The following is a 56,652-nucleotide window of genomic DNA, read 5'->3' on the forward strand; positions in this document are numbered from 1 at the left end:
AGCTATCGTTGATATCGCAGAACGTCTGCCGGAGCAGACCATTCAGGAGGATTCCAACCTGCTGATGTACTATGATATCAGCCTTGGGCGTGTTTGATAGGAGGGATTTAGTTTGAAATTTACGGAATCTATGCTGACGAATTATTCTCAGCCTCTCAGTGCAACTGAGGATGGACAGTGCAAGAACGCAATCCGTATGGTAGCCGATGCGTTGAAAACACTTGGATTTACCGATGATAATGCGGCCATTACACCGCTGTATACTGATACGTTTGCGTATTCTTTGCAGATGCGCCGTTCATCGGATTCGCGTAATATCAAGCTGTTCGTACAAGGTTCCTATGCAAACAATACAAATGTCCGCACTGAGAGCGATGTAGATGTTGCGGTGATTCAGGAAGAAACATTTTTGCCGGAGTATCGGAAGGATTCTGTATATCCACAAAGTGGAGCAGATTACGGATTTACTCCTGCGCCAGCGGCGGCAAAGACTTTTAAGGACGAAGTACAAGAGGCATTGAAGTGTAAATTCGGCACTGATGTTGAGAGAAAGAACAAATCCATAAAGGTTCATGGTAATACATATCGCAAGGATGCTGATACTGTTCCCTGTCGTCGATATCGTGACTATCGCCAAGATTATAGGCGTGATGCAAGTAACTTTGTGGGTGGTGTTGTTATTTATCCTGATAATGGTGGCATGATCATCAATTACCCGGAGCAGCATATTGCAAACGGTCGGAAGAAAAATAACGATACGAACCATCATTATAAGAAAATGGTGCGCATTATGAAGAAAATGCGCTATCTAATGGAAGATAGCTATATTACAGCATATAGCAGTGCGGCAAAAAATGTCAGTTCGTTTATGCTTGAATCGCTACTTTGGAATATTGAGGATTCCTGGTATCGTACCTACTGCGGGACCTACCGTAAGGTGTATGCATTCAGTCAGCTGATTGCAACATTACAAAATCGAAAGAATGATTTTGGGGGATACAAAGAAGCAAATGGAATAAAGGAGTTATGTCCGAAACCGAGTGACTATACGAATCTGTGTAACTTTATAGATCAGTTGGCTTCTTTTTACGAGTATGAGTAAGGAGATGGCAGCGAATGAACGAACGGATACAAAAACTTATAAAACCAGGAATAATCATAGCTGCTCTTACATTTGCGATTTGTTGCTTAATTAAGAAGCCGCAGGAATTTGGAGACTATACATCTAACGTTAGTTATGCTGTGACTGTGGTGACGCTCATCTTTTATATTTATGAAAAATGGGCGTGGCAAATTATTCCTTGGAATCGGCCTCCAGTTTTGAAAAAACAGTATAGCGGAACTATTCGTTATACATTTAAGGGAACAGCAGGCGAAAAACCAATCGGTATTCAGATTAAACAGACATGGTTGGGGATTGATATAAAGACTAACACGGATATAAATTCAAGTGTCACGATTACAGCAGCGATTGTGAGTGAATTCGGACAAGATATTTTGTACTACACCTATATGACAAATCCGTCTGCTGCAACGCAGAAGACTAATCCGATTCAACATGGTACATGCAGAATGGTACTTGAAGGTGATAACAAAACTATCCGTGGAAAGTACTGGACTTCGAGCAACACAACAGGCGATATTGAATGGAAAGCAGTAGAAAAGAGGAAATGATGTAATGCACGCAACAGGTGATTTCGTTTTTGACACAATAGAAAAAGCAAATGTGCAGGTTTTGGAGAAGATCGAAGCATGGGGCTATATTTCTTATAAGGTCTTTAACCCAGCAACCGGTCGGGTGTATAAGGCAAATGAGGAACAGCTTAGCTCATCGGGCAGTACGATGCAGTATGATGAAAATTATCTGCGCTATGTTACGCTGCTCTCTAAAATCAAAAACGAAACTGCCGGTGGCTTTCTTTCTTCTCTTGCCAGCGGAATTATTCCCTTGCCGCACCAGCTCCATGTGTTGAACCGTGCAATGGAGACCAACAACATTCGCTATATTCTGGCGGATGAAGTTGGTCTTGGTAAGACGATTGAAGCTGGTATGATCATCCGTGAATTGAAGAGCCGTGGTCTTGTTAGTAGGATTCTCGTTGTTTGCCCGACTGGTCTGGTGACCCAGTGGGCAAGCGAGATGCAGGAAAAGTTCCATGAGAAATTTCAAGTAATTTTGCCATCCGATTATGATACGATTCGCCGCCTGACGGATAATGATGATGTGTATGGTCAGTTCGATCAGGTGATTTCCCCGATGGATTCTATTAAGCCGATTGAAAAACACGCCGGTTGGAGTGAGGAAAAGGTTGAAAAGTACAACGAGGAACGAATCTATTCCATCATCAACAGTGGATGGGATTTGATCATCATAGATGAGGCGCATCGTGTGGCTGGTTCCTCCGGCGAAGTGGCTCGCTACAAGCTGGGCAATCTGTTGGCACAGGCAAGCCCATATCTGCTGCTGTTGTCAGCAACACCGCATAATGGCAAAACTGAGCCGTTTTTGCGGCTGATTCGTTTGCTGGATGCGGATGCTTTCCCGAATGCCAAATCTATTGTCCGAGAACAGGTTGCTCCATTCCTGATCCGCACGGAAAAGCGCGAGGCCATTGACAATAATGGTAATCTGCTGTTCAAGAACCGTATCACTCATCTTGTGACGATTTCATGGGACGAACGCAATAATTTACAGCGGGAACTGTATGAGATGGTCAGTTCCTATGTCGCAAAGACCTATAACAAAGCACTGCGCAATCGCAAGAAAAATATGTGCCTGATCTTCCTGTTGATTATCATGCAGCGCATGGTGACGAGCAGTACTGCGGCCATTCGACAGAGCTTGGAGCGCAGATTAAATGTTCTTCTGGAGCAGCGCACCTGCGTTGGTAATTTAAGGGAAGAAGATTTGGATGAACTGAACATCGAGGATGGTGTTGAGGATGCTCTCGAAGCGATTTCTCTGGACATGGAGTTGGAAATCGAAGAGCTGAAGCAGATTATCTCCCTTGCAAAACAAGCACAGTTCCAGAACCAGGATGCAAAAGTGGAGCCGCTGTTGAATGAGATTGATGCTATTTTGAGTGAGGATCGCACACAAAAGGTTATTATTTTTACAGAATTTGTTGCTACGCAGACTTATTTGCAGGAGCTGCTTGTGAATAGAGGCTATACGGTAACGATTCTAAACGGCGGCATGAGCATTGACGAACGAAATGCTGCCATGCAGGAGTTTAAGACCAGTACCAGTATTTTCATTTCGACAGATGCCGGTGGCGAAGGTCTGAACTTGCAGTTTGCCAATATTATCATTAACTATGACCTTCCGTGGAACCCAATGAAAATCGAGCAGCGATGTGGTCGTGTTGATCGTATTGGTCAGCAGAGAGATGTGCATATTTATAACTTTATTGTGGGCGAAACAGTAGAAAACCGTGTTCGTGAAGTGCTGGAAGAAAAACTGTCCGTTATTCTGAAAGAAATGGGCGTTGATAAGTATTCCGATGTTCTGGACAGCGAAGTAGCAGAATGTGACTTTACGGATGTATATATGCGCTCCATTGGTCATGCTTCACAGGTAGAGAAGAATCTGTACCCAGTTGAGGCAGAGATGAAGCAGCAGCTTACGAATGCGCAGAAATATAAAGATGTGATCCGAGAAGAGAAAGACTTGACAAAACTTGTCGGAACAGAGTCGAATTTCGATGTAGACAGTGCGCTCCGCACAATGCTGACCTATTATGAGTGCTGGCAGGGGCATGACCCGCGTTTGATTGACCGCATCAGCATTGCAGATGAAGAAATCACACAGCATTTGAAGACGGAGTTGGTGCAGGATCGGACGGCACCGCTTATGTCCATCCAGATTGACAACTTCCCCAATGAGGAAGGCTATTTTATGCTTTGGGAGCTGTCTATCTCTGAAAAAGAGAGCGGAAAGCGGATTTTGCCGATATTTGTCAACAGCGCAATGGTATTGCGACCGATGGCAGGAAAGCGTATTATGGATGTTTTCCTCGATGGAAACAGCAAGCTCCGGGTTTCGTCTGCGTCGAATGTGGATGCGGAAATTTATTCTAAGCTTGAAAAAAGTTGCATGGATTTTGCCTATGACACATTTGTTGAATTAAAAGAGAAGCAGATGCAGCAGAATGAGGAGAGTTTCAAGAAATATATGTATGCTTTGGAGCTGAGGCAAGAGGCTGCGGAACATATTGGGATTGAGAATATCCGGAGAAGCCGCCTGCAAAAGCTGCAAAAAGAAAAGGCAAACATTGAAGCACAGCACAGGAAAGGCTCACAGGTATATCCGGATTTTAGGTTAATTATGATGGCAAGATTGGAGGCGTAACAGATGTTTGGAGACTATGTGTTTGAAAAAACAGCTGCACAGTATACGAAAAAAATGATGCTCGTTGATGCAGATCATCTGGAAGAAAAAGCGCATTATAGCGCGGTGTTTCAGGCACATGGCTTCAGGACTGTTGTGTATACTGATGATTTGAACTTCCGGGTTAATAATACAAGCCTTCTAAATGGAGAGGAAAAGCTTGCGATTCTGGTGCAGCCGGGTGTTTATGTGCCATATGATATTCGGAAAAAATGCCGGGAGGAAGAAATTTCGTTCGAGTCATTATTTCCAAAGTTGAATAGCGTAGTTTTGCGAGAAAGCAAAAATCTGGATTTGGAACTGCTTACGCTGGCATATCAGACTGATTTTGAGGAATACCATGAACGGAAAAAGACGGAAATGTTTCTTCGCCTCAAAATGTATGCTCAGAAAAATGTTGAGCTATATTTGAGAGATTTATACGAATGTGCATTAAACCAAGCGAAAAGTGTTGAAGATTATAGGGCTTGGTTTGAACTTGCGGAGAAAAAAGCAACGATTGATGTAACCGCAGCAGAACACAATGTTGACATTGATACTTCGGAATTGAATCGGGCGTTCTGCGCCTATGCGATGAAAAATTTTGGAAAGCTGTCTTCGGAAATCAACCTGGAATCACCGGTCATGGTAAGCAGTGTCATGGATTATATCCATGACCATAGTGAAAAGGCTGCCATTATCGTAATGGATGGTATGTCAGAATTTGACTGGACGATATTGAAAAGATCGTTTGCGGGAATTTGTTATCGTCAAAGTGCTGCCTTTGCCATGATTCCATCTACGACATCTATTTCTCGCCAATGCCTACTGAGTGGAAAATATCCCAGTCAGCTGATTGAACCGTGGAAGCAAAGTAAAGAGAAGAATGAATTTTACGAATGCGCAAGAAAATATGGGTATAAGGACAATCAGATAGGCTACGAACGAGGGTATGATGCAAGCTTTTCGGCGTTTGTAAAGTGTGGGGCTGTCATCATTCTTGATATTGATGAATTGGTTCATGCCCAATATCAGGGACGCATTGGAATGTTGAATGATGATACGGTGCTGATGAAACAAAATAAGCTTGCTGAGTTGACCAAAAGATTGTTGCAGGATGGCTTTGATGTCTATATTACAGCAGATCATGGAAACACGCCTTGTAAAGGACTGGGACGATTGACCGGCTCTGGCGTTGAAGTCGAAACAAGAAGCCACAAAATGGTGGTCTTGAAGGATTTTGCTAATAAAGACAGTTTGATAGAACGATACGGCCTTTTGGAATATCCGAAATACTACTTGCCCAAAGATTATGACTATCTAATCTGCAATGTAGGGGATTCTTTGGATATCAAAGGTGAAAATGTAATGACGCATGGCGGGATTTCGCTTGACGAAGTGGTGGTTCCGTTCATAATCGCGAGGACGGAGGATTATCATGGCTAAAATGGTTGGTTTGTCAAGAAAACTGAAATTACCTTGGCTGAAATATACGGTTGATTTAGTGGCGGACGGCACAGCGGAATCGGAGATTAAAGATAAGCTCAATGAGTATTTGAGCTATGAGATTGATAGCCCAACGGTTCTTCGTAAGACCAGAGAGATTTTGATGAACATCTGGGTTTATGACAATCCATACAGCTCCTGCTTAAAAAGCGAGGCAGTACAACTGATAGAAAAGTATCCGGAATATGCGGTGAGTATCAACTGGTGCATGATGTTGGCGGCATATCCGGTGTTTCTTGATATGTGCAAACTTATTGGAAAAATGTCGGAATTTCAGGATGAAATAACACTTGCCCAGTTAAAGCAAAAGCTATTTGATGAGTGGGGAGAAAGAACAACCTTATATCATTCGATTGATAAATTGATTTCAACATTGAAGGAATTCGATGTGCTACGCTGTGAAAAACCGGGAAAGTATCACATCAACAGGATGACAGTAAATAATGAACAAGTCAGTGCATTTATGGCATATGCAGTGATGAATATTGATGACAGTGGATACTACTCTTTTCAGGAATTGAATGATTCAGTATATCTGTTTCCCTTTGAATATCATGTTGAAAAGGAAACTATTGTTTCAGATGACAGATTTTCAATCAGTACATTTGGTGGTGAGATTTCGATATCTTTAACTTGAAATGAAATATCCGGGAAAGGAGATTTTTATGGCTGATAATCGAAAGAAAGCCTCGATGTCACAGGTTCTGACAGATATAAAGCCTTACATAACGAAAAAGTTTATGGCGGCTCCCTGTGTTAAGGAGCAAGACATTCAGGCTATTTGTCAAATTCTCCTGCCCAGATACAAGAATGTACAGCTTATGCAGGGACTGACCAACAACAAGCTGGATTTCAGAATTCAGGTAAAAGGTTTGTTCGGGACAGAAGAGAAACGGTTTGAAGTGGTTGGCGGTGATAAGAAAAGACCAGCAACCAAGAAGAAATCCGACCTGGGCTGGATTGATCGGCTGGAAGAAATAGATGCTGCATTAGATGATTTTTGATGGCGATGCAGTGTGGAGGAGGTGCGGCTAAGTGACCTGGGCTGAATATTATGAGCGATATGACGGATGGCAGGAAAGTACTCAGTATAGCCGTCTGGCCTCTATCAAGGACTTCGGACCGGATGGAAGTCCATCTGAGGAAATATGTGACTGCATTCAGTATGTGGATACGCGCACAGCGACCAGCATTCTTCGCAGAGCATTAGCAGCGGGAGTCCGGTTTCGAGCCGCGGAAGTTGCGGAGATTGCAGATAGCGGGCAAATCGAAGATGAAGAAGCACTGGAAAAGTTGATTCAGACAGCTGTGGATGCTTATACGGGGGAACAGCTGGATACGCTGCTGAGCTGTCTTCCTGATCCGAAACCGGTGTTTGAGTTGATTGATAAGATTACTTCCAAACCAACGCACTTTACAGAGGAGGATGTTCTGACACTGCTTCCTAATCTGCCAGATGAGGAATCCATCTATCAGTTGGTCAACTCGACAGATGCGATTTTCACAGAAAATGGGCTGAATGAGTTATGTGATTATGGTGTGGACGAGTCTCTGATTAGGAAGATTTCAAAGCGCAGTGGCATTCCGTATGCTGATCCAGATGAGCCTGACGAGGAAATTTCGCTTAAAGAGGCACAACCGAAGAAGCCGGGACTGTTCAGCAGTATACTAATGGGAATGGCTCTGGCTGGCAGTCCTAAGCCTAAAAATACAGGCAAATGCACGGGAGATTGTGCTCATTGTCCTCCCCACTATGGTTATCGCTATGGGCGATGGTATTATGGACATGGGCATACACATGGCTGCGAATTCTGTGGAAATGGAGGATGCAGTGGGAAGTGCAACATAGATTGACTTCGCTTGCAATGTGGAATGACACGCCAAGAATTATTTACATGGATACGCCAGCAGTACGGCACAGAGCCGGAATACCCCTGGCATGACTGGAATGCGGTGCTGCGGCACAACGACAATAACAAATGGTATGGTGTAGTTCTGGAAGTATCTGCTGATAAGTTGGGACTGCCGGAAGCAGGCATCATTGATGTCCTTAATGTGAAAAGTGATCCGCTGCTGATAGGCTCTCTTCGTGGGCAAGACGGCTATTTTCCAGCCTATCACATGAATAAGGAAAAATGGCTTAGTATTCAGCTTGGCAAACCAGAACTGGATGATGCCATCAAAGACCTGCTTTCTTTGAGCTATGAGCTGACGGCACCGAAGAAGCGCAAACCAAAGTCATCAGCAAAAAATCCGGGAGATTTCGCAAATGGCAAAGAAAAAGAAACTGACGAAGGCTGAGCGAAAGGAAGCTCGCCTCCGAAAAGGCAAGCAGTGGCTGCTCACCTATACCGGCTCACCGAAAAAGATGAACAAGCATTACCGGGAACGCTTTCATGTGGATGCTGTGACTGCCGCTAAAGATTTGCAGGAGCTTGGAGTCAATTATACACAAGAGCAGCTTGACCAGATTAAACAGGCTGAAGAACAGCGGCTTCGGCAGCGGAGAATGGAGCGGGAAGCGAAAGAACGGGAACGGCTGGGAGAACTGTATGAGGACTGCGATGGTCGTTTTGCCTTTATCGCCGGATATACAGATGGCGGCGCACCGTATGGTGTGATGTGGGAAGAAGTCGGCATTGATCCGGGACTGCCGTTCGAGGAAAAAGTGAAGCTCTATCACATGCAGATGTTAGGCTGATAATTGTGCAGACGGCATCTGCACAATTTGCAACAAAAAAGAGGAGCCGGTCAAGGCTCCTCGAAGATACGTTATTTCAAAAAGTTGCTTTTATGTTCCAGTGCGTGCAGATTATAGCCAAGTGTGGCCAGGTGTGCTACCTTCAGCGCAACCAGATTGATGTCAGTGGACATCGCGCTGGCGATCTGCTCGGCTGTGTATCCATACTCATAGATGTAACGAAGGACTTCGTTGCTGTCCATCAAGATCTCCGCTGCTACGATGTTCGCTTCATATTCCGGTTTGGATTTCATGTCGTAGAGCATGAACTCATGAATCGGGGTGGTTTTCGCCATATTCCGGTGAAGCTGATCATGCCCTAATTCATGTGCGCACACGATGCGCAGCATGTTTTCATCCAGACTGTTATTCAGGAAAATAAAGCGATTTCGCTTAATCACCCGGTACATTCCCTTCAGGGAACCAAAATTTTCGCAAAGCATAACATTGATACCAAGCTGCCTTGCAATTTCAAAAGGGTCTCTGGAACCGTAGCGTTTTACCAGTTTCTCACCGACCCGTGAAAGCTGTTCCGCATTCATCATACCACCTCCAGTTTACAGTATAGCGAAAAGTGTGTACGATAAATATCACTGATCGGATTTTTTACGCCTCGTTTTCGGGGCGTATTTTTTATTGTTCTCTTTGGCAATCCAGTAGGCATCGGTCAGAGCTTTATAAGCTCCTTCGATGGCATCTTCGCTTAATTCGCCGCCAGCGAACATACCGGTCACTTCGCTGACCAGTTCTTCAATATCTTTGGCTGCTTTTGCGCCACCTTTTTCATGAGCTTCTACGACATAGGTGCCGCTGCTTCCCAGCAGGTACTCGGTAGTAGTATTCAGCGCATCTGCAATCTTCTGGATCGTGACCATATTGGATGGTTTGCGGCTGCCAAGCTCATAATTCTGAATTGTGCGGGCGGTTACACCGGCCTTCTCTGCAAGTTCTACCTGAGTTAAATTGGCTTCTGTTCTTTTTTCTTTCAACCTTTCTTTGAAGACCATAGGAATACCTCTTTCTTTTTTGATGACGAACACGAACACTTTTTCATAAAAACCTATTGACACGAAAAACTGTGCTTGCTATAATGACGATGAAAACACGAAATACAATTCGTGTAATTATAGTATCACAAGAAATGCTGTGTGTCAATGCGTTCGTGAAAAGTTGTTCGTGCTTTCACGAACGGAGAGGAGGAATACGGGATGCAAAGAGTGATTCTTCATTGTGATATGAATAATTTCTATGCCTCTGTCGAGTGTATGCTGAACCCGGAACTGAAGAACAAGCCGGTGGCAGTGTGCGGTTCTGTGGAGGAACGGCATGGTATCGTACTTGCGAAGAACTATGCAGCAAAGGCGTTTGGTGTTTCCACGGGGGAGGCAATCTGGCAGGCAAAGCAGAAGTGCCAGGATCTTGTGATCGTGGAGCCGCACTATGAGCAATATATGAAGTTTTCAAAGCTGGCTCGTGAAATATACAGTCGCTATACCGATCAGATCGAGCCGTATGGGATGGACGAATGCTGGCTGGATGTGACCGGAAGCGGCTGCATGGGAACCGGATTTGAAATTGCAGATGAGATTCGCAGAACGGTTAAGTTTGAATTGGGACTTACGATTTCCGCAGGAGTGAGTTTCAACAAGATTTTTGCCAAGCTTGGGTCGGATATGAAAAAGCCGGATGCGATTACCTGCATCGAAGCAGATTCGTTCCGGGAGAAGATTTGGTGTCTTCCCGCCTCTGACTTGCTTGGAGTCGGCAGAGCGACCGAGAAGGTTCTGTCCGGTTATGGGATTCATACCATTGGAGAGCTTGCTGCAACATCGGATGATTTCTTGAAGTGCTGCCTTGGAAAGAATGGACTGGCGATTAAGAAATATGCCAATGGACTGGATGATTCGCCGGTTATGCGTTCCGATTATGTCTCCCCAGTAAAGAGCATTGGGCATGGGATAACGACCATGCAGGATTTGGAGAATAACGCCGAAGTCTGGTGTGTCATGCTGGAACTGGTGCAGGAGATCGGAACCAAGCTGCGAACACATAAGAAGAAAGCCGGCGGAATAGCGATTTCCATCCGTAACAACGAGCTTTACACGAAAGAGTGGCAGTGCCGGATTAGTATTCCGACACAAAGCCCTACTTATCTGGCGAAAACTGCATTTGCATTATTTGCAAAAAACTATCAGTGGGAACACCCGATTCGTTCAGTGACAGTTCGGGCAATCAACCTGTTTGAAGAGGATTGTCCGATACAATACGACCTATTCACCGATGTGAAATCACTGGATCGCCAGGAACGGTTGGACGCAGCGATTGAGCAGATTCGATTCCGATTCGGGAAAGATGCGATTAAAAATGGGGTACTTTTTCAGAAAAGCAAGATGCCGACAGAGCGAAAGGTGGATTTGGTTATGCCGACAGGAATGATTGGTTAATACAGCACCGGTAGAATCTGGTGAGTTCTTTGCTAAAAGAAGTCAACACATTCGCCGGTTTACAGAGGAGGAGCGTAGAATATGTCGGAACAGAAGTGTAGAAAAGTATATGTACCTGTGAATTTGGATGTGGATGCCGAGGGAAATATCCGCCCGCGCTTGATTCGGTGGATTGACGGACGGGTGTATGAGATCGACCGATTGAAGCATAAGTGTCGGGCTGCTTCCACGAAGGTAGGTGGCTGCGGAATCCGCTATACGGTCATGATCGGTGGGCATGAGAGTTTCCTGTACAACGAAGATGAAAAATGGTTCGTTGAAGCAAAGGAGCCGTGCCTATGATCCTTTCGCAGAAAAACATAGAAGAAATCGCTGTTGCAGTGATAAGAGATTTTCAAAAGTCCTTTTTCGGCAGCGAAGCAGATGATCCGGCAAGATTCGCACTTCCGACACCCATTGATCAGTTTGCATCCGATTATCTGAACCTGAAGGTGTCATTTCAAAAGTTGTCCTCGGACGGAAGCATCTATGGTTTGACCGCGTATGTGGATACAGAATATCAGATTGAAGTCGATGGAAGTCAGAGGAGCATCTTCCTGAAAACCAATGATGTGGTTCTGGACAAGAGCTTCATTGAACCGGAGAATATACGGAAACTCTGCGGAAAACGCAGATTTACGCTGGCACATGAGTGCGCTCACCAGATATTGTTTCAGCTGGATGCCGATGACCGAAAGATAGCCTGCCATAAGAGACCGGAAGTGAGGAAAAAAGGTTCCCGCGTTCTGAGAACGCAGGAAGATTGGAACGAGTGGCAGGCCAATTCGCTGGGAGCTGCCATCCTGATGCCCCAGTCAGAAGTGGATCGGGCGATGTGGTTCATCAACAGCAGAAAGCCTCTGACATGTTATGGATGGCGTTTTTATAACAAAGACCAGGTGAAGATAGATACTTTCTGTGGTGTCTTTGGCGTTTCGAGATCGGCAGCTGCTATCCGCTTGGAACAACTGGGCTATCTGAACCGGAAAAAGGATTATGAATATCGTGATCCATTGGAGGTGTGGCCATGAGCAGGAATATCAGAGTATCGGAACCATCTGCGGAAATGCAGATTAAAATCATCCGGGCAAAGGATGCGATTGCTTCGCAAAAGCCCAGGATTGTCAGGTGCCCTTATTGCCGACACAATTCAATCATCGTCTTTGAGGATACCAGAGGACATGTGCAGACCAAATGTAAGGCCTGCGGACGCGAGACCGTCTTCAATGTTTTGGAGATGAGAAGATTACGGAGATTGCAGCTCTACTATTCGTCTTTGAATGGTTGAGATGACAATAAATAACCCTATTAACACAATTTTATAAGTCATAGCTGTGCTGTGGAGCCGCTGACAGGCGAAGTCTTCCGAATGCCGCATGAGACAGAATTATGGGATACCCATGTTCTGTTTTATCGGCACAGGATTTTTCTTCACCGTCATGCGGCTCTTTTTTTGACCTTCCGTCGATCCGGTTCTGTACCGGCTGTGCGGAAGGAGAAACGTATGTATTTTGACGCAAAAGAGTTTGGTAAGAGACTTCACGATGTTCGCACTTCCCGTGGCATTACGCAGGAGGAACTGGCGGTTCGCCTGGGCCTGGCAAGCAAGCAGCATGTCAGCCGCATGGAGAACGGTGAACGCAGCTGCTCTATTGACTTGCTGATTGAACTGTCCTGCATCCTCCATGTCAGCACGGATTATCTTCTTATGGGCAGCGAGCCAAGCAAAGAGGAAGTCAAAAATGATCTTCTTAGTATTATTTCGGAGCTGTCTACGATTGCGAAGAAAATCTAAAAAGCATTAGGCGCAATATAACTGCTGACGGCGTAGAATCATGGTGGCTATCTTGGTGGATACCTTGATGGGTGTCATCCTCTAAGTTATCATGGGTTGCGTCATAGGACTTATCATTGGCTGTACCCATGATAGAGTGAGCATGAGTGATTTGAGCACCCTCACTGCCGTGGGCAATAAGGTGGATACAAAGATTCAAAACTGTGTGTGGGATGTCCGGCGATTTATCTTGCTCACTAACTTGGTCATTGACTAAGTTTTTCTGACTAAGTTGGTAATTTACATTTTTCAAGATGACTCTGAAATCTGTTGCCGTTGAGAAAATTTTCGGATTATATGCCGCTGTATATCCAGGCGGCTTTTCGGTTTCCCTGACGATTTTGCGTAGGCCGCTTCCATGACGCTCCATGTATTTCATGCGTTGGAACGGGTCAGCAATCACAGGGCTTGCCATATTGAACGGATACTTTTTAGTGTCAAAAACAAATCAGAAAATAAAAACGGAAAATCCGTTGATATTTTCTGATTTGCGGCGTATAATAAGATTATAAGAAAATAAAAACAAAAAAACTGTTTTTAGAGGAGGACTACCTATGAAAATACTCCGCATCACCGCACAAGGACTCCCATTATTCAAAAAAGACTTGGATATTTGCTTTTATACGCAGCAACGTGTTTGCGAAGAGGACAAAGATAGTCTTTACCGTTTGACGGATAATTACTATCTCCACTCTGCCTGTGCTTTCATTGGAATTAACGCATCTGGCAAGACCTCGGTATTAAAGGTCATTAGCTTGGCCTTAAATATTGTGAAAAATGAGCCCATCAATCATGTGGAGGCAAAAAGCATTCTTGGCGGAGCGAAGAATGTTACAATCCGCACATATTTTTATGATAAGCGTAGCTACATCTGCTGCTTGGAAACTGTAATTGCGGCAAAGAAGTCGAAAACAGGGGAATATGTGTATTCGATTCTGTCTGAAAGCCTTTGGGAAAAACCGATTGCAACCGTTAAGTCGAAAAAGTATCTGACAGATTTTACAGGAATGAAGCCTGTAGAGCAGCGCAATAGCGATGAAGCATACCTTTCTGATGATGTCAGCTTTGTCATTGCACATAATAAAAAAGCGAATGATACAGTGGAAATATTCAGCCTGCTTTCCTATACGAATGTGAATGTGCTTCCATTTACCGAAGATATTCCATTGGAGGTAATTGCGCTTCTCGATCCGACCATTGAGAAATTGTGTTTTGAGCAGGCAGAGGGAAAAACATTTATCCACTTGAAGTTTAAGGATGAAGAAGAGATTATCCTGAATAATGCGGCAGACCTTGAGCAGTATCTGTCCTCTGGTACGATTAAGGGTATTATTACATTCTCGATGGTAAAGGAAGTTCTTCATTCAGGTGGTTATCTTCTGGTAGATGAAATAGAGAATCATTTCAACAAGGAAATTGTAACGACCTTAGTGCGCTTCTTTATGGACAGCCGACTGAACAAAAATGGCGGAACGCTTATTTTCACTACGCATTATCCGGAACTGCTGGACGAATATGACCGAAATGACGGAATTTGTATCGTTAGAAACCGTAATGGCATTACAGCAGAAAATCTGAGCTATATATTGAAACGTAATGATATTAAAAAGAGTGATGCTTACCAGAGCGGCTTCCTTGAGGGAACAACGCCAGCATATGAAGCGTATATGCGCTTGAAGAAAAGCCTGGCTGCTTCAATCAATTAAGGAGGCGGCAGAATGGAATTTGCAAAATACAAGGCGTGTATATGTGAAGGCTCTGCCGAAGAAGCTATTATCGACATACTGGTTGATAATGATCTTCTGATTTTCAACAGAGAAGAAATGTTGGAAGAACGTGTCATTCGTTGCAGAAGTGCTAAACGATTCGAGGAGCGATACTTACGGAAAGGATTCGATGAGCAGATTTCTGTGATACGGATTTTGGATTCTCGCAGAGAGGAATTTCGATTGAGTAAAGCATATGAGCAGAAAATTGACGTGGTAAATGTCATTACTGCTCCAGAAATTGAAATGCTGATTATTCATGCGGAAGGAGCATATGATCAGTTTAAGCGTTCTGGAAAAAAACCAAGCGAATTTTGTAAAATAAATCTTCGGATGCATGATGTGAAGTCGTATGATTTTGTGAAGCAGTATTTCAGTAATCCTCAGCTCTTGGTGAAAGCCATAAAAGAGTATCGCAGAACAGCAAATATCCCCAAAGGAGAATACAGCTTGTCTGATTTGCTGAGATGAGCGTTGCTTTTTTGATACATTAGCCGTGACTCAAATGGTCACCAGGAGATAAACGGGTACCAGTTTATAGAAAATAGAATAGAATCGTCTTTGATGCCTCGTTGGGAAACCAACGGGGTATTTTTTTGCCTCAATCCGGCTGTATAGAACACTGAAAAAGTCAAAACGAACCGTATGTAGTCCTGCAAGGACAACCAAAGTGCGCCTACGAGGCCAACGCGAAACCGGAGGATTCTTGTTAAACTTACTTTGTAAGGACGAAAGTCCGGATGTCCCTTGAAAACTGCATACTCATTCTTCAGGTACATTCCTGTTTGGTCGAGCCTTCGACTGCACGCCATGAAGCCCATCGGGGCGATAGCGGTTTCGCAGAAGCAAATGCCGGATTGCAACCGGCGGCGGTGTTAAAGCCAGACAGGGACAATGATACTTCCGTAATTCGCGGTCCGGCCATAAGGAAGGCGGGATGGTTAAATTCCAATGGAGCAGTGAAGCACACTGCCGCCTGTGAGAAATCCTACATCTCTGGGGTGATAAGAAAAAGTACAGAGAAACCATATTTTCAGAAAGCGCTGCCGGGTGCTGTATCAGCATGATACCTGGCAGGCTTTATCCATATCAGTGTATGGAGATTGGAGACAACAGCATATGAAAGAAAACTGGGTTTATCGGCGAGGTGATTTATATCTCGCCAATCTCGGTGTTCCGGTCGGATCAAAGCAGGGCGGTGTTCGTCCTGTTGTGGTTCTTCAGAATGATGTCGGCAATTATTATGCGCCGACGATCACGATTGCTCCGCTGACATCGAAAATTGAGAAGAAGCGAAAACAGCCAACGCATTTCTTTCTCCGTAAAGCAAAGGGACTGGCAAAACCGTCTATGGTATTGGCAGAACAGCTCGACACCTGCGACAAGATATGCGTGATTCGCTATCTTGGGCGGGTAAGTAAGGGGCAGATGCGTGGGATTGATGAAGCTGTAAGGATTCAACTTGGATATTACATTCCGGAACAAGCAGAGAAAAAAAGGCAGGGCAAATGCCGAAAGGATGGCGAAGAAGGCGATGGATAAACTGATTACAAGGAAAGAAGCAGCCAGTATACTGGGAATCAGCGTAAAAACACTGGATGCTGCAAGAACAGACGGTTTGATCTCCTATGTTCAGTATGTGGAAAACGGCTGCGTTTATTTCACGGAAGTGGGGATTCAGGAGTACATTGCAAAATGTACGCACCGTGCAAAACCGATGGAACGTGCTGCGACATATCGCAAACCTCGAAGCTTTCGGCGGTGAAAATCGACATCGTTGAGTATGGACGATGAATCCGCAATAATGAAAGCATCAACAGGATTGGAGGTAATGATATGGCGGCAAGAAGAATGATGCTTCCCGATTATGGTACGGTGAGTATGAAGGGAACGCAATATTATCGAACCCGTGTAACAGATCAGCAGGGACGGCGGGTTTCCTTATATGCAAGAACGAGAGAGGAACTGTACCAGAAGGAACAGGAAGCGATCCAGCAGATTGAGAACAAGACGTATCGCCGCAGTACACCTACAGTGGAGGAGTATTGCGAGAAATGGCTGCTGATGCAGTCGGCACAGATCAGGATGACAACGCTGATTGACTATACATCGAAAGTGAAGAACTACATCATCAAGCCATTGGGCGATATGCATATGGGAGATGTAACAGCAGATGACATTCGCCTGGCACTGTTGGAGGCATCGAAAAAGTCGGCATCCGTGTACAAATCAGTGAACGTTCTATATAAGTGTATTTTCACGGCAGCAATGGAGAGTAAGATCATTGATGAGAATCCGACCATCTATCTGAAGAAGAATGTGGGCGGGATTCCCCAGAAGGACCGCCTCCCGCTTACGGATGAGCAGGTGGATAAGCTGCTGGATGCCATTTACGGCTTACCGCCGTATGTGTTCGTGATGCTGGGGCTGTACGCAGGATTGCGGAGAGAAGAAATCCTCGGACTTCAATGGGATTCGGTGTATCTTGATTGCGAGGCTCCGTACCTTACCGTTCGGAGAGCCTGGCATACGGAGCATAATCGTCCGGTGATTCTGACAGAGCTGAAAACAAAGGCAGCGCATCGGAATGTCCCTCTGCCGGACAATCTTCTGGAATGTCTGAAAGAGGCGAAGAAGACATCGACATCGGATTTTGTGGTTGCAAACCGGGATGGAGACCCGTTGTCCTATACGCAGTTCAAGAGATTATGGCAGTATATCGTAACCCGTACCACTAAGGAACGCTGCTATTACCGCTATGAAGATGGCAAGAGGGTGAAGCATACGGTGAAGCCGGTTCTGGGGGAAAAGGCAGCACATAATGGAAATGTGGTTTACAGTCTGGACTTTGAGGTGACTCCGCATCAGCTGCGGCACACCTACATTACGAATCTGATTCATGCTTCGGTTGATCCGAAGACGGTTCAGTATCTTGCCGGTCATGAAAGCAGCAAGATCACCATGGATATTTACGCCAAGGTGAAATATAATCGCCCAGAGCAGCTCGCAGGAGTGCTGGAAGATGCTTTTGCATCGTGGGATTAAGAGTAAATCAGAAAGAAATTAGGGCAGGGATGGTCAAAAATCCCTGCCCTTTTTACATACATTCGACATCCTTGAAGGAAGTGCTGTACGCCATGATAATAAAAGTGACAACACGCAATGTATGAAGATAGATAGGAGGAGAACACATGGCTAAAGGGAAAAAACGTCCTGCTGAACTTCCGGAATACGGAACAGTGATGATGAAAGGGGTACAGTATTACCGCACCCGGATTACAGATGCAGACGGAAAGAGAGTGGCGATTTATGGGCTGACACGCGAAGAATTGTATGACCGGGTGGAAGATGCCCAGAAGAAAATCGCGGAAGTGGTTTTCCATAGAGAGAATCCGACCGTGGAAGAGTACTGTGAAAAATGGTTGCTGATGCGGTCTGGAACGGTAAGAACTAATACGTTGGAAGGATACGCACGGATGGTGAATCGGTACATCGTGGGTCCGATTGGAGAGATGTATATGGACGAGGTGACCACAGATGACCTGCGGCTGCTGATGGTTCCGTTATCAAAAGGTTCTTCCGGAATGTATGGTCAGCTCAATATGCTGATTAAGAACATTTTTAATTCAGCAGAAGAGAGCAAGGTGATTAAAGAGAATCCATCCAAAACGATTTGCGCAAGAGGCGGAAAGCCAGCGAAACGGCGCGAGGCTTTGACGGATGAACAGACTGCCATTTTGCTGGATAGCATTCGTGAGCTTCCACCGTATGTCTTCGTGATGATCGGTTTGTACGCGGGATTGCGTAGAGAAGAGATCCTTGGATTAAAATGGGACTGCGTATTCCTGGATGAAAAAACGCCGTACATTTCGGTAAGGCGTGCATGGCATGTGGAAGGCGGTGAGCCGGTAGTCAACACGCTATTGAAGACACCGGCAGCAAAACGAGATGTTCCGATTCCAAAATGCCTGGTAGCCTGTCTCAAGGAAGAAAGGGAAAAATCAGAATCGGAATATGTGATCTCGAATTCGAAGGGAACTGTTTTGACGGAAACACAGTTTGTGAGAGTCTGGAAGTACATAACAGTCCGTTCTACTGCAGAACGCTGTTATTACACTTATGTAAATGGACAGTCCATCAAGCATAGAATAAAGCCAAGGCTTGGTGAGCATCAGCCGAATAATCCCAAACTGGTGTATACGATGGACTTCAAGGTGACTCCGCACATGCTGCGGCACACCTACATCACCAATCTGATTTACAAAGGTGTTGATCCTAAGACGGTGCAGTATCTGGCAGGCCATGAGAACAGCAAAACGACTATGGACATCTATGCGAAAGTCAAGTATAATAAACCTGAGGAATTAAGCAGCGTTGTGAATGCTGCATTCGGGCTGCGTTAAACTTCACCAAAAATTTCGCGATTTCGTGGGTTTACCTATGGGTTTACTGAGAGAGGAAAGCCCGAAAAACCGCATGAATACTGGTCTTTTTGGATCAAGGTCAGGTGAGTACGGCCTGAAAGCCGCCCGTCGTGCTCCCCAGTTCTCCAAGCGCTGATTTTGTTATCAGTTACCCCGGAAAACTTCGGTTTTCCGGGGTTTTCTTATGTCAAAAGTTACGATACCTAAATCTAAGGGGTCTATTTTTTCAAAAAGCACACCACAATATATTGTGGTGCGTAACCTTTTATAGCACAATTTTTGAGGTTAAATTTGCGGTGGGAAGCCTTTTTTTGAGGGTTTGAGGTTAAATTTGCGGTGGGAAGCCTTTTTTTGAGGGTTTGAGGTTAAATTTGCGGTGGGAAAACCGCCCAGAAATTGGTATCCGCACATCTAATCACGACTCTTTTTTCTTCATCCTGCGTTCTATGGATAATGAGCAATGGTTTGTTCTTCGCTCTGAATCTCGAATGATCGTCCCCCATCTGAAAACAGAATTTGAGCGCAGAAAAAGGGCCGTTGCAGAATTTGGCATTCTGCAACGGCCCACTCCATTAAAAAATCAGTTTTGCCTTCTTAGGCTTCCTCGCATACTTCTCTCGCGGCTCACTCTCAATCCGCTCCCAGTATTGTTCAATGTGTTTTCTGGTAAACTGAACCTTACCGCCTGGGCAGGACTGATAGTATCCGATTTTCTTGTTCTCACGCATTTTATCCAAGGTAGTTAGCGATACTCCAAGAATGGCTGCCGTCTCTCTTCGGTTAAACAGTTCCATCGTAATTTGCTCCTTCAAAAAAATGGATTTGTGGGCAAATGCCCCTTCACTATAAATGGAGAAAAAGGTGGGGCAAATGAAACCCCCTAATGGCAAATAAGTTCAAATTAGTTTTCTTCGGGACGGTTACAATCAGGGAGTTTGAAGAATACTCTTACTCCAGGATGGGGGCCGCTCAGGAGTTCATCAACTACAATAACGCCAACCCCGCAATCAACTTCAAAGGAAGCCGCGTTATCTGGTGTGTCGTTGGCTGTATTGTCCTCGTTTCTCAACGAGAACCGCTTTCTGCCGGCGAACCGCTCCCGGAGGTGAAAAATCTGTAATTCAAGCTCCGCAATTATTTGCTCTGCTTCTCTTTCCGTGTACTCATACGATGCTGGCTCAGCGCAATTCCCGAGTTTCTTTAGATCCTTGATGATGCCCGTCATTCTCTTTTCGACAATACGCCGAAATCGCTCGTGTTTGACTTCATTCATGCCAGGGTTCCTCCCATTCCACAATATCTGAGGCTTTGGTAGATTCCTCATTACAGGCCCCGTTTTCGCTTGTTCCTGCGCTCTCCCTGTCCATTTCCGGAGTGGGGATGGCTGTTATCGGGAACACATCATAATTGCCCTCAGCAGCGCTGGAAAGGCCACAGGAGGCCAAGAAACGCTCTTGTGCCTCCGGTGTCAGGTCAGAAAAGTAGATTTCAAACATTTTCTTTGCCCTCCTGCATTGCGCGGTCGATGTCGCTCTCAGCAAACTTCAGAACCATGAGTTCCTTTTTGGAGAAGCCTAGTTCCACTAATCTCTCAACAACCCGATATCCATGGCCGCCTTCATCATTGACTTTTTCATCAATGAGTATGTTCAGCAATTCCATCGTCCGATCCGGGTCAATTTGCTCCCATTTCCCCTTGCAGCACAAAAACGCTGATACGAGTTCATCTACCTGAACTTCGACAGTTTCCGACTCCATCGTTTCCGCAAAGCTATCCTCCGACAACTCAAAATACGGATGATCGACCTGCGGATCAAAGGTATCAAACCGTTTCTCCGGCAGGCCCACCAGATGGGGGATAAAGTATTCTCCTTCATCCAAACATTCCAGGATAACAGCGATTTGTTCAGCGGAAATAGTTCCTTGGACAACGCACTCATTGTGGACTTTGTAGTTATCAGCGTCACGATATAAATAGTTGATTTTCGTATTCATTCCATCAATTCCTTTCACGCTCGTTCATAAGTTACCTCGGTCAATAGACCAGCTTCATCATATCTGCGTAACTCCACCCAGTTATGATGTGTCTCTTCCATGATCAAGAAGCCTATTCCTTTCTGGCGCATAATCACAAGATCACCGCTGGTGTAGAGCCCGCTTGGGAAGCTTAATATATCTTTCACAGTCATATCAGTCGTCATCTCCGCAAAAAGGTCGCCGTTGCTCATGAAGTGCAACAGCGACCTTACTGATTTTATGATGCCCTTGCCTCCTTGAAAGAGAGCAGCAGGTCATCAATCCCTTTGTATTTTTCATCCCAGGCAATTGGTGTCATCTCAAATCCGGCATCGCTGCCTTCCTGTAATACCCGCTGTCGTGCATTCCGCACATTTTCATTGATCAGGGCATCCATGTCGAAAGCGACAATGATCCGGTTGATATGAACGGTGGCCAATTCCTTGAGCAGTCTACGGAACTGATTGATATTGCCCACTCCAGTTAGGCCAATAAAGCATCTGGGTTGGCCAAGTGCATTCGATAGATACTGAGCAATATCTGCCTTCATGACACCTTCAGTTAGATAGACCGCATCAGAATCATGTGGGCCTGCGAAATGTGGACAGCAGGAAGCGGTTGTCCCGTAATACTTATCAACACTGGTGAGATTGTTAAATTTGGACTTGTAGGGCCGATCCAGGCGGATCTGAATGGCCTCAATCTCTCCGAGCATATTCCGATCTGGGATCATAATACCCGAAGCCCGAATATCCAATTTCCAACTGCCAGTCTCGCGATCACGGTAGAAACCTGGAACACCTTCCAATTCGCATCCGCGCTCCAGAAGCTCCGCAACTATGCGCCCCGACCGCACCGCAGGTGTGGTTCGATATTGCCGATACCACGGCCACCATTTGCCAGATTACCTAAGGCACGCTCTTCGAGCTTGCCCATGGCAATATCACTCAGGGTTAGTTCAATCCTCTTTTCAGTCATCAGGTTCTTGATGATCTTATTTACTTGAGCCTTGAGGATTTCCTTGGCAACCTCAGGTCGGATAAAGTCAAACACAACGATGTTTTCGCCAATTCTGTTGAGGATTTCCGGTCGGCCCAACTCAAGCTTAAAATAGTCCTCGATAGCCTGACGAACCCGCTTCTGGACTTCTTCGTACTTCATGTCGATGGTGACATTGGGCTCGCGCTCTCCATAAGCATTCCGCGTAAAAATGCCAAGGTTGCTGGTAAAGATAATAATGCATTCAGAGAAGTATACCGTATTGCCCTGGCCATCAGTCATGCGTCCATCTTCAAGGATTTGCAAAAACTTATCAAAGATAGAGGGATGCGCCTTTTCAATCTCATCGAAAAGAAGAATCGAGAAAGGATTCTCTTTAATGGCATTTGTCAGTTGGCCACCAGATTCATAGCCAACATATCCGGGAGGAGCTCCGAGTAGTTTCTGATCGCTGTGGCTCTGGCTATATTCGCTCATATCAAAGCGAATGCAACAGCTCTCGTCTCCAAACAGCTTTTCGGCCAATGTTTTTGCTGTCTCAGTCTTACCGGTACCGGTCGGGCCGGCAAAGAATAAGATACCTTTTGGTTTCGCATGGGAAGAACTCTGAAGGCCGGCCATTCCCGTCACGGCTCTTTTTACGACATCGAGAGTTTTGACCAAGGCGAAATCCTGCCCTTTGACTCTCTGACGGAAATCGTCCAGAGCAGTTTTAATTTCGTTCGGATCAAGGGTATCCCAAGGGTTCTCTTTGATGCCATAACGATAAAGATCCACAACAGAGGACATATTCCGGATATGGGTCTTTTCATTCTTACACAGTCTGCGAAGACCATTGATTTCGGTGAAGCTGAAGCCCTCCGTCAAACCAACAAACTTATCCTGAACCTTGTCCAGTTCGTCGGGATGCTCGTTGTAGTATACGATATCCTCGTCATATATGTCTGCAGAAAAGAAGCTGGCAAAGTTTTCGCCTTTGATCAGGGCTTCTCGCTCCTCCTTAGAGGGTGTACCTATCGTAATAGTCTTTACATTTGGGTTGTCCAGATAGAACCATGCGGGGATGTCGTTCACCTTGTTTACGATCATCACCACAATATTCTTCAAAACACCATTTTCAGTTCTCACATCTTTTCCTTCCATGGAGGCAAGGAGCAGATTTGTAAAGCTATCCACTTCAGCCTGATCAATATTATCCGGAGAAGTAATATAGCGGGATGCCAAATTCATGATAATAGCTGTGGGTTCCTGATTCTGACCAACAGCTGCCCTAACGATGGAAGTGGCAGAGTTTGACTTTCCCTTGAAATCGCTGCGCACAGCATTTCCATCGGTTCGTGTGTTTGTGATTCTCGCAAAGGATTCGACATGGCAAGGCTCGCAGGTATTATAAAAGCCCTGCATACTGTCAAAGAATACAATCGTCTTATAGCCGAGATCCGTAAAGTAATAATGCAGGTACTCGGGCAAGCGGAGGATGCTTCCTTTGGAGATACTCCCTTCTGTTGGATACTGATAGACATCCAAAACATTGCCTTCAACCAAGATCAACGGCTTGATTCTGGTAAAAATACCAAGTTCTCTATGCCATTTGGCGATGTAGTCTGCCATGCCATTTCCTCCTAAAATGACTTGTGATGGATACCGACCGAAACTATACCATCCGTAGTCGTAAAATTCTGGATCTGATTAGAACTATTTGTAATGTAATCGTTATACTTACTTTCGAACTGATTCATCAAAATATGGATGCGCTGATTAGAAGATCCCCGCAAGCGAGAGTTATCATTGAGTTCCTCTACATACTCTCCATCAATGAGTACGGCAATGGATTTCAGCAGAGTTTTCACGCTGGGGTCAGTGCTGGATTTCAATTCTTCGATACTGAATCCTGTATACACCAAAACATCGGTTGAAATGTCACAGAGGTTCGTTATCAATTCCAGTAGCTCACCAGCCTGTAACATAGGTTCTCCACCAGAGATCGTGAAGCCATCAACCTGATGTTTGTCAGAGATGGAGTGTATCAGCTCAATTAGTCGAGATACGGGGATTTCATATTCAGGCTTTTGTTCCCAAAGCTCCGGATTGCTGCATCCGGGACATGCTCTGCTGCAGCCAACCATCCAAATTCCAATTCGATTCCCCGGTCCGAGCACATTTACTGGGTAGAGAATTCGTGCAACATTCATGATTGACTCCGGAAGATGAGATAGGCTGCCTGATCCTGTCTGACTTCATCAATGACCTTCCCGCCCAATCCAATTTCATCTCCGTCGTTGAGGGGCGTTGGAGTACCGTCTTCAATAGCAGTGTTATTGACAAAAGTCTTGTTGGTTTTACTTAGGTTCTCAATGAAAACTTTGCCAGCAACGATAGTCAGCTTTGCCTGCTGCCTACTTACATAGGATTTCAGGCACAGGTTCTCGGACAGCCCTGACTCACGACCAAGAATCACCACTGGTTCATCGAAGGTTCCTGAATAGCTGCCGTCAATTGCTTCAAGCGAATATGTAAAACTCTTTGTCTTCGGTGCCGCATGTTTTGTTGGGAGAATATCTGAAATATCCTCTCCGCAAGACTGGCACTTTCTGGCTTGGGGAGGATTCATTTCACCGCAATCGCAAACACGGAACAATGCCTCTGCGCAATCGGTGCCAGTAGTCTTTTCCTGTGTAGCAGAAGCTGCCTGCACAGCCGTTGCATCCACAATCTTGATGCCAGTAAGATCGGTTTCACATTTCCGGCACTCCAGCAAGTTAGGAGCATTATGCTCTCCACATGCCGGACAGATTTTATACTTCTCCAGAGCCATCAATCATTCCTCCGCAAAACCTTTTTCTCGGCAGCCTTCGTTTTCTTCTTGTGTGCAACACTAATTTCGGAGAACTGCTTGTCGGTAGAAATAGTATAGTCGTTCACATTTATGATCGCAGCGTAATCGGCAGATGGGGGCGACATTGCGATGCGATTACCAAGGACAATTCCTTTGGCACGAAGACGCTTTTCAAACTCCGCAAATTCGCCACAGAAGGCTTCCATGTCTTCCGTAAGAACCTGCGTTTCCTCCGTGGTGGGAAGGCGATCTTCACGAGAGAGGCCCCCCAGCTCCATAGCAATCTGGCCATCGGAGGAATAGGTCACATTAACCGCGGTTCCTTCATCAAAAGCATACAGTTCATTGTGGAACTGCTTGCCATTCCTCTTCTTAACATCGCGGGTTCCGATCAGATCATAACCCATATCGGCCATAACTTGGTCAACGCACTCGCTGATATACTGCTGCTCATGCTGTTTGATCACAATCAACTCCATGGCCTCGATTTCCTGTTTCAAAACAGCACTTGCTTCGGCAGAATACGAAAATGCTGTAGGTACCTTCTCCAGCATTGCGCACAGCGCTTGGTACCATGCGCCCCCTTGACGAGCGCGGCGCATGGGCGGCAAAGTCCCAAAAGGAATATGACCTTGATGAAAACGGCGAGCGTATCCGCTTGCCAAGCGGCAGATACAAGACGCACAAAGTTGACCTGACCGGCTGGAACGACAAGGGCAACGCCCTCTTGTGGCGTAAGGCATGGGCGGATATTTCAAACGCCTACCTTGAACGAGCCGGAAGCCCGGAGCGTATCGACCACCGCAGCAACGCCGAGCGCGGCATTGGCGAGATACCCACCGTCCACATGGGCGTGGCGGCTTGCCAGATGGAGAAGAAAGGTATAGCTCTCAGGCGCCTAAGTGATCTGATTTGTATGGAGCACATGCTTTCAGTAATCAAGCCTAGACCATATGAAGAAAGGGAGAAAAGGACAGATTATCCGAGGCAGGTACCGCACCGAGATGTCTTATGCATGGCTATTGATGAGGCACTGAAGCAGAGACCAAAGGATTTTGATGAGTTGATCAAAATTCTGATTTCATTGGGATACGAGTATAAGGATGGAAAGCAACCTGCAGTTCGCGCGGAAGGTCAAAAACGATATATACGGTTCCGGTCATTGGGGGAAGGATACACAAAAGAAGATCTGGAAGCGATACTGGCTGGGTTAAAAACTCATGAGGAAAAAAGCTATAGCAGACAGCCGCATAACAGGAAGCCGAAGATGTCTCTTCTTATTGATATAGAAGCAAAACTTCAGGAAGGAAAGGGCGCTGGATATGAGCGATGGGCTAAGGTATTTAACCTGAAGCAGATGGCCAATGCCATGAATTTTATCCAAGCACACAATATCAGGAGTTTACAGGAACTGGATGATTTTGTGAACAATACCGTCGCTACTAATGACGGTATTCTGACTTCTATAAAAGCTGATGAGGAACGCCTGCAGGAGATAGCAGTTCTGAAGAAACATATTCTGAATTATTCAAAAGCAAAGGATACCTTTGCAGCCTATAAGGCATCCGGATACAGTAAGAGATTTTATGAAGAGCACCGAGATGTACTTACGCTCCGTAAAGCTGCCAAGCAAGCCTTTGATGAATATCGGGAAAAGCATGGAGAAGATGTTCCGATTCCAAGGGTAAAGGATCTGAATGCAGAATATGCTGAGATTCTTGCCAGGAAAAAGAAGAATTATACGGAGTATAGGAGAGAAAAATCTCAGATGCAGGAATATCTGATGGCTCAGAAAATTGTAGAGACCATGCTGCACGATGACAGAAATCGCCAGGCAGATCAGCAAAGAGAGGAACAGGAAAAATCAAAGAAACAGAGATAGAAAATGGTGTCAGGCGGTACCTTTACGGTACTTCCCGACACCGTTCTTTTTTTATGTCTGTGTGTACATATAAGCGTCCGTTTACGGATGCGCAGCCCAGAGACTTGTCTCTGTTCTTATGGGGATTGGGGAAGGCTCCCCAACAAGCATTTCGCACCGGGTATGACCGGAGCACTGCTTGCAGCAGATAGATTTGCTTGCATTTTATTAGCAAGTTTGTTATTATTATATATTATTTAATGTATCCTGAATAATAGAAAAAGCCTTATGTTTCAAGCCATAGAAGCCCATCCGTGGTATAATAGGTGCAAGGAAAATCGCAGGAATCAAGTAAAAACCTTGCACTTGGAGGACAGCTATGTATCGTTACAGCAACGGACAGATCAGCCTGGCAGATTTCAAGCAGCCAGTCGGCATGAATCTGAAAGAGAGTAACCGGTGGGTGAAAAAAGCACAGACGATCCCCTGGCTGGAGATTGAGAAGCGGTACGCCGCTCTGTTTACCAACCGCAAAGGCAACGTAGCCAAACCGCTGCGTCTGGCTCTGGGCGCCTGTATCATTCAGGCGGAGTATGGTTTCTCAGATGAAGAAACTGCCCTTATGATCCAAGAGAACCCGTACCTGCAGTACTTCTGTGGGTATCCCGGCTATGATGATGAAAAGCTGCCCTTTGACCCATCTCTGATGGTGTACTTCCGTAAGCGGTTGACGCCGGAAGTGTTGGGTGAGATCAATGAGATGATCGTGCGGGACGCAAAGGAGCGTCAGGAAAAAGAGGCCAAATCCAGGGATGACGATGATGACTCTGGCAATCATCCAGGAACAGGCGGAAACCGCGGCACCATGATTGTGGACGCCACCTGTGCACCGTCCAATATCCGTTACCCCCAGGACGTTTCTCTGCTCAATGAGACCAGGGAGAATGCCGAGGCGCTTCTGGATGTTCTCCATGATCCCGCGGATGGGAAGAAGCCACGCACTTACCGCAAGCGTGCCCGGAAGGATTACCTGAAATACACAAGATGTCGCAAGCATACCGCCAAGATGACCCGCAAAGCAATCGGAAAGCAGCTGACTTATCTCCGGCGTGACCTCGATGCCATAGATGGCAAACTGCCCCTTGGAAAAACCTTGACCACACGGCAGATGGAACGTCTGGATACGATCCGCACCATCTATGAGCAGCAGAAGTACATGTATGATAACCACACCCACCATGTGAATGACCGGATCGTCAGTGTGAGCCAGCCCTTCGTTCGTCCCATTGTACGGGGAAAAGCAGGCAAGCCGGTGGAGTTTGGTGCGAAGTTGGACATCAGTGTTGTAGATGGATGGACACGGTTGGAATGCTGCTCCTTTGATGCCTACAATGAAGCTGGAAATCTGCAGGAGATGGCGGAACGGTTCCGGGAGCGGGAAGGGCATTATCCAAGCCGCATTCTGGCAGACAAGATCTACCGAAACCGTGAGAATCTCAGTTATTGCAAGGAACACGGAATCCGGCTATCCGGTCCGGCACTGGGACGTCCTAAGAAGGGCGAAACCAGAGACAAGGCTCAGGATTACCGGGATGAGTGCGAGCGTGTGGAAGTAGAGCGCAGATTCAGCCTGGCGAAGCGCAAATGCGGCATGGGACTGGTCACCGCTAAACTGCGGGAAACAGCTGCCCATGTGATTGCTATGTCCGTTCTGGTGCTGAATCTCCGCAAGATTCAGTGCGCCTTTTGGGAGCTGCTTACATATCTGCTGGCTATTTTCATGCCCGTGGAAAAATGGGCTATTGTTCAGTAGACATTATTTAGAGAATGGGTATTTATATATCTTTATATATATCGGTACTATTTGAAAAATGTGAGGAGGATTATATATGGGAGATTTAAAAAATACTGTCCTAACAAAAGAACAAGTGCTAAATGATCCATATGGATATACATATAATGAAATTCTTCAGGTTCTTGGAGAAAACACTTCCAAATCATTAATGGCAGATTTGTATAGAAAAAAAGCAAAGAATGCTCACTATACGATTAAGGTAAAAGACTATTATAATGGAAAAGATACTACTAAATATGCGTTTGAGATGGAAGACGGTTATTGCATAGAAACCGTGTGCATTAAGCGTAGAACGGGAACTACCATTTGCATTAGTACTATGGTTGGTTGCCCAGTCGGTTGTATATTTTGTGCATCAGGAAAAAATGGATTCATTCGAAATCTTACACCATCAGAAATAGTGCAACAAGTTGTTATGGTCAAAGAAAAAATCAATAGAATTGTATTCATGGGTATGGGAGAGCCATTGTTTAATTACAAGAATGTGATTCAAGCTATCCATGTGTTACGTGATCGTAATGGACTGAACTTCCCGACAGATGGAATCACTATTTCGACAGTTGGTCCAATTCCTCAACTTAAAAAGTTAAGAGAAGAACATCTAAAGATTCAATTAACACTTTCCCTGCATGCAACGAATCAGAGAACAAGGGACATGGTTATGCCTCATATGAAGGGATTTGATATAAATGAGATTGTTGAGTCTGTTTTGTCTTATTCGGATCGTCATAATCGAAAGATTACAATCGCATATTTGCTCATGCCGGGCATTAATGATAAACCGTCAGATGTGAGGCAATTGGCAAAATGGTTTAGCGGAAAAAATGTTCTGATTAATGTACTTCAGTATAATGAAACTGAATGCCCTGCAATTAAAAGACCTAATAAGCAACAGTTAGTTGTGTTTAAAAATAAATTAGAAGAGGCGGGGCTTGTTGTTAAACTTAGAGAATCACGAGGAAACAATATAAAGGCTGCTTGTGGTCAGTTGGTTAGTAAGTTTAATAGAAGTACGGGAAAAGATGGCAATTCAAAGAGTGTAAAAAACAGTTCAGAAAGGATAGTATCAAAGAGAACAGACACTGTAGCTTTTATAGATAAATCAAGCGAAAAAGGAAGAACTAAGCGTAAAAAGAATAAATAAGTTCTTGTTGAACTGGTGTTTGTATATTGGGCAAACACCAGTTCTTTTCAAATGATATTCAGAGTTGGTTTGTTTGTAAGGATAAAGTATACATAGGAGACAGCGTTTGGCGTTGAATTACAACATATAAACAAAAAGTACGATGGGGTTTGGTTATGATAGCAGATATGCATGTGCACTCAACCTTTTCTCCGGACGGCATTTCCACAATGGAGGAACAGTGCATTGCCGCACTGGAAAAAGGAGAAAGAATAATATATCACTTACAAGCGGAGGATTCTTAATAATAACTGAGCTCTTTAGCGCTATTATCAAAGAAATAATCTGAACCATTGAGTGCTTATATCCATCAATATTCAATGTTCCATCATGAATATTTGTGTTTTCAACTTTAAGTGACACACTTTTTGGCACACCAAGAAAATATTGTTTGCTTAAAAGTTCTAATTCCATATTTTTACCATAAATAATATTGATGCATATGATAATGAACCAATATTACTTCCCACAGATATGTCATTCTTTCAAACCACATGAAAAATCTTACTGCTTATGAGCAAGGCACAAACTGGGGGCTTTGCATCGCAAACAGGGATTCCCATTTCAAGGTTCTCGGCACTCACCATTGTAACGGACGAACCGCAATAATCTTACTGCACCTTCTTGATGACGAGCGGTGGAAACTGTTTGAAAAAGCACATCTTTCCTTGGAAGAAGATATTCGTAATAAAGCTATCTATAGCTTTGAAACTAAGATCCAACTTCCGCCAATACCTGAGCTTACAACCAATGACTGGTTGAAACGATGCGAATTCCCTTTGGGGGTAGATAATAACGGAGAGCCTTGGCCTCTGTAAGCAATACGAAAACATGTGATGGAGATGCTTCAATGGTCAAAGCCGAAGTCAAACAAAGGTCCTGTATTTTTACCGGGTATTGAGACATACCTGAAGCAGATCGGGCAAGAATTTCCCGACCCACAAGGGGAAAAATATTGATCTCATCAGGAATCACGGTGTTCGGTACTTCGGAGTATTGAAATAGCTAAAGATCTCCGCTCTTATCTCTCGGCAAAAATTTATTATCATACCAGACAGAATCCTGATTATGAATCCTCCTTTTACACTCATTCTTCAGAGTTCAAAGATTCACCTTATGGATGCATGCATAATCGTGCGACAGGTCGCAAGGAAACCTCGCATTGTTTGAGGTTAAATTTGCGGTGGGAAACACTTTTGAACTCTGAAACCGTTGCGCCGCAATGGATACGAGTTTGCGGACCCGCGCAGTACGGCCTCAAAGCCGCTCGTCGCGCTCCCCAGTTCAGCAAGCGCTAAACTTTTTCAAAAGTGGTCAAAAACCCCGGAAAACCTTGGCCTAACAGTGATAAGGAACTAAATCACTTATCAGCTGTTAGCTGACGGTTTTCGGGTGCATATGAAACTCCCGTCTGATTCCATAGAGGAATTGGACGGGAGTTTTTATTGTTAAGAAACCCAATATCGGAGTTTCAACAGTTTCAAATGATGCTAAAAAAGCTCTTAACTTAGAATCAGGATAATTTCCGTTTTAAGGCAGGTTAAAACATCGGCTATGCAAATTGGCATCAATATTCTTATGCAAATTTGCATAAGAATATTGACATTTGAAAAATAATGCGATAATATATAGTCGAAAAATCCAAAAGGAGGACTTTTTATGGACTTAAAATCTTTCCGAGAGGACAAGCTTAAAATAAAAACTCAGTCTGCCTTTGCAGAATTGATTGGTGTTGAACAATCCAGTATCTCCCGCTGGGAAAAAGATCCCGATAGTATTCCGTTCCAGATTATCCAGCGGATTCTCGAAAAAACTGGTGCTTCTTACGAAGAACTTACAGGTTGGAAAAAGCCGATTCCTGATCCGCTCAATGTAGAGGACACATGGAAAAAAGCGGATTTTACTAAGTACACACTGAGCGAATATATCGCCAATGCACTTGAGCAAATTGAGTTGCCCGAAGAAGATAGAAAGGCATACATCGATGATTTAAGCGCCGGTATCAATGCCAGCCTTATCAAACCAAAAGTTGCAATTGTTGGCCGCTCTGATACTGGTAAAAGCACATTGATCAACGCTTTGCTCGGAGTTGACAAGATGCCCACTTCTTGGACACCGACAACCTCAATCGCTGTTTACATTAAGCATATATCTGATCGTCCTACTTTTATTGAAGAAGATGCATGGGTATTTACTAATCATCTTGGCAACGAGAACATGTGGAATGAGCGCCAACTCTACGATGAGGAGTATTGTCGCTCTTGGAAAATTGCAGCGGGCGGAGTTGAGATACTTCGATCTTTTGGCACTCGTCAGGGTGAAAACTATGACAAAGAGGCGGGGGCTGCAGTTATCTTCCTTGATGCGCCAGTTCTAAAGACCTGCGATATCGTTGATCTGCCCGGTTTTGGAACTGAAACAGAAAGTGACGATAACATCACGTTTGCTGCAGCACAGAAGTCCGATATAATTATTTATCTGTCTCAGGCAAACGGCTTTATGAGAATTGAGGATATTACATATCTCAAGCGCAATATCAGTGAATTGCCAGTGTGGGAGGATAAGAGTAGCAATACGCTCAGTCCTCTGTGCAACCTATTTATCGTCGCATCCCAGGCTCATACGGTTAACAACGGCAACCGTACTCAACTGGCAGAGATACTCGATGTTGGCTGTAAAAATCTACTCAAAACGCTCCCGAATGGATATTGGGCTGAGAGGGAAAAAGCATCTAACCATGTGTATGTTAATGATGGGTATGCTGAACTTCGTGCACGGTTCTTCGCTTATACCACCGATATTCCTGATATTTGCAAGCCGTTTAATGAGAAGCTTACGGAAATTCTCGAAGTTCTTCCCACAATTATTAACGAAAGAACAAAATCTTTTGTCAGAAGCTATGTGGCTTCTCGCAAGCCCAATCTCATTGATGAGATTCAAAAATACGAAGGGATTGTTGCCGAAAGAGATAAATATGAGTCGTTACTAAGAGAAATTGAAAGCAATGAACTTTCGAGAGTTCGTGATAATGATGCGCGAAAGACAAATGTCCGTGCTGAAATTTCCCGCCTGCAAGTGGGCTCTATTGACGAATTTAGTTCGTACGTTTCTAGCGTCATCAATGTTGATGCTCTGGTTAAGCTAATGCGTGAGAAGGGCATAAAAAACAAGAAAGATGATGTTGAACTCTTCGGAAGTTCTCTCCAAAGTATGTTGCAGGCTGAGTGTGAGTCTATATTGAAATCAAAGTCTGAGACGCTTTCAAAAACAGCAAAAGACTATATTGCCGCTTTTTCTGAGAGCATAGCAAAGCCGTTTGAAGATAACAGCATCAACGTTGATTTTGATGCAGGCTGGGCCTTTGCGTCTGCATTGTCTGCACTAGGGATGATCGGCGGCTTTGGCACATTCCTTGCAAGTACGGTTTCTGGAGTACTTCTGTTTGCAGGTGCAGGTTTCGGTATAGGTACATCCATTTGGGCTGGTGTAATAACTTCTTCAATTTTTGGACCAATAGGAATCGCAGTTGGGCTTCTTATTGCCGGTGGCTTGGGCATTGCAAAGCTTTTCGGCGGAGGATGGGAAAAGAGTGTTGCAAAGAAAATTGTAGCAGCAGTCGAAGAAAATAATATTCCCACCAAATACAGAGAAGGAATTACTCAGTACTGGGCGCAGACAGAATCTGCATTCGAACAAGCTGCGGCAAAACTGGACGAAGATTGGAATGCATATGTTATGAATCTGAGACAGATGATCAACAGCTATAATATCAACGAAATCCAGCACAGGATTGTTGCACTTAAGTTTTTATCAGATTTTTTCGACAATATCCCGTTGTAAAATACTGGTTTATGAACCTTTACAATTGGGATACAATTGAAGGAGGTTAACTAAATGTTGGCGCTTTTTAACAGCTATAAAGACGCAGGAAGAATATCAGAGGCTTTGATGGTTGGGCGAAATGCGTTCAACCGCAATCCTGATAGTTCCGAAATTTTTGATGCATACTTTGCTTACCTGTGCACCCTCGCAGAAACGCTTCCCTCATTTGCGGATAGGTCTCATTTCGCTGAGCAGGCAGGGGTGGCTTTGGCATTCTATACCGAAAATGCTATTCTTACCGAAACGGTCGTTTCCGATATTGCAGCCTACCAGTCTCGTCTTGACACTATCTGTGCCGAAATTTCCAATGTCCAGCAAGCAAAGGCTGACAGAGAAAACGAGGAAATTGAGCGCCATAATTCCGAGTGTCTCAAGAAACTCTATGCTCTTAAGGACAAATTGCAGGCGGTTTCTGCTCAGGCAGATTTTGATGCCATTTTAGCACAAATTGGGCAGGTTGATGCTGAGATTGACAAAGATAGCTTTACTCGTGAACAGAGCGATGCTTACGATGCGCTCACCAAAGATCATACCGAACTTATTAGTTCCAAAATGCGTGAGCTGGAATATAAAAAGAATGTCGCTTATAACAAGCAGGCTGCTGAATCCTTTGCGAAGGCATTTAGCCAGTTCCGTAACAACGAGGGAAAATATAAGAACCAAACCCAATTGTTTTCGCTGGTGTCTACAACGCTGTTCTCTTATGATGCATCCCGCCTATTTAACGAAACGCTGATTTACTACAATCATGTTTATTCCTACATCTTCAGCAAGTTGGATGACGATGGAAAGCTTGCGCTTACCCGATTTTCTATCGAGTGCGAGCGGAAATTGAGGTGAGCATATGCTTACGGCAATAAAGAACAACCGAAGTCTTTCTTTCTACCAACAACCAACCATTTCACATCAGAGTAAAATCTCAACATCTTATACAGGTGGTATCGGTTCCGTTGCTCTTTCTAATACTTCCTTTCAAACTGCAGCAACAACAACCGGCTTTAATCGTCAATTGAATGAGTTCCTCAATGCATTAAATGCAGAACGTGAACGGCTTGCCGAAAAAGTTGCCCAAGGTTTAGCACGGGATCCATCATACACTGGTGCCAGAAATGACGGTGTATCATTGGCATGGGACTACGAGGCTGCTGATATTAAGATGGGCGGTAGCGGCTCTGAGAATTGGACTACTGCTGAGCAGCAAGAGATTTTAGAAAATCGTCCAGACATAGTTAACAAGCCAAAAAAAGTTGGCGGAAAAACTATCAATCCTAAGGTTGGCGTCCGTGGTTCGGAAGGGCATCATCAAAAAAATGTTGCAGACCACCCCGAACAGCAAGCAGACCCAGATAACATTAAGTTTTATAGAACCAAACAGCAACATAAAGAGGAGGGGCACGGAGGAAATTGGCAAAACGAGAGCAATAAACCAGGCACCAACAAAAACAAGATGCTTGAGAAAACTAATTCCAAACGTGTTTTCAAGAACGAGCTTCGTGGTTTAGGTATAGCCGTTGCAATCGGTGCGGGACTGGGCATAACTGTCGGATTTGTTACTACCTTGGCTCAGTCGGGCGTTACTCCTGATTCTCTCAAATTAGCACTTGCAGAAGGTGCTAAAGGTGGTTTGGAGTCTGGATTTTTGGCTGGTGTTGGATACGGAATTGGGCGAACCATCGGTGAAGTAGCGTCAAAAGCGGCTGCAGGTGTTCTCGAAAATATTGGTATAACAATCACCGATAATATTTCGAAAATGATCAACATGGGTGTTGTTGGTGCGTTGACTGTTGTTGTGTTCTCTGCATATCAGTTTATCAAACTTAAGCGGAATAATGTTGCAACTAAGGATGCGTTAATTCAAGTTGGTAAGCAAGCGCTATTCTCCTTGTCGCTTTTAGCTGTTTCGATAGCGGCGCAAGGTATTTGGGGTGGCGCAGCTGGAATCATCGTATCGGTGAGTGTTGGTATCATCATGATCACATATTCTGTTGCCGATTCCATACATCAGCGTCACTTTGCAGAAGAGATTCGAGTATATACGATAGAAAAATGTTGCCCATCGTTTATTGTGTGAGGAGGACATATGGAATTTTCAAAGTTTGTTGAGAAAGCCATTCTATACGATAAGCGAAATACTTTTTCTAAATACAACGGAGATTTGGATGGGATTCCAGACGTGCTAAAGGATTTATATCGTGAGAGCAATCCGATTGACGTGGAATTCAATAACATTCGATTTTTCCCAGTCGAGGAGCTTAGTGATTTACAAGAGGAGTATTCGTATTTGAATGCGCAATTTGTTTTTGCAACCTGCAATGGAGATCCAATTTTCTTACATGATGGATGTGTTTACACTGCTCCACATGGTGTAAAGGAACCAAAGTGGGAACTGCTGTCCAAAACTGTAGAGGCATATTTCACAGAGCTATAAAACCACGAAAAAGCCCCGGCTGTTCACTCAAAAATGGAGAAACAGTCGGGACTTTGCTTTTCTCAATACCACCACGGCAGTTCCAGCCAGAGATTATCCAGCGCCAATGCTTCGGTTGACCTCGCACGGCTCTCACTGAGATGAAAGTGCAGAGCTGTTCCCACAAGAGGATGCTCCATGTCATCCTCAAAGCCAAAGCGGTACAACAGATAAACTTGCTCCCGTTCTGATATGCGCCGCAGCCCTTCATAAAGCTCTTTTCGGTTTTCCGCTTCCTCCATAATCTTTTCCGGCTCTGACGCATAGGGGTCAGCAATCAGGTCGGAACGCTGCACGGAATGTTCACCGGGAAGCAGATCATCCAGATTGATTCTCTCCATAGGGATACCGTCTTTGTCAGACTGCATCCGCTGTTCAAAGGCCGCAAAAGCAGCCGAGATTAAATCCATCATGGCGTTGCGGATGGCAGGCCCCGCATAGGTCAAAAACATTATTTTTTTGCCCGGGTCATACAGGGAGATTGCCCGGAGCAAACCAATGCTCCCCTCTTGAATCAGGTCATCGTGGTCGATGCCCAACTCACTGTTTCCAAGGCCAACACTGATGTACAATTCATTTGCAGTTTTTCGGATATACCCCAGATTGTTCTGCACCAGCTGTTCCTGCGCCTGTGTATCCCCTCGCTGTGCCAGAGTACAAAGCCGCTCATTGGTCATCGTTTTCATCGCTTTGCTTAGGCTGCATACTTTCCATCATGTGAAGCAGCGCCAGCTGTAATTCTTCCAGCGATTCATCCTTTGCCAGCCCCATCTGGGATATGGGCTGCACAACCATAGCTGCAAGCTGCTCTGGGGAAACCGATGGATGATGAAGGTCTTGTCCCTTGGTCAGCTCTGAGAACATCTGCTCGGTAAGCTCTTTTGTTATGTTCTGGGAAATTTCCTCCCCAGAAGTCATTTCCTTTTTGATCTCCCGAAGAACTGCCATAAATTGATTTTGAATATTGGTCAGATCGGCTTGAAAAACCGGTATCTTGTTCAGAGAGACCGCCTGAGCCGCCTGTTGAGTTGCTTTCCGGATGTCCGGCTGTTCTTTGCCAGTCATCAACAGCATGGAACTTAACGATTGCAGGATTTGGTTCTGCGCCGCAAAGCCGGAGGCCATCGTTTCGTCAAAATACAGGGCGATCATACTGGTCAGCTGGGCAAAGCGGCGGTTTTCCAGCAGGCGGCTCACCACTTCCGGGTTTACACGCCCCGTATAGAGATTGCGTGCTGCTTCGGCAGAAAGGCCAAGCTCAGAGATGTCATAATTTTTCTTATCTGGCACATTGGTCAGACAAAGGAGAAAATCCGAGGATACATTAAAAATCCGGGCAATACGGATGATCTGCTCGATAGTCAGTTTATTCTTTGTCCCATTCAGAAAACGGCTGATGGAGCTTTCCGCAACGCCAATTTTAGAAGCAAGCTCTGCCTGAGTGATTTTATACTCCTTCATCAAGTCTTGTAATCTCTGCTGTGGAGTATCACCAGGGAGATATTCCTGTTCCATAGGCAGATCACCTCGTTTCTTTTCTGTATTTCCCGCTTTTAATGCGGGCATCGGTTGGTTTTTCTGCATCCTCCGGGATGATCCAGCGGCTTCCTGCTCTTTGTGCGCCGGGAATCCGGCCTTGGTTGCAGAGGATGCCGACCCGTCGGGGAGAAATCCCCCATTTCTCTGCAATTTCAAACGTAGAAAGATATTTCATAATCAGCCCTCGTTGTTTGCAATTCTATTTTCTATTATATTCCATAACAGGAACAATCTCAATCCATATTTTGAGAATCCAGCCGCCTTCTATCTTGCAATTCTGCAAGTTTTGGAGGCGGTATTTTATTTTCTTGCAGGACTGACGGATTTTTGGAACCATGCCCTTTTTCTCCGTACATTGAGGTGACAGGAGAAACCTGTACAAAGATGAAGGAGGAACTATGGCATGGATATTTTTACGATGGTAAAGGCAGCAGTTACCGTAAGACAAGCGGCTGAACACTATGGGCTACAAGTCAACCGAAACGGCATGGCGCTGTGTCCGTTCCACAATGACCGTCACCCGAGCCTGTATGTATCGGATGACCACTACCACTGTTTCGCCTGTGGGGAGCATGGGGATGTGATCGACCTGACTGCCAAACTGTTTGACCTTCGGCTGTATGATGCGGCCCGAAAACTGGCGTCGGACTTTCACCTTGCGCCGGACAAGCCCTTGCCGGAATCCATTCGTCAAAAATGGAAGCAGAAAACCAAAGCACAGCAGCTTCGTGAGAACGAGCAGCTGTGCTTTTCTGTTTTGAACGAATACCGGCGGCTGCTCCTGGATTGGAAAAAACGGTATGCGCCGCAAGCGCCGGAAGATTCGCTGGATAAGCGATTTGTGGAAGCCTGTCACCGTCTGCCCTGGGTGGAGTATCAGCTGGACATCCTGCTGCAAGGCGATTCCTATGAACGAAGCGAAGTCGTAAGCGAACTAACGGCAGACGGATACATCCGCAAATTACAAGCCCGCCTGAGAGAGGAGCGATACCATGAATAACCCTGTTTGGATCGATGACAAGGGGAAAATCGTAGAGCCGGAATACTGCCGGGATTTTCTGTCCCGGCATCCCATGCGCTGCATCAACGACCGATTTTATACTGTGGATGGACAGCTGCCGGATGAGAACAAATTGAAGCGAACGATTTATGAGGAACTCTCGCCCTGGCTTCATGCCAAAGCCGCACAGACGGTGGAACAGGTAATCAAAGTGCTGAAGCTGGCGGCATACGCCGACCCTTTGCCCCTGCAATGTGACCGCATCCATGTGGCGAACGGCACTTATTTTCTGGATGGCACGTTTACAGAGGAAAAAGAGTATTGCAGCAACCGCCTGCCGGTGTCCTATCAGACAGAGGCTCCTGCACCGGAACAATGGCTGCGTTTTCTCTCGGAGCTGTTGGAGCCGGAGGATATTCCCGCCTTGCAGGAATATCTGGGCTACTGCCTGATTCCGTCCACCAAGGGCCAGAAAATGCTCATGCTGATCGGCAAGGGCGGCGAGGGCAAAAGCCGCATCGGTGTGGTGATGAACGCCATTTTCGGGTTCAACATGAACACCACTTCCATCCAGAAGGTAGAAAACAACCGTTTCGCCAGAGCCGACCTGGAGGGCAAGCTGCTCATGGTGGACGATGATCTGGACATGAACGCCTTGACCAAAACCAACTATGTAAAATCCATCGTGACAGCAGAACTGCGGATGGATTTGGAACGGAAGAAAGAACAGAGTTATCAGGGGCAGCTTTATGTGCGTTTTCTCTGTTTCGGCAACGGGGCATTGACTGCACTTCACGACCGCAGCGACGGCTTCTTTCGCCGCCAAATCATTCTGACCACCAAGGACAAGCCTGTGGATCGGTTCGATGATCCGTTCCTTGCCGAGAAACTGATTGCGGAAAAAGAGGGAATCTTCCTCTGGATGCTGGAGGGGCTGCGGCGGCTGATCGCCAATCACTACCACTTTACCATCAGCCAGAGAGCCAAGGACAATATCACTTCCGCTGTTCGGGATGCCAATAACATTCTGGATTTTCTCGATTCTGAGGGTTATGTGGCATTCAAGGCCGATTATGAAGCCAGCACCAAAAATCTGTATGTAGCCTATAAGCGGTGGTGTGAGGACAACGCAGAAAACCCACTATCCCCAAAGAGCTTCGCAAACCAGCTTAGCCAGAATGCTGAACGCTACCATTTGGAGCCGGTCAATAACCTGCACATCGGCGGTGGAAAACGGTGTCGGGGATACATGGGTATTTATGTCCTGCTCTCGCCTATGGAGTTGTAATGAAACTTCAAAATCTTCTGTTCGTGCGTTCATGCGTTCCTGACCGGGTACAGCCTGTGGAACGAAGGAACGCACGAACGCAAAAAATCGAAGTTTATTTTTTATTGTTCGGCTCAGAGGGCGCTCTAAAATCCGCACTTTCCGATCAATGGTTGTGCAAACAGTGAAAAACATTACCACCTTCATGTGGTGTATGTCCCAGTGGTGGAAAAGCAGATTCTCTGGTCAAAGCGGTGCAAGGATAAGGCTTTGGTGGGGACGGTCAAGGAGACCATTATGCAGGTCAGCCGCAGCAAAAAGTGGCTGTCCAAACCGGCATTGGACGAAACCGGGAATCCCGTTTTGCAGAAAAATGGAAAGCCGGTTCTAAAGAAATCCTACTCCATTTTGCAGGATGATTTTTATCAGCACATGAGAGCTGCTGGATATACCGACGTAGAGCGTGGAGAGCGAGGCAGCACCGAGGAGCATCTGACGGTGACCCAGTTTATGCCAATCATTACGCCACCATCAAGAAGTGGTTGGACGAGGACAGCAAGGGCAGGAGAGCGAAAAACTACACTTACGACGATAACGAGGGAGAGTGTCTATGAATCCGATTTTTACAAAAATGGTTGATGCCGTTGAAGCGGCTAATGCCGCACCTGACGATTACATCAATTCCGCTGATGGGCTGAAATACTGCGGCAAGTGCCATACGCCGAAAGAAGCCTTTTACCCCGCAGACCTTCAGGCACAGGGCTTTACCAAGCACCCGGTTATGTGCAAGTGCGTCGCCGAACGCCGAGAACGGGAAGAAGCGGAGCGTCGGGAATATGAGAGAATGTCTTACATGACGATGCTCCGCAGCGAGGCGTTCCGCGATATGCCCGCCGCTGGCTGGCGGTTTGAGTCAGCCGCAGTTACAACGCCCCAGCTTGCAAAGGCGAGGGGTTACGCGCAGAACTGGGACGAGTTCAAAAAAGCAGGAATCGGGCTGCTCCTGTTCGGGAATGTCGGCACGGGAAAATCCTATGCCGCTGGATGCATTGCCAACGCTCTGATTGACCGTCTGGAGTCCGTCCTCTTTGTGGGAATGTCTGATGTAGTCAACCGTATGCAGGGTAACTTCGGTTCGGACCGCGACAATTACATGAAATCGCTTATGCGCCCCGACCTCCTCATTCTGGATGATTTGGGGGCAGAACGTAACACCAGCTTCGGTAAGGAGCGAGTGTTCGATGTGGTTGACAAACGGCTGCTGACCGGCAAGCCCATGATCGTCACCACGAATATCCCGCTTTCCGTTATGAAGCAAGCTGTCGATCTGGATGACCGCCGAATTTATGACCGCATCTTGGAGGTCTGCGTCCCGATCATGTTCGATGGAGACAGCTTCCGCAAAAGCACCGCTGCCGACAATCTGAAAACGGCGGCTCGTCTGCTCGGCTGATAAACCCAAGAAAGGAGCTTTTACATGGAGAATTGCATCGGCACCGTTCCGATCCATCTGAAAATGACACTGACCACCAAGGAGGCGGCAGAATACAGCAACATCGGCATCAACAAGATCGACAGTATGCTCCGCTCGCCCAACTGCCCCTTCGTTTTGTTTGTCGGCACAAAGAAGCTGGTCAAACGAAAGGAATTTGAGCAATTCATCAGTGAGAAACTGGTGATATAAGAAGTTCCGAAAAATTTACAAATTGCCGGAGAGTTTTTCACAATAACTACTTGAGGGAATGGACAAAATCTGCTATACTTATCGTGTAGCAGTGCGTCCATTTCCCTTCAAGGGAAAGGAGCATTTCATGGGAAAAAATCTCAAAGGAAAAGACTGCGGTAAGGGTATCTACCAAAGAAAGGACGGTTTATACAGCGCACGATTTGTTGATAAAACAGGAAAAAGGCATGAGAAATATTTTCAGACTATTCCCGAAGCAAGGAATTGGATGGAAGAAGCGAAATATGCCGACAAGCACGAAGAAGTTTTTGTTGCCACCGAAACAACGGTTGACCAATGGTTTAGTTTCTGGATTGAAAATATAGTAGGTGACTTAGCCCCTAATACGCTCCGCAATTATCGGGAGCGATATTCCAAAAACATTCAGCCCGTTATCGGTAGAATGGCGATTGCCAATGTCAAGCCCATGCACTGTAAGCAAGTCTTGATTCGGATGGACGCTGATTATGCTGGTTCTACTATCCGACAAGCCTATATTGCTATGGGCACATTGTTCAAGGCGGCGAAAATGAATGACTTGATTGCCAGACACCCAATGGATGGTGTGCGGTTTACAAAGCCAGTTCGTGCTGTGGATGATATAAAGTTTCTTACTTGCGATGACCAACAACGTTTTCTTGAAGTTGCCCAGCGTTCCCACAACTATAACCAATACGCCCTTATCCTCGAAACAGGCTTGCGTACTGGCGAAATGATTGGATTAACTTGGGATGCGATTGACTTTGAAAAACGAACACTTACGGTCAACAAGACTTTGGAGTTTAGGCACGCTCAAAAATACTGGCGTGCAGGTCCTCCAAAGACTCAACAGAGTTATCGCACAATTCCCTTGACGAACAGAGCCTACGATATTCTGAAAAGCATTTGGGATAGCCGGGATAACAGGAAAGAATCTCCCTTGCTTTCACAGACGCTTGAATACATAGACAGGCGCACAGGCACAACCTCACAGCTTGTTATGCGTGACCTTGTTTTTATCAACTGGCGTACAGGAGAGCCAGCGAAGAACAGCTCCTATGATACCCACCTTTACAAGCTCTGCGACGAAGCAGGGATAAATCGCTTTTGTATGCATGCTCTACGCCATACTTACGCCACAAGAGCCATCGAAAGTGGTATGCAGCCGAAAGTGCTGCAAAAGCTATTGGGTCATGCCAGTATCAAGACAACGATGGATAGGTATGTTCATGTGACTACCGATTCGCTCGACCAAGCTGTACGGCAGTTTGAGTCAAAAGGGTTTTCTGACATAAAACTCAATGCGAAAATGGCGTAAAAATGGCGTAGTAGCCGAAAAGCCAAAACCCGAAAACCCTTGCAAATCAAGGAAAAATCGAAGGAGAATGAGTATATATGAAATTAGGTATCGTTGGCCTTCCGAACGTGGGAAAGTCCACACTGTTTAACGCGATTACACAGGCGGGCGCGGAAAGCGCAAACTATCCGTTTTGCACCATCGACCCCAACGTGGGCATGGTTGCCGTGCCGGATGAGCGTTTGCAACCCCTGACCGAGCTGTATCATGCCAAGAAAACGACGCCCGCAGTGGTGGAGTTTGTGGATATTGCGGGCCTTGTGCGCGGTGCGAGCAAGGGTGAGGGATTGGGCAATAAGTTCCTGTCCCATATCCGTGAGGTAGACGCAATCGTGCATGTGGTGCGCTGCTTTGAAAATGAGAATATCGTGCATGTGGAAGGCTCGGTTGACCCGGCGCGCGATATCGAAACCATTAATTTGGAGCTGATTCTGGCAGATATCGAGCATCTGGAGCGGCGTCTGGAGCGCACACGCAAGGCGGCCAAGGCAGATAAAAAGCTGCTGGTGGATGTGGAGATGCTCGAAAAGCTGAAGGCCCATCTGGAGGAAGGCAAGACTGCACGCACATTTGAGGGCTTTGCCGATGATGAGGATGTGCAGCGCGTTATCAAAGAGAGCGATCTGCTGTCCGCGAAAAAGGTGATCTATGCCGCCAATATGGACGAGGCGGGCTTCACTGGAGACAAAACTGAAAATGAGCGCCTGGCGGCCGTGCAGAAAATCGCGGAAGCAGAAGGCGCAATGGTACTGCCGATTTGCGCAAAGCTGGAAGAGGATATTGCGGGCATGGACGCAGAGGAAAAAGAGATGTTCCTCTCCGAACTGGGCCTGCATGAATCCGGTCTGGATCGCCTGATCAAGGTATGTTACGACCTGCTTGGCCTGATGAGCTACCTGACCGCGGGCGAACAGGAGGTGCGCGCGTGGACGATTGAAAAGGGCACTAAGGCGCCGCAGGCGGCAGGCAAAATTCACTCGGATTTTGAGCGCGGCTTTATTCGCGCCGAGGTAATTCAGTATAAGGACCTGATTGAACTCGGTTCGCTGGCGGCCGCGCGGGAAAAAGGCTTGGTTCGCTCGGAGGGCAAGGAATATGTGATGCAGGACGGCGATGTGGTCCTCTTCCGCTTTAATGTATAATAAAAGGATAACCTTTGAAAAGCACCGTTTTAAGCGGTGCTTTTTGCTGCTTGCGGGATCAAATCAGGCATGCTTTATTTTACCGAATTGTTATTGCTTATCACACTATTGCAGTATATAATAAGAACGGCGAATCATGTCGAAGGGCCGTGGATATGCTGGTTTTTGTTTTTTTCGGTAAATTGTATGATGTTTCGCATATCTGCATATATAAATAGCGGAAAAGAGGAAGAACAAGTTGAGCATCCTGACAAACAAACAGAAGGAAGGAACGCATGTGGCCAAGCACACCGCGCAGACGGCTGCTTCCAAAACAAGTAAAAAGCAAAAGCGTGTGCCGCTGGCTGTAAAAATTACGGGCGGTATTGCCGTGCTGCTGCTGGCGGTGCTGTGCAGCTTTACCTATGTTTATCCGAACATTTTTCCCGGTGTAACGGTCGGGTCTATTCCGGTCGGCGGAATGACGCAAGGCGCGGCGACCAAGCAGGTCTCCGGGAAAAGCAAGTCGCTTTATCAAGACGCCAAGCTGTCGCTGACTATTTTTGACACGACGTATGATATCCCGGTGAGCGATGTCCTGCAAAGCGTGGATGAGGAGCAGTCCGTGAAAAACGCCTATGCCGTGGGCCGTACAGGCAACCCGTTTGCCCGTATGTGGGATGTAGCGAAAGCGCTTATCGGTATGAACGAGGCGCAGATCGCCGCGCAGGTTGATGAGGATGGGCTGACCGAGGCGCTGGAAGAAATCTCTTCCAAGGCGCTGACCGAGCCGGTCGAACCGACGTGGGAAATCGGTACGAACACGATGACAATTCACACGGGTAAGCCGGGCGTAAAGTTCGATACGGATGCAGTGCGGTCGCTGCTGGAGGACAAAATCCGCCTGATGGATTTTGAGCCGTATGAGGTTTCGACCGAGTTGACCGATACACCGGCGATTGATATTGACAAGATTGCCGAAGCGGTAATCGGCGACCCGGTCAGTGCAACAGTCAGCAAGGAAGATGGAAAGACCATCATTCCGGAAAAAGTCGGCGTGCAGTTTGATGTGGAAGAGGCAAGAAGCATCATCGGAGATGGCTCGGCGGCGAGTTACACCATTCCGGTTGCGACAACGGCGGTCAAGGTGACGGCAGAGGATCTCAAGACCAAGCTGTTCACGGATACACTTGCGCAGACCTCTACATGGTTGGATGAAAGCAATACGCCTCGAACCAACAATGTCCGGCTGGCGTCGGCGGCTATCAACGGTACAATCCTCAATCCGGGGGACGAATTTTCGTATAATAACGTTGTGGGTGAGCGCACAGAGGCGCGCGGCTATAAACCCGCAGGCGCGTATTCGGGCGGTAAAATCATCGAAGAATTCGGAGGCGGCGTATGTCAGCCTTCTTCAACCCTGTATATGGCGGTGCTGCGTGCGGATTTGGAGGTCACCGAGCGGCATAATCATTCCTTTACCGTGTCCTATACCCCGCTCGGGGAGGACGCCACGGTGGATTACGGCAATTTGGACTTCCGGTTTAAGAATAACACGGACTATCCCGTCAAGATTCTGGCTGAGCAGACGGGCGGCAAGATGATCATGACCATTGTGGGCACCAAGACCAGCGACAAAACGGTAGATACCCGCACCGAGGTGTTGGAGACCTATACGCCGCAGACGATTGAGAAAAAGGATAGCTCCATGATGGCGGGACAGACCCGCGTCGATATCACACCGATTACCGGCTACGCCACGCGTACCTATCAGGTGATTACGGAAAACGGGAAGACGACCGAGGTGCTGGCCAATACGTCCACCTATGTCAAGCGGGATAAGGTAGTGTATGTCGGCACCAAGCAGCCGGCGCCCACCACGCCGCAAACGCCGGCACCTACCACGCCGCAAACGTCGGAGACAGAAGGGTCGTCAACCACCGAAACGCCATCGGATGGAGCGTCGGCGACGGCCGGGGAGTCCGGTACAGACGGGGGCACTTCCACAGAAACAGCAGGCGACCAGACGCAGGCTGCTTCATAATATCAAATAAATCAATGGTAGGAGGATAACGGATGAGACAAGAGTTCACCGCGCAGACGCGTAAGGAAATCAAGAAGGCCTGCAAAGGGCAGGTGATGAACAACCTGGGGCGCTGTATCGGCATCAACTTTTTGTATATGGTGCCATTTGCACTATTGTTTCTGTTGATGTATCTGGTGCTGTTTGGCCGGGTGCTTGCCATGGCAATGGCCGGATACACCGATACGTATATGCTGGGTATGGCTCTGGCGCGGGGCATGAATACCGTCTGGTTGGTGTTGTTTCTGATGATTCTCATCAGCGGACCGCTGACCTTGGGCATCATGCGGTTTTATCTTGCCTTGCAGCGCGGAGAGGAGCCGGGCGTGAGCACCCTGTTTAAGCCTTTTACCTCGCTGCGGGAGCTATGGGCAGGCATCAAGATGAAGTTCTGCCTGACCTTCCGTTCGGCCCTTTGGATGATTGGACCGACTATTGTGTACATGATACTGGCGGTTTCTCTGGCATTTAGCGCAGCGATGAGAGGATCTGTGGGCAATGTGTCGGGCGTAATGACTGTCCTGAACATTCTGTACTTCATCGCGCTGATTCCGATTCAGATTAAAGTGATGACCTACAGCGCAGGCTGGGTGCTGGTGTGTGATGATGAGACGCGCGGCGTATGGGATGCGACGCGTGAAGCATCTGCTGCGTTCAAGGGACAGTTTGGCAAGCTGTTTGTGTTTTTGCTTAGTTTTGTCGGCTGGTACATTCTGCTGATGGGCGTAATCTACCTGTGCGGCGGTCTGGGGGCTGCCGGTTTGGTGCTGGTCAAGGGCAGCATGGGCATAGCGATTATGGTAACGGCGCTTATCGCGGCAGTCTGTGTGGCGGTTCTGCTGGGGGCATTCCTCGACGCTTATGTGATGACCTCGTTTTTCGGCATGTATGCGTACCTTTCCGCACCGGTCGCGGCACCGCAGGACACACCTTTTACCGGCTCATGGCCGGGACAGGGTGGCGACGGCACACCGCAATAAAGTATAATTGATATCGAAACGGCGGGTTTTCCCGCCGTTTCGTGTGCTTGACAGCGTAAAGGCGCAATGTTATAATGAAACCATCATATCGGCTGAAACGCAATGAAGAGGAAAGTACGCGGCGAGGTACGGCAAAGCGAGTCCCGGACGGTGTAAGCGGGATGCAGAAGGCGCCGCGGAAAATGGCCTCGGAGCACCGTATCGACCGGCGGTAATCCCGCCATAGGCTGCGGCGGGGGATTCCCGTTATTGAATCGGGGTATGGCAGTACCCGCTAAGGCGTGCCGCCGTGAGGGGCGCGTAAAGCAAGGTGGTAACACGGAAGCGTTTCGCTCTCGTCCTTGGATGAAGTTCATTCGGGGAGGAGGGCTTTTTCATTTCTTCGTAAGAATGCGTATGAAAACGGATAAAATTTCGCAAACCTATGATAAAGGAGAAGAATCAGATGGACAAGAAACCTTACTATATCTCAACGGCGATTGCTTACACCTCGGCAAAGCCGCATATCGGTAACACCTATGAAATCGTGTTGGCCGATGCAATCGCGCGCTACAAGCGCCTGACCGGCTATGATGTCTACTTCCAGACCGGTACGGACGAGCATGGCCAGAAGATTCAGGAGAAGGCTGAGGCCGCGGGTATTACGCCGCAGCAGCATGTGGATCAGGTTGCGGCAGAAGTCAAGCGCATCTGGGATATGATGAACACCACCTACGATAAGTTTGTGCGCACGACCGATCCGATGCACGAGAAGAAGGTACAGAAAATCTTCAAAAAGCTGTATGATCAGGGCGATATCTACAAGGGCAGCTACAAAGGAAAGTATTGCAAGCCCTGCGAGTCCTTCTGGACCGATAGCCAGCTCAAGGACGGCTGCTGTCCGGACTGCGGCCGCCCGGTCGTGGATGCGCAGGAAGAAGCCTACTTTTTCCGCATGAGCAAGTATGCCGACCGCCTGATGCAGCACATCGAGGAGCATCCGGAGTTCATCCAGCCAGAGAGCCGAAAGAATGAGATGGTCAATAACTTCCTCAAGCCCGGCCTACAGGACCTGTGCGTGTCGCGCACCTCGTTCTCGTGGGGCATCCCGGTAGACTTTGACCCCGGCCACGTTGTCTACGTCTGGCTGGATGCGCTAACCAACTATATCACCTTCTGCGGCTATGACCCGGACGGCAACCATGATGAGCACTACAAGCGCTTCTGGCCGGCGGATGTGCATCTGATCGGCAAGGATATCATCCGTTTCCACACGATCTACTGGCCGATCTTCCTGATGGCGCTTGGTGAGCCGCTGCCCAAGCAGGTGTTTGGTCATCCGTGGCTGCTGGTGGGCGAGGGCAAGATGTCCAAGTCGCTTGGCAATGTGATTTACGCGGACGATCTGGTGCGTCTGTTCGGTGTGGACGCGGTGCGCTATTATGTGCTGCATGAGATGCCGTTTGCCAATGACGGCGTGATTTCCTATGAGCTGATTTGTGAGCGCATCAATTCCGAGCTGGCCAACGTGCTGGGCAATCTGGTCAACCGCACGATTGCCATGACCAAAAAGTATTTCGACGGCGTTGTGCCTGCCCCGGCAGATGCCGAGCCGGTGGATGACGAGCTGAAGGCGGTCGCGCTCGGCCTGCCCGCAGCGGTTGAGAAGCGCATGGCGGATTTGCACGTTGCGGATGCCATCGACGAGGTATTTACGCTGCTGCGCCGCTCGAATAAGTATATCGACGAGACCATGCCGTGGGCGCTGGCCAAGGACGAGGCCAAGAAGGGCCGTCTCGGCACGGTGCTGTATAACCTGCTTGAGTCCATCCGCTTTGCGGCAACCATGCTGCGTCCCTATCTGCCCGATACCGCGGATAAGATTTTCGCGCAGCTGGGCACTGAGGACAAAGGCGTGGAGAGCCTCCAGGCCTTTGGCGGCATGACCGCGGGCGCACCGGTGGGCGAAGCGTCCATCCTGTTCGAGCGCATCGATATTCCGAAGAAGATGGCCGAAATCGAGGAGGAGAAGATGGCGCAGCAGCAGGCGGAAAAGCCGGCTGTAACCTTCCTGCCGGATATTCCGTTTGACGACTTCTGTAAGGTCGATATGACCGTGTGCAAGGTGCTTGCCTGTGACAACGTCAAGAAGAGCGAAAAGCTGCTGAAATTCCAGCTGGATGACGGTTCGGGCACGCCGCGTCAGATTCTGTCGGGTATTGCCAAGTACTACAAGGCGGAGGATCTCGTCGGCAAGACGGTTGTCGCCGTGACCAACCTGCCGCCGCGCAAGATGATGGGACAGGAGTCTAACGGTATGCTGCTGTCTGCTGAAAAGGACGGCAAACTCACTCTGCTTATGCTGGATGATGCGATTGAAGCGGGCGCAAAGCTGTGCTAAAATAAAGACGCGAGGGGCTGCGGCGACCGCCGCAGCCTTTTCCTTACAGCGAAAGGAGTTTATATGGGCTACCAATATGATTTCTTCCGGTTGGAAACCGAAGCGGGCGGCTATTCGCTGATGGGTGGTATCGGAATTGTGCTGGACGGATATCAGGAGATCATACGCGCCCGCGCGGCAGAGGGCTGGCGGTACTGTGGCTGTATTCCGGTCAAGCAGCGCGCAGAAGGGTATATCACGCAGGTCGACCTGGTGTTTGAAAAACCGACAGAGGATGAAAAATGAATCTTTGGGCGCGGCATTTGCGCCGGAAATGAGGGAAACAAATGCGGGCACTGATTCAGCGTGTGTCACATGCGTCGGTTACAATCGACGGCGCGGTGCACGGGCAGATTGGGCAGGGCTTTCTTGTCCTGCTCGGTATGACGGATGGGGATACGGTGGAGGACGCGGTTTATCTGGCGGATAAAACAGTTAAACTTCGCGTGTTTACCGATGAAAACGACAAGATGAACCGGTCGCTTCACGACGTCGGCGGCGGGATCTTGGTGGTGTCGCAGTTTACGCTGTATGGAGACTGCAAAAAAGGCAATCGCCCGAGTTTTATCGCGGCGGCGCGGCCGGAAACGGCGATTCCGCTGTATGAAGCGTTTATCGCGCGCTGCCGCGAGAGCGGCCTGCCGGTCGAGACCGGCGAGTTTGGCGCGGATATGAAGGTTGACCTGCTCAACGATGGTCCGGTTACATTGTGGATGGACACCGCGCAGATGCGGTGATGGAAAGGAGAATTTCGATTATGAAAATTATGCAGCTTTGCGTTGGTGCAGTAGCGACCAATTGCTACATTGTTTATGATGAAAACAGTCGTGAGGCCGCGGTGATCGATCCGGGTGACAATGCCCCTTCGATTCTGCACGCGATTGCGGAGGAAAAACTGACGGTCAAGTATGTGCTGCTGACGCATGCGCATTTCGACCATATTCTTGCCGCACATGAGGTGCTGGAAAAGACCGGGGCAAAATATGTCGTACCGGAGGGCGACCTGTGGCTGCTCAAGCATGAGAATATGCGTCCGTTCCGTGCACTGGCGCGCGGCTATGTGGAGGACACGCCGGATATTGTGGCAACCGAGGGCACGCAGGTCACCTTTGGTAACCTGACCGCGTCCTATATGAACACGCCCGGACATACGCCCGGCTCGTCGGTCATCCAGATTGAGGACTGTCTGTTCACGGGCGACACACTGTTCCGTCATGAGTGCGGACGCTGCGACCTCGAGGGCGGCGATTTCGGCCAGATGCTGCACTCGCTTAAGCGTCTGCACGATTTGGAGGGCGACTATAAGGTGCTGCCCGGACATGAGGGTCTGTCCACGCTGTCCGAGGAGCGCGTGGCCAACTCCTATATGCTGCAGGCGGTCGGCAAGTGATGCTTTATACCATGGAGGGCCATGCGCTCAAGCATGCGGTGGAGGAAATGCTGTTTCACCTGCTGCCAACCATTACGCTGACGCATGCAGACACCATCGGTAAGGGCGAGCAGGACTGGTGCCGCAGTATCCTGGCCGAAGCGGACGGGCAAGCGCAGGCCAGGGCAATCGTCAGCATGGACGGTACGGTGCGCGAAAGCGAGAGACGCGCATCGGCGGAAGGGTTGCAGCCGCTCGATTATAAGCGTACGGTCACTGAACTGGTGAAAACGACCGTGTATGACGCGGTTGTGCCCGCGCTGACCGAGCCGCCGGTCTGGGGCAGTTTGACCGGTGTGCGTCCGGCCAAGCTCGCCCGCGGCCTGATCGAGCGCGGCATGAGCCGCGGTGAGGCAGCGGCATACCTGCGGGAGCATTTCCATGTTTCCTCCGATCGCACCGCGCTGACCATTCGTGCGGCGGCAACGGCGATGGAGCTCGACCGCGCCATCGGGCCGGATGATATTTCGCTCTATGTGGGTATTCCGTTTTGCCCTTCGCGGTGCTATTACTGCTCGTTCGTGTCCTCCACAACCGCGCAGTCCGGCCAGCTGATGGGGCCGTATCTGGATACCCTGTGCCGCGAGGTGGAGGAGACCGCCGCGCTGGTGCGCGAGGCAGGCAAACGGGTGCAGAGCGTATATATCGGCGGCGGCACGCCGACCACGCTGGATGAAAGGCAGCTGGCACGTTTGCTCGCGGTACTGGAAAAAAACTTTGATTTTTCGCATCTGCGTGAATATACTGTGGAAGCAGGCCGCCCGGATACCATCACACCGGAAAAACTTGCGGCGCTGCGAGCCGCAGGCGTCGGGCGCGTGAGCATCAACCCGCAGTCGATGGACGATGCGGTGCTGGCTGCTATCGGGCGGCGGCACAGCACGCAGGATGTGCTGCGCGCCTATGACGAGGCGCGTCAGGCGGGCTTTGAGGCAATCAACATGGATGTGATTGCGGGGCTGACCGGCGATACTGCGGACAGCTTTGCACGGACGATGGATACGCTCATCGGTCTTGCGCCCGAGAATATCACGGTGCATACGCTGGCTATCAAGCGCGGCGCGGATCTCACCGATAAGGCTGCGGCCGCCGCGCAGCGCGATACGGTTTCGCGTATGCTGGATGGCGCCTCGCACGCGCTGCAAGCGGCGGGCTACGGGCCATACTATCTGTACCGACAGAAGTTTACCGCCGGAGGCTTTGAGAACGTCGGCTGGTGCAAACCGGATACCGAATGTTTTTACAATGTGACCATGATGGAGGAATTGCAGACCATTCTGTCGCTGGGCGCGGGCAGCGTGTCCAAGCGCGTCGAGCGCGCGACCGGCTGGATCGAGCGGACGAATAACCCCAAATATCCGCTCGAGTACATCCGTGCAGCCGACCGGCTGGCGGAAGGCAAACGCAAATTACTATTTCCCAAGCAATAAGGAGGGAACGGGTTATGGCGGAATATACGCTCAAATATATCAATCACCGTGCACGGTATGAGGCAGCGGATTTTATTCATGAATGTGAGCAGCATTATCATGCGCAGGTACTCGCTGTAGCGGAAGAGATTGCGCGCAATAGCACGCAAAAGCCAATCGTATTGATCAACGGGCCGTCCTCATCAGGCAAGACCACAACCAATGACCGCATTGCCCGCGCGCTGGAGACGCACGGCATTCGCGCGGAGATGATTTCGATGGACGATTATTACCGTACGGTCGGTACCTATGAAATCCCGCCCGACCCGGAAAACGGAGTGCCCGATCTGGAAAGCCCGGAGTGTATGAACCTGCCGCTTTTGAGTCAGCACTTGGCACAGCTGGCGGAAGGACAGGAAATCAGCCTGCCGCGGTTTGAGTTTGAAACCCGCACCTCGATTCCCGACGCGCGCACGCTGCGGCTCGATCCGGACGAGGTGGTGCTCATCGAGGGAATTCACTCTTTCAATCCTGTCATCATGGGCGATTTGGCGCATGCGGCGACCGGCGTGTACCTGTCAGTGGCTAGCGCGGTTGTGCCCGAGGAGGGGCCACGGCTCGAGCCGTATATGCTGCGCTTTTTGCGCCGCGCCATGCGGGATAGCTTATTCCGCAATTCTCCGGTTGAAGAAACCCTGCATCAGTGGAACTCCGTGCGTCGCGGCGAGCGTCTGTATATCGCGCCGTATCGCGGGCAGGCTAACCTGACGGTGGATACGTTTTTGCCGTATGAGATCTGCATCCTGATGCAGCATTTGATGCTGCGGCTGCAGCAACATGGACAGGAATTGGCTGGTGCGGATCTTGCGCCGATCGGTGCAGTGCTGGGGCAGGTGGCGCCGATTGATTATGCGGATTTCATTCCGGAGGACTCGGTGCTGCACGAGTTTATCGGCTGAAATGGGCGCTGAAACTTGCTTTTTGGCAGGGTGTGAAGTATAATAAACCAAATATGGCGGTCTTTGGCCGCGCGAAAGGGGCGATGGGTGATGGATGCAAAGGTACAATCGTTTCTGGACAAAATCAAGGTGATGGCGGAAAAAACCGGTAAGGCTGCCGGCCGCGCGGCAGACGCGGCGGGCAAAAAGGCGACCGAGCTTGCCGGGGCAACCCGTATTAATTTGCAGATTTTTGACCTTAATACCGAGTGTGAGGTGCTCTATAAGGAAATCGGTCGGATGGTTTACGAGCTGCACCGCGGCAACGAGGTTTCCAGCGATGAAATGGATGAGAAAATCGCTGCGGTAGACGCAAAACAGGAAAAGATTGCCTCTTTGCGTGAGGAACTGGCGGGCATGCGCACAATTGTGGTCTGCCCGCACTGCGGCAAAACATGCAGCCGGGAGGATGCGTATTGCTCGGGCTGCGGCGGCGCGCTGTGAACACATATTTCGGAGCGCCCTGCCATACGGTACTATAAGAAAAAGCAAAGGGCGTGTAACGTTTGCAGCGAAAAAAACAGAATTTTATCCAAGGTGCGGTCATTTTAATGGTTGCGAGCCTGATTGTAAAGGTAATCGGCGCGTTTTTCCAGATTCCGCTGCAGAACATGATCGGCGGGGAGCAGTCTCCGGCGTTCGGTCTGTTCAGCGCGGCGTACCGCATCTATACGGCGATGCTCATTATCTCGACGGTCGGCCTGCCTGCCGCGCTGTCCAAAATGGTCGCCGAGGCGACGGCGTGCGGGCGTGAGCGCGAGGTGCGCCGGATTGTGCGTGTGGCGGCGGGCATTTTTGTGCCGGTCGGCGTGCTGGCAACGATGGTGCTGTTTTTCGGCGCGGGTACGTTTGCAAGCTGGATTAAGAATCCGGATGCGCAGCTGGCGGTTATGGCAATCGCGCCGAGCGTTGCGATGGTAGCTATCCTATCGGTGTTCCGCGGATATTATCAGGGGCGTGCCAACATGGTGCCCACCGCGGTTTCTCAGGTGATCGAGGCGATGGGCAAGCTGTTTGCGGGTCTGGGTCTTGCGTATTATGCCAAGCAGCATGGTATGGAGGACGCGGTGGTCGCAGCGCTGACCGTGCTGGGTGTCACGCTGGGCGAGGTCGTGGCGGCGGGCTATATGCTTGTGCAGGCGGGCATCAGCCGTCGGCGCAGCGAGCCGGTGCACCTGCTGAGCGATGCAATCCGCCCGACGCGGGAGCTGGCCAAAACGCTGCTTTCGCTTTCCATTCCGATTACAATTAGCTCGGCGGTGATGAGCCTGACCGACCTTATCGACGTGGCGCTGATTGCTGCGCGGCTGCAAAGCCCGGCAGTCGGCATGTCGGCCGAGGCGGCAACCACCGCTTACGGCATCTATACCGGTACAGTCAATTTCTTTAACTTACCGCAGACACTCATCACGGCGCTGGCGGTCAGTGTACTGCCCACTATTGCAAGCGCACGGGCGTCCCAGAATTTCACCAAGGTGTCCAAAACCATGGGAACAACGCTGCGTTTGACCATGATTATCACGCTGCCGGCGGGAGTGGGGTTCTTATTGCTGTCCGGCCCAATCCTGCGCATGTTCTACTCGGTGGGCGTATCCGAGCAAGGCGGCCCGCTCATGGCGATGCTGGGGGTTGCCGTGCCGGCGGTGGCGCTGGTTGCGGTGACCAACGCCACTTTGCAGGCGTTCGGACGCATTGACTTACCGCTTATTTCCATGTTTTTGGGTGCGGTGGTCAAGATGCTGGGTGACTATTACCTCATCGGTAATCCGGAGTTTGGTATTTTAGGAGCGCCTATCAGTACGGCGGTGTGCTACTGGCTGATTGCGTTGCTCAACCTGTTCCATATTGGGTGGCTGTCGCATGCGCTGCCGCCGCTGGGTAAAACAGTGGGACGGCCGCTTGCGGCAACCATCGGCATGGGGGCGGCAACCTATATTTGTCATACGGTATTGCTGCGGGTATTGGATACCGCTCCCGGCACGCTTTTGGATAAGCTGGTGACGCTGATTGCAATTGCAGTTGCGGCGGCGGTCTATGTTGTCTTGTTGCTGATGCTGCGCGCTATAGAGCGTGAGGATGTGCTGCTGCTGCCAAAGGGTGAAAAAATTGCGAATCTATTACATTTGAAGTGAGCGGGAAGTGCGAAAAATGGTTGATTTTCAGCAAAAAGAGAAGTATGATTTTGAAGATTTACTGCGGATTATGGAAATTCTGCGCGCGCCGGACGGCTGCATGTGGGACCGGGAGCAGGACCATCAGTCCATCCGCCGCAATTTTATTGAGGAGACGTATGAGGTCTGTGAGGCCATCGACGAGCAGGATGCCGAGCATCTGAAGGAAGAGCTGGGCGACGTGCTGCTGCAGGTCGTGTTCCATGCGCAGATGGAGAAGGAAAAGGGCGTATTTGACATCGGAGACGTCGCGGACGGCGTGTGCAAAAAGTTGATTTTCCGGCATCCGCACATTTTCGGCTCGGTGGAGGTCGGCTCGTCCGAGGAAATTCTGCGCAACTGGGATGCGCTTAAGCGTGTAGAAAAGCATCAGGAGACCGATACTTCCGCGCTTGACAGCGTCGCGCGCAGCCTGCCGGGTCTCATCCGTGCGGAAAAGCTGCAAAAGAAGGCAGCAAAGGTCGGCTTTGACTGGGAAAACGTGCAGGGTGCTTTTGATAAGGTCGGCGAGGAGACGCTCGAGTTGCAGCAAGCAATGGATGGCAATGGCGACGCGGAAGAGGAGCTGGGCGATCTGCTGTTTGCGGTGGTCAATGTGGCGCGGCATTTGAAGGTTGACCCGGAGCGCGCGCTGGAAAAGACCTGCGATAAATTCATCAGCCGCTTTGCCTCAATGGAACGGCAGGCGCGCGCAGAGGACAAGGCTCTGTCCGATTTGCCGCTGGAGGCATTGGATGCACTTTGGAATAAAGCAAAGGAAACCGAATGACAAACGGAGGTACACGCATGAAAAAAAGCGAATTTGTCACGCTCGTTGCGGACAGAACCGGGCTGTCTAAAAAGGATACGGAAAAGACAATGGATGCGATTTTTGAGGCCATTGGCGACGCGCTTGTGTCCGGTGATAGGGTGCAGTTCGGCGGTTTTGGATCGTTTGAGACAAAGCAGCGTGCCGC

60 protein-coding genes and 1 pseudogene (2 of these 61 running past the window's edge) are annotated in these 56,652 nt (G+C 48.0%); 45 read left to right on the forward strand and 16 right to left on the reverse strand.

Annotation, left to right across the window (positions count from 1 at the left end; all coding sequences use genetic code 11):
- The 10 genes in view from ACTQ3V_RS02195 to ACTQ3V_RS02240 are tightly spaced (at most 31 nt apart) and all read left to right on the forward strand, a layout consistent with a single transcriptional unit that may run on beyond the window.
- Positions 1–97, forward strand: the 3' portion of a protein-coding gene (locus ACTQ3V_RS02195; RefSeq protein WP_441466071.1) for a DNA methyltransferase. It extends 2,450 nt beyond the left edge of the window; the window shows 97 of its 2,547 coding nt (coding positions 2,451–2,547); its start codon lies beyond the left edge, outside the window; the stop codon is at positions 95–97.
- Between the two features lie 15 nt (positions 98–112).
- Entirely contained in the window at positions 113–1,102 is a 990-nt protein-coding gene (locus ACTQ3V_RS02200) for a nucleotidyltransferase domain-containing protein (protein ID WP_441466072.1), read from the forward strand.
- A gap of 14 nt (positions 1,103–1,116) precedes the next feature.
- Positions 1,117–1,674 carry a Cap15 family cyclic dinucleotide receptor domain-containing protein gene (locus tag ACTQ3V_RS02205; protein ID WP_441466073.1) on the forward strand — a complete coding sequence of 186 codons (558 nt, stop codon included), beginning with the start codon at positions 1,117–1,119 and terminating at the stop codon, positions 1,672–1,674.
- Between the two features lie 4 nt (positions 1,675–1,678).
- Positions 1,679–4,351: a DEAD/DEAH box helicase gene (locus ACTQ3V_RS02210; protein WP_238074556.1), complete on the forward strand. Its 2,673-nt coding sequence runs from the start codon at positions 1,679–1,681 to the stop codon at positions 4,349–4,351.
- A 3-nt stretch (positions 4,352–4,354) separates the two neighbouring features.
- A complete protein-coding gene (locus ACTQ3V_RS02215; protein ID WP_441466074.1) occupies positions 4,355–5,815 on the forward strand; it encodes a PglZ domain-containing protein in 1,461 nt (486 codons plus the stop codon).
- Positions 5,808–6,512 (forward strand): hypothetical protein, encoded by a 705-nt coding sequence (locus ACTQ3V_RS02220; RefSeq protein ID WP_178669689.1) that lies wholly within the window; start codon positions 5,808–5,810, stop codon positions 6,510–6,512. The genes ACTQ3V_RS02215 and ACTQ3V_RS02220 overlap by 8 nt, the downstream gene beginning before the upstream one ends.
- Before the next feature lie 28 nt (positions 6,513–6,540).
- Complete coding sequence (locus ACTQ3V_RS02225; RefSeq protein ID WP_337814934.1) at positions 6,541–6,879, forward strand: hypothetical protein; 339 nt, start codon at positions 6,541–6,543, stop codon at positions 6,877–6,879.
- 31 nt (positions 6,880–6,910) lie between these two features.
- Positions 6,911–7,729: a hypothetical protein gene (locus tag ACTQ3V_RS02230; RefSeq protein WP_441466075.1), complete on the forward strand. Its 819-nt coding sequence runs from the start codon at positions 6,911–6,913 to the stop codon at positions 7,727–7,729.
- 18 nt (positions 7,730–7,747) lie between these two features.
- Entirely contained in the window at positions 7,748–8,176 is a 429-nt protein-coding gene (locus ACTQ3V_RS02235) for an MmcQ/YjbR family DNA-binding protein (RefSeq protein WP_117964040.1), read from the forward strand.
- Positions 8,145–8,576: a hypothetical protein gene (locus tag ACTQ3V_RS02240; RefSeq protein WP_117964039.1), complete on the forward strand. Its 432-nt coding sequence runs from the start codon at positions 8,145–8,147 to the stop codon at positions 8,574–8,576. Before ACTQ3V_RS02235 ends, ACTQ3V_RS02240 begins: the two co-directional genes overlap by 32 nt.
- Positions 8,577–8,647: 71 nt before the next feature.
- Here the strand turns inward: ACTQ3V_RS02240 and ACTQ3V_RS02245 are convergent, their stop codons facing one another.
- Together ACTQ3V_RS02245 and ACTQ3V_RS02250 are read right to left on the reverse strand one after the other, a co-directional pair.
- Positions 8,648–9,160, reverse strand: coding sequence for an ImmA/IrrE family metallo-endopeptidase (locus tag ACTQ3V_RS02245; protein WP_330416899.1), 513 nt, complete (start codon positions 9,158–9,160; stop codon positions 8,648–8,650).
- A gap of 45 nt (positions 9,161–9,205) precedes the next feature.
- On the reverse strand, positions 9,206–9,622 hold the full coding sequence (locus ACTQ3V_RS02250) for a helix-turn-helix domain-containing protein (protein WP_002576372.1): 417 nt from the start codon (positions 9,620–9,622) through the stop codon (positions 9,206–9,208).
- A 201-nt stretch (positions 9,623–9,823) separates the two neighbouring features.
- Between ACTQ3V_RS02250 and ACTQ3V_RS02255 the strand changes: the two genes are divergently transcribed.
- The 4 genes from ACTQ3V_RS02255 to ACTQ3V_RS02270 all read left to right on the forward strand — a co-directional run bounded on the left by ACTQ3V_RS02255 (position 9,824) and on the right by ACTQ3V_RS02270 (position 12,893).
- Complete coding sequence (locus ACTQ3V_RS02255) at positions 9,824–11,059, forward strand: DNA polymerase Y family protein (RefSeq protein WP_441466076.1); 1,236 nt, start codon at positions 9,824–9,826, stop codon at positions 11,057–11,059.
- Positions 11,060–11,140: 81 nt separating this feature from the next.
- Positions 11,141–11,401: a hypothetical protein gene (locus ACTQ3V_RS02260; RefSeq protein WP_013274265.1), complete on the forward strand. Its 261-nt coding sequence runs from the start codon at positions 11,141–11,143 to the stop codon at positions 11,399–11,401.
- On the forward strand, positions 11,398–12,129 hold the full coding sequence (locus ACTQ3V_RS02265; RefSeq protein WP_117964036.1) for an ImmA/IrrE family metallo-endopeptidase: 732 nt from the start codon (positions 11,398–11,400) through the stop codon (positions 12,127–12,129). The genes ACTQ3V_RS02260 and ACTQ3V_RS02265 overlap by 4 nt, the downstream gene beginning before the upstream one ends.
- 473 nt (positions 12,130–12,602) lie before the next feature.
- Positions 12,603–12,893 (forward strand): helix-turn-helix domain-containing protein, encoded by a 291-nt coding sequence (locus ACTQ3V_RS02270; protein ID WP_002576367.1) that lies wholly within the window; start codon positions 12,603–12,605, stop codon positions 12,891–12,893.
- Here the strand turns inward: ACTQ3V_RS02270 and ACTQ3V_RS02275 are convergent.
- Positions 12,871–13,347, reverse strand: coding sequence for an ATP-binding protein (locus ACTQ3V_RS02275; RefSeq protein ID WP_117964035.1), 477 nt, complete (start codon positions 13,345–13,347; stop codon positions 12,871–12,873). The two genes, ACTQ3V_RS02270 and ACTQ3V_RS02275, sit on opposite strands and share 23 nt — an antisense overlap.
- Positions 13,348–13,486: 139 nt before the next feature.
- Between ACTQ3V_RS02275 and ACTQ3V_RS02280 the strand changes: the two genes are divergently transcribed.
- The 5 genes from ACTQ3V_RS02280 to ACTQ3V_RS02300 all read left to right on the forward strand — a co-directional run bounded on the left by ACTQ3V_RS02280 (position 13,487) and on the right by ACTQ3V_RS02300 (position 19,101).
- Complete coding sequence (locus ACTQ3V_RS02280) at positions 13,487–14,638, forward strand: AAA family ATPase (RefSeq protein WP_441466077.1); 1,152 nt, start codon at positions 13,487–13,489, stop codon at positions 14,636–14,638.
- 12 nt (positions 14,639–14,650) lie between these two features.
- Complete coding sequence (locus ACTQ3V_RS02285) at positions 14,651–15,169, forward strand: hypothetical protein (RefSeq protein ID WP_441466078.1); 519 nt, start codon at positions 14,651–14,653, stop codon at positions 15,167–15,169.
- A 648-nt stretch (positions 15,170–15,817) separates the two neighbouring features.
- Positions 15,818–16,240 carry a type II toxin-antitoxin system PemK/MazF family toxin gene (locus ACTQ3V_RS02290; protein ID WP_002576364.1) on the forward strand — a complete coding sequence of 141 codons (423 nt, stop codon included), beginning with the start codon at positions 15,818–15,820 and terminating at the stop codon, positions 16,238–16,240.
- Between the two features lie 294 nt (positions 16,241–16,534).
- Positions 16,535–17,743, forward strand: a complete 1,209-nt coding sequence (locus ACTQ3V_RS02295) for a tyrosine-type recombinase/integrase (protein ID WP_441466079.1) — start codon at positions 16,535–16,537, stop codon at positions 17,741–17,743.
- A gap of 146 nt (positions 17,744–17,889) precedes the next feature.
- The gene (locus tag ACTQ3V_RS02300; protein WP_441466080.1) at positions 17,890–19,101 is read left to right on the forward strand and encodes a tyrosine-type recombinase/integrase; all 1,212 of its coding nucleotides are present in this window, start codon (positions 17,890–17,892) and stop codon (positions 19,099–19,101) included.
- Positions 19,102–19,694: 593 nt separating this feature from the next.
- Here ACTQ3V_RS02300 and ACTQ3V_RS02305 read toward each other — a convergent pair.
- From ACTQ3V_RS02305 to ACTQ3V_RS02350, 10 genes are all read right to left on the reverse strand, one after another.
- Positions 19,695–19,916 (reverse strand): helix-turn-helix domain-containing protein, encoded by a 222-nt coding sequence (locus ACTQ3V_RS02305; RefSeq protein ID WP_298024254.1) that lies wholly within the window; start codon positions 19,914–19,916, stop codon positions 19,695–19,697.
- Positions 19,917–20,023: 107 nt separating this feature from the next.
- On the reverse strand, positions 20,024–20,395 hold the full coding sequence (locus tag ACTQ3V_RS02310; RefSeq protein WP_298024256.1) for a hypothetical protein: 372 nt from the start codon (positions 20,393–20,395) through the stop codon (positions 20,024–20,026).
- A complete protein-coding gene (locus ACTQ3V_RS02315; protein WP_302633640.1) occupies positions 20,388–20,618 on the reverse strand; it encodes a hypothetical protein in 231 nt (76 codons plus the stop codon). Before ACTQ3V_RS02315 ends, ACTQ3V_RS02310 begins: the two co-directional genes overlap by 8 nt.
- Positions 20,611–21,117, reverse strand: a complete 507-nt coding sequence (locus ACTQ3V_RS02320; protein ID WP_298024260.1) for a hypothetical protein — start codon at positions 21,115–21,117, stop codon at positions 20,611–20,613. Before ACTQ3V_RS02320 ends, ACTQ3V_RS02315 begins: the two co-directional genes overlap by 8 nt.
- 14 nt (positions 21,118–21,131) lie before the next feature.
- A complete protein-coding gene (locus tag ACTQ3V_RS02325) occupies positions 21,132–21,311 on the reverse strand; it encodes a hypothetical protein (RefSeq protein WP_441466081.1) in 180 nt (59 codons plus the stop codon).
- Positions 21,312–21,376: 65 nt separating this feature from the next.
- Positions 21,377–21,946, reverse strand: a complete 570-nt coding sequence (locus ACTQ3V_RS02330; protein ID WP_441466082.1) for a DUF3854 domain-containing protein — start codon at positions 21,944–21,946, stop codon at positions 21,377–21,379.
- 29 nt (positions 21,947–21,975) lie between these two features.
- Positions 21,976–23,748: an AAA family ATPase gene (locus tag ACTQ3V_RS02335; protein WP_441466083.1), complete on the reverse strand. Its 1,773-nt coding sequence runs from the start codon at positions 23,746–23,748 to the stop codon at positions 21,976–21,978.
- A gap of 11 nt (positions 23,749–23,759) precedes the next feature.
- A complete protein-coding gene (locus tag ACTQ3V_RS02340; protein ID WP_441466084.1) occupies positions 23,760–24,329 on the reverse strand; it encodes a 4Fe-4S single cluster domain-containing protein in 570 nt (189 codons plus the stop codon).
- Positions 24,326–24,952, reverse strand: a complete 627-nt coding sequence (locus ACTQ3V_RS02345) for an FHA domain-containing protein (protein WP_441466085.1) — start codon at positions 24,950–24,952, stop codon at positions 24,326–24,328. The genes ACTQ3V_RS02340 and ACTQ3V_RS02345 overlap by 4 nt, the downstream gene beginning before the upstream one ends.
- Complete coding sequence (locus tag ACTQ3V_RS02350) at positions 24,952–25,527, reverse strand: hypothetical protein (RefSeq protein ID WP_441466086.1); 576 nt, start codon at positions 25,525–25,527, stop codon at positions 24,952–24,954. Before ACTQ3V_RS02350 ends, ACTQ3V_RS02345 begins: the two co-directional genes overlap by 1 nt.
- Here ACTQ3V_RS02350 and ACTQ3V_RS02355 point away from each other — a divergent pair.
- From ACTQ3V_RS02355 to ACTQ3V_RS02385, 7 genes are all read left to right on the forward strand, one after another.
- Positions 25,527–26,855 carry a MobA/MobL family protein gene (locus tag ACTQ3V_RS02355; protein WP_441466087.1) on the forward strand — a complete coding sequence of 443 codons (1,329 nt, stop codon included), beginning with the start codon at positions 25,527–25,529 and terminating at the stop codon, positions 26,853–26,855. The genes ACTQ3V_RS02350 and ACTQ3V_RS02355 overlap by 1 nt on opposite strands.
- Before the next feature lie 358 nt (positions 26,856–27,213).
- A complete protein-coding gene (locus ACTQ3V_RS02360) occupies positions 27,214–28,647 on the forward strand; it encodes an IS5 family transposase (RefSeq protein WP_441466088.1) in 1,434 nt (477 codons plus the stop codon).
- A 76-nt stretch (positions 28,648–28,723) separates the two neighbouring features.
- Complete coding sequence (gene rlmN / locus ACTQ3V_RS02365) at positions 28,724–29,833, forward strand: 23S rRNA (adenine(2503)-C(2))-methyltransferase RlmN (protein WP_441466089.1); 1,110 nt, start codon at positions 28,724–28,726, stop codon at positions 29,831–29,833.
- 1,698 nt (positions 29,834–31,531) lie between these two features.
- Positions 31,532–33,712 (forward strand): dynamin family protein, encoded by a 2,181-nt coding sequence (locus ACTQ3V_RS02370; RefSeq protein ID WP_441466090.1) that lies wholly within the window; start codon positions 31,532–31,534, stop codon positions 33,710–33,712.
- A 54-nt stretch (positions 33,713–33,766) separates the two neighbouring features.
- A complete protein-coding gene (locus ACTQ3V_RS02375) occupies positions 33,767–34,594 on the forward strand; it encodes a hypothetical protein (RefSeq protein ID WP_349232041.1) in 828 nt (275 codons plus the stop codon).
- 4 nt (positions 34,595–34,598) lie between these two features.
- Positions 34,599–35,825, forward strand: coding sequence for a hypothetical protein (locus tag ACTQ3V_RS02380; RefSeq protein ID WP_349232042.1), 1,227 nt, complete (start codon positions 34,599–34,601; stop codon positions 35,823–35,825).
- Positions 35,826–35,834: 9 nt separating this feature from the next.
- Positions 35,835–36,182 (forward strand): hypothetical protein, encoded by a 348-nt coding sequence (locus tag ACTQ3V_RS02385; RefSeq protein ID WP_441466091.1) that lies wholly within the window; start codon positions 35,835–35,837, stop codon positions 36,180–36,182.
- A gap of 62 nt (positions 36,183–36,244) precedes the next feature.
- On the opposite strand, the gene ACTQ3V_RS02390 is transcribed toward ACTQ3V_RS02385, so the two are convergent.
- The 3 genes from ACTQ3V_RS02390 to ACTQ3V_RS02400 are packed head-to-tail and all read right to left on the reverse strand — an operon-like array spanning position 36,245 to position 37,935.
- A complete protein-coding gene (locus ACTQ3V_RS02390) occupies positions 36,245–36,907 on the reverse strand; it encodes a sigma-70 family RNA polymerase sigma factor (protein ID WP_441466092.1) in 663 nt (220 codons plus the stop codon).
- The gene (locus ACTQ3V_RS02395; RefSeq protein WP_349232497.1) at positions 36,888–37,736 is read right to left on the reverse strand and encodes a helix-turn-helix domain-containing protein; all 849 of its coding nucleotides are present in this window, start codon (positions 37,734–37,736) and stop codon (positions 36,888–36,890) included. The genes ACTQ3V_RS02390 and ACTQ3V_RS02395 overlap by 20 nt, the downstream gene beginning before the upstream one ends.
- A gap of 7 nt (positions 37,737–37,743) precedes the next feature.
- Positions 37,744–37,935 (reverse strand): helix-turn-helix domain-containing protein, encoded by a 192-nt coding sequence (locus tag ACTQ3V_RS02400; RefSeq protein ID WP_303926211.1) that lies wholly within the window; start codon positions 37,933–37,935, stop codon positions 37,744–37,746.
- 228 nt (positions 37,936–38,163) lie between these two features.
- On the opposite strand from ACTQ3V_RS02400, the gene ACTQ3V_RS02405 reads away from it, so the two are divergent.
- From ACTQ3V_RS02405 to ACTQ3V_RS02495, 19 genes and pseudogenes are all read left to right on the forward strand, one after another.
- Positions 38,164–38,760 carry a CHC2 zinc finger domain-containing protein gene (locus ACTQ3V_RS02405; protein WP_349232496.1) on the forward strand — a complete coding sequence of 199 codons (597 nt, stop codon included), beginning with the start codon at positions 38,164–38,166 and terminating at the stop codon, positions 38,758–38,760.
- Complete coding sequence (locus ACTQ3V_RS02410; RefSeq protein ID WP_441466093.1) at positions 38,753–40,048, forward strand: DNA primase family protein; 1,296 nt, start codon at positions 38,753–38,755, stop codon at positions 40,046–40,048. Before ACTQ3V_RS02405 ends, ACTQ3V_RS02410 begins: the two co-directional genes overlap by 8 nt.
- Before the next feature lie 171 nt (positions 40,049–40,219).
- Positions 40,220–40,537 (forward strand): annotated as a pseudogene (locus ACTQ3V_RS02415) (plasmid recombination protein); the annotation flags it as partial.
- 100 nt (positions 40,538–40,637) lie between these two features.
- Positions 40,638–41,480 carry an ATP-binding protein gene (locus ACTQ3V_RS02420; RefSeq protein WP_009323458.1) on the forward strand — a complete coding sequence of 281 codons (843 nt, stop codon included), beginning with the start codon at positions 40,638–40,640 and terminating at the stop codon, positions 41,478–41,480.
- A 24-nt stretch (positions 41,481–41,504) separates the two neighbouring features.
- The gene (locus tag ACTQ3V_RS02425) at positions 41,505–41,711 is read left to right on the forward strand and encodes a MerR family transcriptional regulator (RefSeq protein WP_009323457.1); all 207 of its coding nucleotides are present in this window, start codon (positions 41,505–41,507) and stop codon (positions 41,709–41,711) included.
- A gap of 127 nt (positions 41,712–41,838) precedes the next feature.
- A complete protein-coding gene (locus ACTQ3V_RS02430) occupies positions 41,839–43,047 on the forward strand; it encodes a site-specific integrase (protein ID WP_009323456.1) in 1,209 nt (402 codons plus the stop codon).
- Between the two features lie 77 nt (positions 43,048–43,124).
- Complete coding sequence (gene ychF, locus ACTQ3V_RS02435) at positions 43,125–44,228, forward strand: redox-regulated ATPase YchF (protein WP_441466094.1); 1,104 nt, start codon at positions 43,125–43,127, stop codon at positions 44,226–44,228.
- 238 nt (positions 44,229–44,466) lie between these two features.
- A complete protein-coding gene (locus tag ACTQ3V_RS02440; RefSeq protein WP_441466095.1) occupies positions 44,467–46,251 on the forward strand; it encodes a VanW family protein in 1,785 nt (594 codons plus the stop codon).
- 32 nt (positions 46,252–46,283) lie between these two features.
- Entirely contained in the window at positions 46,284–47,270 is a 987-nt protein-coding gene (locus ACTQ3V_RS02445; protein WP_441466096.1) for a DUF975 family protein, read from the forward strand.
- Positions 47,271–47,715: 445 nt separating this feature from the next.
- Positions 47,716–49,650 carry a methionine--tRNA ligase gene (metG, locus tag ACTQ3V_RS02450; RefSeq protein ID WP_441466097.1) on the forward strand — a complete coding sequence of 645 codons (1,935 nt, stop codon included), beginning with the start codon at positions 47,716–47,718 and terminating at the stop codon, positions 49,648–49,650.
- Positions 49,651–49,713: 63 nt separating this feature from the next.
- The gene (locus ACTQ3V_RS02455) at positions 49,714–49,935 is read left to right on the forward strand and encodes a DUF4177 domain-containing protein (protein WP_441466098.1); all 222 of its coding nucleotides are present in this window, start codon (positions 49,714–49,716) and stop codon (positions 49,933–49,935) included.
- Between the two features lie 41 nt (positions 49,936–49,976).
- Positions 49,977–50,426 (forward strand): D-aminoacyl-tRNA deacylase, encoded by a 450-nt coding sequence (gene dtd / locus ACTQ3V_RS02460; RefSeq protein ID WP_441466099.1) that lies wholly within the window; start codon positions 49,977–49,979, stop codon positions 50,424–50,426.
- Positions 50,427–50,446: 20 nt separating this feature from the next.
- A complete protein-coding gene (locus ACTQ3V_RS02465) occupies positions 50,447–51,079 on the forward strand; it encodes an MBL fold metallo-hydrolase (protein WP_441466100.1) in 633 nt (210 codons plus the stop codon).
- Positions 51,079–52,548 (forward strand): coproporphyrinogen dehydrogenase HemZ, encoded by a 1,470-nt coding sequence (gene hemZ / locus ACTQ3V_RS02470; protein WP_441466101.1) that lies wholly within the window; start codon positions 51,079–51,081, stop codon positions 52,546–52,548. The genes ACTQ3V_RS02465 and hemZ overlap by 1 nt, the downstream gene beginning before the upstream one ends.
- Before the next feature lie 14 nt (positions 52,549–52,562).
- Positions 52,563–53,486 carry a uridine kinase family protein gene (locus ACTQ3V_RS02475; protein ID WP_441466102.1) on the forward strand — a complete coding sequence of 308 codons (924 nt, stop codon included), beginning with the start codon at positions 52,563–52,565 and terminating at the stop codon, positions 53,484–53,486.
- 90 nt (positions 53,487–53,576) lie between these two features.
- The gene (locus tag ACTQ3V_RS02480; RefSeq protein WP_441466103.1) at positions 53,577–53,969 is read left to right on the forward strand and encodes a hypothetical protein; all 393 of its coding nucleotides are present in this window, start codon (positions 53,577–53,579) and stop codon (positions 53,967–53,969) included.
- 62 nt (positions 53,970–54,031) lie between these two features.
- The gene (locus ACTQ3V_RS02485) at positions 54,032–55,657 is read left to right on the forward strand and encodes a putative polysaccharide biosynthesis protein (RefSeq protein WP_441466104.1); all 1,626 of its coding nucleotides are present in this window, start codon (positions 54,032–54,034) and stop codon (positions 55,655–55,657) included.
- A gap of 16 nt (positions 55,658–55,673) precedes the next feature.
- Positions 55,674–56,465, forward strand: coding sequence for a nucleoside triphosphate pyrophosphohydrolase (gene mazG / locus ACTQ3V_RS02490; protein WP_441466105.1), 792 nt, complete (start codon positions 55,674–55,676; stop codon positions 56,463–56,465).
- 17 nt (positions 56,466–56,482) lie between these two features.
- Positions 56,483–56,652, forward strand: partial view of an HU family DNA-binding protein gene (locus ACTQ3V_RS02495; RefSeq protein ID WP_441466106.1) — the 5' portion only. 109 nt of this gene lie beyond the right edge of the window; the window shows 170 of its 279 coding nt (coding positions 1–170); its start codon is at positions 56,483–56,485; the stop codon falls past the right edge of the window.

Origin of the sequence: Candidatus Agathobaculum pullicola (assembly GCF_052117205.1) — a bacterium.
Taxonomy (GTDB): Bacteria; Bacillota; Clostridia; order Oscillospirales; family Butyricicoccaceae; genus Agathobaculum; species Agathobaculum pullicola.

Bases quoted from the DNA above. Each gene is read 5' to 3' on its own strand.
- ACTQ3V_RS02205 (WP_441466073.1), top strand. From the start codon at position 1,117: ATGAACGAACGGATACAAAAACTTATAAAACCAGGAATAATCATAGCT.
- ACTQ3V_RS02210 (WP_238074556.1), top strand. From the start codon at position 1,679: ATGCACGCAACAGGTGATTTCGTTTTTGACACAATAGAAAAAGCAAAT.
- ACTQ3V_RS02215 (WP_441466074.1), top strand. From the start codon at position 4,355: ATGTTTGGAGACTATGTGTTTGAAAAAACAGCTGCACAGTATACGAAA.
- ACTQ3V_RS02220 (WP_178669689.1), top strand. From the start codon at position 5,808: ATGGCTAAAATGGTTGGTTTGTCAAGAAAACTGAAATTACCTTGGCTG.
- ACTQ3V_RS02225 (WP_337814934.1), top strand. From the start codon at position 6,541: ATGGCTGATAATCGAAAGAAAGCCTCGATGTCACAGGTTCTGACAGAT.
- ACTQ3V_RS02235 (WP_117964040.1), top strand. From the start codon at position 7,748: ATGACACGCCAAGAATTATTTACATGGATACGCCAGCAGTACGGCACA.
- ACTQ3V_RS02240 (WP_117964039.1), top strand. From the start codon at position 8,145: ATGGCAAAGAAAAAGAAACTGACGAAGGCTGAGCGAAAGGAAGCTCGC.
- ACTQ3V_RS02245 (WP_330416899.1), bottom strand. From the start codon at position 9,160: ATGATGAATGCGGAACAGCTTTCACGGGTCGGTGAGAAACTGGTAAAA.
- ACTQ3V_RS02250 (WP_002576372.1), bottom strand. From the start codon at position 9,622: ATGGTCTTCAAAGAAAGGTTGAAAGAAAAAAGAACAGAAGCCAATTTA.
- ACTQ3V_RS02255 (WP_441466076.1), top strand. From the start codon at position 9,824: ATGCAAAGAGTGATTCTTCATTGTGATATGAATAATTTCTATGCCTCT.
- ACTQ3V_RS02260 (WP_013274265.1), top strand. From the start codon at position 11,141: ATGTCGGAACAGAAGTGTAGAAAAGTATATGTACCTGTGAATTTGGAT.
- ACTQ3V_RS02265 (WP_117964036.1), top strand. From the start codon at position 11,398: ATGATCCTTTCGCAGAAAAACATAGAAGAAATCGCTGTTGCAGTGATA.
- ACTQ3V_RS02270 (WP_002576367.1), top strand. From the start codon at position 12,603: ATGTATTTTGACGCAAAAGAGTTTGGTAAGAGACTTCACGATGTTCGC.
- ACTQ3V_RS02275 (WP_117964035.1), bottom strand. From the start codon at position 13,347: ATGGCAAGCCCTGTGATTGCTGACCCGTTCCAACGCATGAAATACATG.
- ACTQ3V_RS02280 (WP_441466077.1), top strand. From the start codon at position 13,487: ATGAAAATACTCCGCATCACCGCACAAGGACTCCCATTATTCAAAAAA.
- ACTQ3V_RS02285 (WP_441466078.1), top strand. From the start codon at position 14,651: ATGGAATTTGCAAAATACAAGGCGTGTATATGTGAAGGCTCTGCCGAA.
- ACTQ3V_RS02290 (WP_002576364.1), top strand. From the start codon at position 15,818: ATGAAAGAAAACTGGGTTTATCGGCGAGGTGATTTATATCTCGCCAAT.
- ACTQ3V_RS02295 (WP_441466079.1), top strand. From the start codon at position 16,535: ATGGCGGCAAGAAGAATGATGCTTCCCGATTATGGTACGGTGAGTATG.
- ACTQ3V_RS02300 (WP_441466080.1), top strand. From the start codon at position 17,890: ATGGCTAAAGGGAAAAAACGTCCTGCTGAACTTCCGGAATACGGAACA.
- ACTQ3V_RS02305 (WP_298024254.1), bottom strand. From the start codon at position 19,916: ATGGAACTGTTTAACCGAAGAGAGACGGCAGCCATTCTTGGAGTATCG.
- ACTQ3V_RS02310 (WP_298024256.1), bottom strand. From the start codon at position 20,395: ATGAATGAAGTCAAACACGAGCGATTTCGGCGTATTGTCGAAAAGAGA.
- ACTQ3V_RS02315 (WP_302633640.1), bottom strand. From the start codon at position 20,618: ATGTTTGAAATCTACTTTTCTGACCTGACACCGGAGGCACAAGAGCGT.
- ACTQ3V_RS02320 (WP_298024260.1), bottom strand. From the start codon at position 21,117: ATGAATACGAAAATCAACTATTTATATCGTGACGCTGATAACTACAAA.
- ACTQ3V_RS02325 (WP_441466081.1), bottom strand. From the start codon at position 21,311: ATGACTGTGAAAGATATATTAAGCTTCCCAAGCGGGCTCTACACCAGC.
- ACTQ3V_RS02335 (WP_441466083.1), bottom strand. From the start codon at position 23,748: ATGGCAGACTACATCGCCAAATGGCATAGAGAACTTGGTATTTTTACC.
- ACTQ3V_RS02340 (WP_441466084.1), bottom strand. From the start codon at position 24,329: ATGAATGTTGCACGAATTCTCTACCCAGTAAATGTGCTCGGACCGGGG.
- ACTQ3V_RS02345 (WP_441466085.1), bottom strand. From the start codon at position 24,952: ATGGCTCTGGAGAAGTATAAAATCTGTCCGGCATGTGGAGAGCATAAT.
- ACTQ3V_RS02350 (WP_441466086.1), bottom strand. From the start codon at position 25,527: ATGCTGGAGAAGGTACCTACAGCATTTTCGTATTCTGCCGAAGCAAGT.
- ACTQ3V_RS02360 (WP_441466088.1), top strand. From the start codon at position 27,214: ATGTATCGTTACAGCAACGGACAGATCAGCCTGGCAGATTTCAAGCAG.
- rlmN (WP_441466089.1), top strand. From the start codon at position 28,724: ATGGGAGATTTAAAAAATACTGTCCTAACAAAAGAACAAGTGCTAAAT.
- ACTQ3V_RS02370 (WP_441466090.1), top strand. From the start codon at position 31,532: ATGGACTTAAAATCTTTCCGAGAGGACAAGCTTAAAATAAAAACTCAG.
- ACTQ3V_RS02375 (WP_349232041.1), top strand. From the start codon at position 33,767: ATGTTGGCGCTTTTTAACAGCTATAAAGACGCAGGAAGAATATCAGAG.
- ACTQ3V_RS02380 (WP_349232042.1), top strand. From the start codon at position 34,599: ATGCTTACGGCAATAAAGAACAACCGAAGTCTTTCTTTCTACCAACAA.
- ACTQ3V_RS02385 (WP_441466091.1), top strand. From the start codon at position 35,835: ATGGAATTTTCAAAGTTTGTTGAGAAAGCCATTCTATACGATAAGCGA.
- ACTQ3V_RS02390 (WP_441466092.1), bottom strand. From the start codon at position 36,907: ATGAAAACGATGACCAATGAGCGGCTTTGTACTCTGGCACAGCGAGGG.
- ACTQ3V_RS02395 (WP_349232497.1), bottom strand. From the start codon at position 37,736: ATGGAACAGGAATATCTCCCTGGTGATACTCCACAGCAGAGATTACAA.
- ACTQ3V_RS02400 (WP_303926211.1), bottom strand. From the start codon at position 37,935: ATGAAATATCTTTCTACGTTTGAAATTGCAGAGAAATGGGGGATTTCT.
- ACTQ3V_RS02405 (WP_349232496.1), top strand. From the start codon at position 38,164: ATGGATATTTTTACGATGGTAAAGGCAGCAGTTACCGTAAGACAAGCG.
- ACTQ3V_RS02410 (WP_441466093.1), top strand. From the start codon at position 38,753: ATGAATAACCCTGTTTGGATCGATGACAAGGGGAAAATCGTAGAGCCG.
- ACTQ3V_RS02420 (WP_009323458.1), top strand. From the start codon at position 40,638: ATGAATCCGATTTTTACAAAAATGGTTGATGCCGTTGAAGCGGCTAAT.
- ACTQ3V_RS02425 (WP_009323457.1), top strand. From the start codon at position 41,505: ATGGAGAATTGCATCGGCACCGTTCCGATCCATCTGAAAATGACACTG.
- ACTQ3V_RS02430 (WP_009323456.1), top strand. From the start codon at position 41,839: ATGGGAAAAAATCTCAAAGGAAAAGACTGCGGTAAGGGTATCTACCAA.
- ychF (WP_441466094.1), top strand. From the start codon at position 43,125: ATGAAATTAGGTATCGTTGGCCTTCCGAACGTGGGAAAGTCCACACTG.
- ACTQ3V_RS02445 (WP_441466096.1), top strand. From the start codon at position 46,284: ATGAGACAAGAGTTCACCGCGCAGACGCGTAAGGAAATCAAGAAGGCC.
- metG (WP_441466097.1), top strand. From the start codon at position 47,716: ATGGACAAGAAACCTTACTATATCTCAACGGCGATTGCTTACACCTCG.
- ACTQ3V_RS02455 (WP_441466098.1), top strand. From the start codon at position 49,714: ATGGGCTACCAATATGATTTCTTCCGGTTGGAAACCGAAGCGGGCGGC.
- dtd (WP_441466099.1), top strand. From the start codon at position 49,977: ATGCGGGCACTGATTCAGCGTGTGTCACATGCGTCGGTTACAATCGAC.
- ACTQ3V_RS02465 (WP_441466100.1), top strand. From the start codon at position 50,447: ATGAAAATTATGCAGCTTTGCGTTGGTGCAGTAGCGACCAATTGCTAC.
- hemZ (WP_441466101.1), top strand. From the start codon at position 51,079: ATGCTTTATACCATGGAGGGCCATGCGCTCAAGCATGCGGTGGAGGAA.
- ACTQ3V_RS02475 (WP_441466102.1), top strand. From the start codon at position 52,563: ATGGCGGAATATACGCTCAAATATATCAATCACCGTGCACGGTATGAG.
- ACTQ3V_RS02480 (WP_441466103.1), top strand. From the start codon at position 53,577: ATGGATGCAAAGGTACAATCGTTTCTGGACAAAATCAAGGTGATGGCG.
- mazG (WP_441466105.1), top strand. From the start codon at position 55,674: ATGGTTGATTTTCAGCAAAAAGAGAAGTATGATTTTGAAGATTTACTG.